The sequence below is a fragment of the Ectothiorhodospira magna genome (genome assembly GCF_900110965.1).
Lineage (GTDB): Bacteria > Pseudomonadota > Gammaproteobacteria > Ectothiorhodospirales > Ectothiorhodospiraceae > Ectothiorhodospira > Ectothiorhodospira magna.
In genome coordinates this window covers 1-57,671 of record NZ_FOFO01000015.1, presented here as the reverse complement: position 1 = coordinate 57,671, position 57,671 = coordinate 1, and the positions used below count along the sequence as shown (strand labels likewise).

50 protein-coding genes and 1 pseudogene (1 of these 51 running past the window's edge) are annotated in these 57,671 nt (G+C 62.1%); 26 read left to right on the top strand and 25 right to left on the bottom strand.

Annotation, left to right across the window (positions count from 1 at the left end; translation table 11 throughout):
* Window positions 1–497 carry the end of a RuBisCO large subunit C-terminal-like domain-containing protein gene (locus tag BMX62_RS07480; RefSeq protein ID WP_090206706.1) on the top strand. The gene continues 796 nt to the left of window position 1, outside the view, so only the last 497 of its 1,293 coding nucleotides appear in the window; the start codon falls outside the window, past its left edge; it ends in the stop codon at window positions 495–497.
* Here BMX62_RS07480 and BMX62_RS07475 read toward each other — a convergent pair.
* The 9 genes from BMX62_RS07475 to BMX62_RS07435 all read right to left on the bottom strand — a co-directional run bounded on the left by BMX62_RS07475 (window position 491) and on the right by BMX62_RS07435 (window position 13,039).
* Complete coding sequence (locus BMX62_RS07475) at window positions 491–2,071, bottom strand: methyl-accepting chemotaxis protein (protein ID WP_090206704.1); 1,581 nt, start codon at window positions 2,069–2,071, stop codon at window positions 491–493. The genes BMX62_RS07480 and BMX62_RS07475 overlap by 7 nt on opposite strands.
* Window positions 2,068–3,648 (bottom strand): methyl-accepting chemotaxis protein, encoded by a 1,581-nt coding sequence (locus tag BMX62_RS07470; protein ID WP_090206703.1) that lies wholly within the window; start codon window positions 3,646–3,648, stop codon window positions 2,068–2,070. Before BMX62_RS07470 ends, BMX62_RS07475 begins: the two co-directional genes overlap by 4 nt.
* A 183-nt stretch (window positions 3,649–3,831) precedes the next feature.
* Complete coding sequence (locus BMX62_RS07465; protein ID WP_238375907.1) at window positions 3,832–4,404, bottom strand: NnrU family protein; 573 nt, start codon at window positions 4,402–4,404, stop codon at window positions 3,832–3,834.
* A gap of 95 nt (window positions 4,405–4,499) precedes the next feature.
* The gene (locus BMX62_RS07460; RefSeq protein WP_090206702.1) at window positions 4,500–6,170 is read right to left on the bottom strand and encodes a FapA family protein; all 1,671 of its coding nucleotides are present in this window, start codon (window positions 6,168–6,170) and stop codon (window positions 4,500–4,502) included.
* Window positions 6,171–6,239: 69 nt separating this feature from the next.
* Complete coding sequence (locus tag BMX62_RS07455) at window positions 6,240–8,192, bottom strand: methyl-accepting chemotaxis protein (protein WP_238375906.1); 1,953 nt, start codon at window positions 8,190–8,192, stop codon at window positions 6,240–6,242.
* Between the two features lie 43 nt (window positions 8,193–8,235).
* Window positions 8,236–9,063, bottom strand: coding sequence for an ion transporter (locus BMX62_RS07450; RefSeq protein WP_090206701.1), 828 nt, complete (start codon window positions 9,061–9,063; stop codon window positions 8,236–8,238).
* Window positions 9,064–9,164: 101 nt separating this feature from the next.
* A complete protein-coding gene (locus tag BMX62_RS07445) occupies window positions 9,165–9,776 on the bottom strand; it encodes a Maf family protein (protein ID WP_090206700.1) in 612 nt (203 codons plus the stop codon).
* Window positions 9,776–11,602 carry a sodium-extruding oxaloacetate decarboxylase subunit alpha gene (oadA, locus tag BMX62_RS07440; RefSeq protein ID WP_090206697.1) on the bottom strand — a complete coding sequence of 609 codons (1,827 nt, stop codon included), beginning with the start codon at window positions 11,600–11,602 and terminating at the stop codon, window positions 9,776–9,778. Before oadA ends, BMX62_RS07445 begins: the two co-directional genes overlap by 1 nt.
* An 18-nt stretch (window positions 11,603–11,620) precedes the next feature.
* A complete protein-coding gene (locus BMX62_RS07435; protein ID WP_090206696.1) occupies window positions 11,621–13,039 on the bottom strand; it encodes an acetyl-CoA carboxylase biotin carboxylase subunit in 1,419 nt (472 codons plus the stop codon).
* Between the two features lie 123 nt (window positions 13,040–13,162).
* Here BMX62_RS07435 and BMX62_RS07430 point away from each other — a divergent pair, with 123 nt between their 5' ends.
* The 9 genes from BMX62_RS07430 (at window position 13,163) to pgsA (ending at window position 20,491) form a co-directional block, all read left to right on the top strand.
* Window positions 13,163–13,705: a YceD family protein gene (locus BMX62_RS07430; RefSeq protein ID WP_090206692.1), complete on the top strand. Its 543-nt coding sequence runs from the start codon at window positions 13,163–13,165 to the stop codon at window positions 13,703–13,705.
* 79 nt (window positions 13,706–13,784) lie between these two features.
* Window positions 13,785–13,976, top strand: a complete 192-nt coding sequence (rpmF, locus tag BMX62_RS07425) for a 50S ribosomal protein L32 (protein ID WP_090206689.1) — start codon at window positions 13,785–13,787, stop codon at window positions 13,974–13,976.
* Between the two features lie 188 nt (window positions 13,977–14,164).
* Window positions 14,165–15,193 (top strand): phosphate acyltransferase PlsX, encoded by a 1,029-nt coding sequence (gene plsX, locus BMX62_RS07420; RefSeq protein ID WP_090206686.1) that lies wholly within the window; start codon window positions 14,165–14,167, stop codon window positions 15,191–15,193.
* Complete coding sequence (locus tag BMX62_RS07415; RefSeq protein ID WP_090206683.1) at window positions 15,190–16,161, top strand: beta-ketoacyl-ACP synthase III; 972 nt, start codon at window positions 15,190–15,192, stop codon at window positions 16,159–16,161. The genes plsX and BMX62_RS07415 overlap by 4 nt, the downstream gene beginning before the upstream one ends.
* Window positions 16,162–16,251: 90 nt before the next feature.
* Window positions 16,252–16,719: a CYTH domain-containing protein gene (locus BMX62_RS07410; protein WP_090206681.1), complete on the top strand. Its 468-nt coding sequence runs from the start codon at window positions 16,252–16,254 to the stop codon at window positions 16,717–16,719.
* Window positions 16,720–16,722: 3 nt separating this feature from the next.
* Window positions 16,723–17,445 carry a response regulator gene (locus BMX62_RS07405; protein ID WP_238375905.1) on the top strand — a complete coding sequence of 241 codons (723 nt, stop codon included), beginning with the start codon at window positions 16,723–16,725 and terminating at the stop codon, window positions 17,443–17,445.
* A gap of 5 nt (window positions 17,446–17,450) precedes the next feature.
* Window positions 17,451–18,101 (top strand): uracil-DNA glycosylase, encoded by a 651-nt coding sequence (locus BMX62_RS07400; RefSeq protein ID WP_090206679.1) that lies wholly within the window; start codon window positions 17,451–17,453, stop codon window positions 18,099–18,101.
* Complete coding sequence (gene uvrC / locus BMX62_RS07395; protein WP_090206677.1) at window positions 18,098–19,933, top strand: excinuclease ABC subunit UvrC; 1,836 nt, start codon at window positions 18,098–18,100, stop codon at window positions 19,931–19,933. Before BMX62_RS07400 ends, uvrC begins: the two co-directional genes overlap by 4 nt.
* A gap of 3 nt (window positions 19,934–19,936) precedes the next feature.
* Window positions 19,937–20,491 (top strand): CDP-diacylglycerol--glycerol-3-phosphate 3-phosphatidyltransferase, encoded by a 555-nt coding sequence (gene pgsA, locus BMX62_RS07390; protein WP_090206675.1) that lies wholly within the window; start codon window positions 19,937–19,939, stop codon window positions 20,489–20,491.
* Here pgsA and lolA read toward each other — a convergent pair.
* The 8 genes from lolA to frdA all read right to left on the bottom strand — a co-directional run bounded on the left by lolA (window position 20,488) and on the right by frdA (window position 27,366).
* Complete coding sequence (lolA, locus tag BMX62_RS07385; RefSeq protein ID WP_238375904.1) at window positions 20,488–21,114, bottom strand: outer membrane lipoprotein periplasmic chaperone LolA; 627 nt, start codon at window positions 21,112–21,114, stop codon at window positions 20,488–20,490. The genes pgsA and lolA overlap by 4 nt on opposite strands.
* 16 nt (window positions 21,115–21,130) lie before the next feature.
* Window positions 21,131–21,826 carry a DNA translocase FtsK 4TM domain-containing protein gene (locus BMX62_RS07380; RefSeq protein WP_090206673.1) on the bottom strand — a complete coding sequence of 232 codons (696 nt, stop codon included), beginning with the start codon at window positions 21,824–21,826 and terminating at the stop codon, window positions 21,131–21,133.
* Window positions 21,827–21,909: 83 nt separating this feature from the next.
* Entirely contained in the window at window positions 21,910–23,109 is a 1,200-nt protein-coding gene (locus BMX62_RS07375; protein WP_090206669.1) for a toxic anion resistance protein, read from the bottom strand.
* Between the two features lie 22 nt (window positions 23,110–23,131).
* The gene (locus tag BMX62_RS07370) at window positions 23,132–24,076 is read right to left on the bottom strand and encodes a cobyrinic acid a,c-diamide synthase (RefSeq protein ID WP_090206666.1); all 945 of its coding nucleotides are present in this window, start codon (window positions 24,074–24,076) and stop codon (window positions 23,132–23,134) included.
* Between the two features lie 4 nt (window positions 24,077–24,080).
* Entirely contained in the window at window positions 24,081–24,443 is a 363-nt protein-coding gene (gene frdD / locus BMX62_RS07365; RefSeq protein WP_090206662.1) for a fumarate reductase subunit FrdD, read from the bottom strand.
* Window positions 24,443–24,841, bottom strand: coding sequence for a fumarate reductase subunit C (locus tag BMX62_RS07360; protein WP_090206659.1), 399 nt, complete (start codon window positions 24,839–24,841; stop codon window positions 24,443–24,445). The genes frdD and BMX62_RS07360 overlap by 1 nt, the downstream gene beginning before the upstream one ends.
* Window positions 24,841–25,593 (bottom strand): succinate dehydrogenase/fumarate reductase iron-sulfur subunit, encoded by a 753-nt coding sequence (locus BMX62_RS07355; protein ID WP_202906232.1) that lies wholly within the window; start codon window positions 25,591–25,593, stop codon window positions 24,841–24,843. The genes BMX62_RS07360 and BMX62_RS07355 overlap by 1 nt, the downstream gene beginning before the upstream one ends.
* Window positions 25,594–25,605: 12 nt before the next feature.
* Window positions 25,606–27,366 (bottom strand): fumarate reductase (quinol) flavoprotein subunit, encoded by a 1,761-nt coding sequence (frdA, locus tag BMX62_RS07350; protein WP_090206656.1) that lies wholly within the window; start codon window positions 27,364–27,366, stop codon window positions 25,606–25,608.
* 283 nt (window positions 27,367–27,649) lie between these two features.
* On the opposite strand from frdA, the gene BMX62_RS07345 reads away from it, so the two are divergent.
* Window positions 27,650–28,936, top strand: coding sequence for a GGDEF domain-containing response regulator (locus tag BMX62_RS07345; RefSeq protein ID WP_090206653.1), 1,287 nt, complete (start codon window positions 27,650–27,652; stop codon window positions 28,934–28,936).
* Complete coding sequence (hemP, locus tag BMX62_RS13110; RefSeq protein ID WP_238375903.1) at window positions 28,933–29,271, top strand: hemin uptake protein HemP; 339 nt, start codon at window positions 28,933–28,935, stop codon at window positions 29,269–29,271. The genes BMX62_RS07345 and hemP overlap by 4 nt, the downstream gene beginning before the upstream one ends.
* A gap of 49 nt (window positions 29,272–29,320) precedes the next feature.
* Here the strand turns inward: hemP and BMX62_RS07335 are convergent.
* Window positions 29,321–31,480: pseudogene (locus tag BMX62_RS07335) on the bottom strand (TonB-dependent receptor domain-containing protein).
* Window positions 31,481–31,718: 238 nt separating this feature from the next.
* The gene (locus tag BMX62_RS07330) at window positions 31,719–32,003 is read right to left on the bottom strand and encodes an Lpp/OprI family alanine-zipper lipoprotein (protein ID WP_238375902.1); all 285 of its coding nucleotides are present in this window, start codon (window positions 32,001–32,003) and stop codon (window positions 31,719–31,721) included.
* 173 nt (window positions 32,004–32,176) lie between these two features.
* On the opposite strand from BMX62_RS07330, the gene nagZ reads away from it, so the two are divergent.
* The 8 genes from nagZ to BMX62_RS07290 all read left to right on the top strand — a co-directional run bounded on the left by nagZ (window position 32,177) and on the right by BMX62_RS07290 (window position 41,298).
* Window positions 32,177–33,223, top strand: a complete 1,047-nt coding sequence (nagZ, locus tag BMX62_RS07325) for a beta-N-acetylhexosaminidase (protein ID WP_090206650.1) — start codon at window positions 32,177–32,179, stop codon at window positions 33,221–33,223.
* A 115-nt stretch (window positions 33,224–33,338) separates the two neighbouring features.
* The gene (locus tag BMX62_RS07320; protein ID WP_090206648.1) at window positions 33,339–33,896 is read left to right on the top strand and encodes a hypoxanthine-guanine phosphoribosyltransferase; all 558 of its coding nucleotides are present in this window, start codon (window positions 33,339–33,341) and stop codon (window positions 33,894–33,896) included.
* A gap of 73 nt (window positions 33,897–33,969) precedes the next feature.
* Window positions 33,970–34,722 (top strand): S-methyl-5'-thioinosine phosphorylase, encoded by a 753-nt coding sequence (locus BMX62_RS07315; RefSeq protein WP_090206645.1) that lies wholly within the window; start codon window positions 33,970–33,972, stop codon window positions 34,720–34,722.
* A 231-nt stretch (window positions 34,723–34,953) separates the two neighbouring features.
* The gene (locus BMX62_RS07310; protein ID WP_090206642.1) at window positions 34,954–36,354 is read left to right on the top strand and encodes a TonB-dependent receptor; all 1,401 of its coding nucleotides are present in this window, start codon (window positions 34,954–34,956) and stop codon (window positions 36,352–36,354) included.
* Window positions 36,355–36,436: 82 nt separating this feature from the next.
* Window positions 36,437–37,321, top strand: coding sequence for a metal ABC transporter substrate-binding protein (locus tag BMX62_RS07305; RefSeq protein WP_090206638.1), 885 nt, complete (start codon window positions 36,437–36,439; stop codon window positions 37,319–37,321).
* A gap of 2 nt (window positions 37,322–37,323) precedes the next feature.
* The gene (locus BMX62_RS07300) at window positions 37,324–37,893 is read left to right on the top strand and encodes an ATP-binding cassette domain-containing protein (RefSeq protein WP_090206635.1); all 570 of its coding nucleotides are present in this window, start codon (window positions 37,324–37,326) and stop codon (window positions 37,891–37,893) included.
* Entirely contained in the window at window positions 37,893–38,702 is an 810-nt protein-coding gene (locus BMX62_RS07295; protein ID WP_090206632.1) for a metal ABC transporter permease, read from the top strand. The genes BMX62_RS07300 and BMX62_RS07295 overlap by 1 nt, the downstream gene beginning before the upstream one ends.
* Window positions 38,703–38,730: 28 nt before the next feature.
* Window positions 38,731–41,298: a fused MFS/spermidine synthase gene (locus BMX62_RS07290; protein ID WP_090206629.1), complete on the top strand. Its 2,568-nt coding sequence runs from the start codon at window positions 38,731–38,733 to the stop codon at window positions 41,296–41,298.
* A 54-nt stretch (window positions 41,299–41,352) separates the two neighbouring features.
* On the opposite strand, the gene BMX62_RS07285 is transcribed toward BMX62_RS07290, so the two are convergent.
* The 3 genes from BMX62_RS07285 to BMX62_RS07275 are packed head-to-tail and all read right to left on the bottom strand — an operon-like array spanning window position 41,353 to window position 47,334.
* Window positions 41,353–43,023: a TolC family protein gene (locus BMX62_RS07285; protein ID WP_090206626.1), complete on the bottom strand. Its 1,671-nt coding sequence runs from the start codon at window positions 43,021–43,023 to the stop codon at window positions 41,353–41,355.
* Complete coding sequence (locus tag BMX62_RS07280) at window positions 43,010–46,123, bottom strand: efflux RND transporter permease subunit (protein ID WP_090206623.1); 3,114 nt, start codon at window positions 46,121–46,123, stop codon at window positions 43,010–43,012. Before BMX62_RS07280 ends, BMX62_RS07285 begins: the two co-directional genes overlap by 14 nt.
* Window positions 46,120–47,334, bottom strand: a complete 1,215-nt coding sequence (locus BMX62_RS07275) for an efflux RND transporter periplasmic adaptor subunit (RefSeq protein ID WP_090206620.1) — start codon at window positions 47,332–47,334, stop codon at window positions 46,120–46,122. The genes BMX62_RS07280 and BMX62_RS07275 overlap by 4 nt, the downstream gene beginning before the upstream one ends.
* Before the next feature lie 66 nt (window positions 47,335–47,400).
* On the opposite strand from BMX62_RS07275, the gene pabB reads away from it, so the two are divergent.
* Window positions 47,401–48,804, top strand: a complete 1,404-nt coding sequence (gene pabB / locus BMX62_RS07270; protein WP_090206614.1) for an aminodeoxychorismate synthase component I — start codon at window positions 47,401–47,403, stop codon at window positions 48,802–48,804.
* 61 nt (window positions 48,805–48,865) lie between these two features.
* Entirely contained in the window at window positions 48,866–50,521 is a 1,656-nt protein-coding gene (locus tag BMX62_RS07265; protein ID WP_090206787.1) for a methyl-accepting chemotaxis protein, read from the top strand.
* 27 nt (window positions 50,522–50,548) lie between these two features.
* Here BMX62_RS07265 and BMX62_RS07260 read toward each other — a convergent pair whose 3' ends face one another.
* The gene (locus BMX62_RS07260) at window positions 50,549–51,937 is read right to left on the bottom strand and encodes a GTPase/DUF3482 domain-containing protein (protein WP_090206611.1); all 1,389 of its coding nucleotides are present in this window, start codon (window positions 51,935–51,937) and stop codon (window positions 50,549–50,551) included.
* The gene (locus BMX62_RS07255; protein WP_162273517.1) at window positions 51,934–53,451 is read right to left on the bottom strand and encodes a DUF2868 domain-containing protein; all 1,518 of its coding nucleotides are present in this window, start codon (window positions 53,449–53,451) and stop codon (window positions 51,934–51,936) included. Before BMX62_RS07255 ends, BMX62_RS07260 begins: the two co-directional genes overlap by 4 nt.
* A gap of 133 nt (window positions 53,452–53,584) precedes the next feature.
* Here BMX62_RS07255 and BMX62_RS07250 point away from each other — a divergent pair, with 133 nt between their 5' ends.
* From BMX62_RS07250 to BMX62_RS12835, 4 genes are read left to right on the top strand one after another with little or no spacing between them, the layout of a single operon-like run.
* A complete protein-coding gene (locus BMX62_RS07250) occupies window positions 53,585–54,574 on the top strand; it encodes an alpha/beta fold hydrolase (RefSeq protein WP_090206605.1) in 990 nt (329 codons plus the stop codon).
* A complete protein-coding gene (locus BMX62_RS07245) occupies window positions 54,523–55,551 on the top strand; it encodes an NAD(P)-dependent oxidoreductase (protein WP_143339694.1) in 1,029 nt (342 codons plus the stop codon). Before BMX62_RS07250 ends, BMX62_RS07245 begins: the two co-directional genes overlap by 52 nt.
* A 7-nt stretch (window positions 55,552–55,558) precedes the next feature.
* Window positions 55,559–56,350: a bifunctional 2-polyprenyl-6-hydroxyphenol methylase/3-demethylubiquinol 3-O-methyltransferase UbiG gene (gene ubiG, locus BMX62_RS07240; protein ID WP_090206601.1), complete on the top strand. Its 792-nt coding sequence runs from the start codon at window positions 55,559–55,561 to the stop codon at window positions 56,348–56,350.
* Window positions 56,335–56,472: a hypothetical protein gene (locus tag BMX62_RS12835; protein WP_156055382.1), complete on the top strand. Its 138-nt coding sequence runs from the start codon at window positions 56,335–56,337 to the stop codon at window positions 56,470–56,472. The genes ubiG and BMX62_RS12835 overlap by 16 nt, the downstream gene beginning before the upstream one ends.
* 8 nt (window positions 56,473–56,480) lie before the next feature.
* Here the strand turns inward: BMX62_RS12835 and BMX62_RS07235 are convergent, their stop codons facing one another.
* On the bottom strand, window positions 56,481–57,491 hold the full coding sequence (locus tag BMX62_RS07235) for a hypothetical protein (protein WP_090206597.1): 1,011 nt from the start codon (window positions 57,489–57,491) through the stop codon (window positions 56,481–56,483).
* Between the last annotated feature and the right edge of the window lie 180 nt (window positions 57,492–57,671).

The following is a 57,671-nucleotide window of genomic DNA, read 5'->3' as shown; positions in this document are numbered from 1 at the left end:
TGCCGGTGGGACTGTCCGCAGTGCGGATGCTGCGCAAACACACCCAGGTCCCCCTGTTTGGGCATTTTCCCTTTATTGCCGCTTTCAGCCGCCTGCCCCACTACGGTATCCATTCCCGGGTCATCACCCGGCTGCAGCGGCTGGCTGGCTATGACTCGGTGATCATGCCCGGTTTCGGCCCCCGGATGATGACCAGTGACGAGGAAGTCATGGCCAATGTCCGCGCCTGTCTGGAAGATATGGGCCCCATCAAGCCCTGTCTACCGGTCCCAGGCGGCAGCGACTCCGCCGCTACCCTGCAGCGGGTGTATGAAAAAGTGGGCAGTGTGGATTTTGGTTTCGTGCCAGGACGGGGGGTATTCGGCCATGCCATGGGGCCTCGCGGTGGTGCCGCCAGTATCCGGCAGGCCTGGGATGCTCTGGCCCGGGGGGTGCCGGTGGCAGAACAGGCTCGGCAATACCCGGAGTTGGCCCGTGCCCTTGAGCAGTTTCAGTGAATCCGGTCCCAGAACTGCTGCGCCAGCAGTTCCAGATGTTGTGACAGCTTTGCCAGCTCACCGGCGGCCTGTTCGATCTTGAGGATGGCATCTGCATTATCCTCGGAACTATGGCGGATCTGGGTGACACTGCGGTTGATGTCTTCGCTCACCGTGCTCTGCTGGTTGACGGCGGTGGCAATCTGGATGCTCATCTCGGTGATGGCGCCCACACTGCGGGTGATGGATTCCAGGGATTCAGCAGCCTCCTCGGCCTGGGTCACGCACCGCTCCGCCTGTTCCCGGCTTTGTCCCATCACCTGCACCGACGACTGGGCACCTGCCTGCAGTTTTTCGATCATGGCCTGGATTTCACGGGTGGACTTCTGGGTCCGGGAGGCCAGGTTGCGGACCTCATCGGCCACCACGGCAAATCCTCGACCCTCCTCCCCTGCCCTGGCCGCCTCGATGGCCGCGTTCAGGGCCAGCAAGTTGGTCTGCTCGGCAATCCCTTGAATCACCTCCACCACGGTGCTGATTTCGTCACTGTGGGTCTGCAGTTCGTGGATCAGTTGGGTGGCCTGATCCACTTCCCGAGCCAGGTGGCCGATGGCTTTTCCGGTGTCCACCACCACCTGGCGCCCCGCACTGGCACCGTTGTCGGCATGTTCCGCCGCAGTGGCGGTATGCCCGGCACTGAGGGCCACTTCGTGTACGCTGGCGCTCATCTGATTCACTGCGGTGGCCACCTGTTCTGTTTCGGCCTGCTGGGCCAAAATCTCCCGGCGGGACTTCTCCACACTGGCCACCATCTCCTGAATCTGTCCGGCCAGTCGCTTGGCTGCTTCGGCCACCCGGCCCACTGCCGCTCCGGTCTCGGCAGAGAGCATCCGCAATGCAAAATCAATTTCTCCGTACTCGTCCGTGCGTCCGGTGTATACAAATTGGCACAGGGGGTTATGAACCACTTTCCGGGTCCGGTTGCGCAGACGGATCAGGGGGGCCAGACTAAACCAGGTCCAGGCGCTGGCCAGGAGGATAAAACCCAGCCCAGGCAATGCCACCTGCCATCCGCTCCCCCCCAGCCAGAACCCCAGCCCCATACCCGTCAGGCCGGCCCCGATGATGAGTATCAGCAGCCGCTCCCGCACACCCGGCAGGGGCAGTTTCAGGGCCAACGGCAGATTTCCGGCCATGACTTTAGCGTAGAGGGTTTCGGCCCGGTTGATCAGTTCCCGGCTGGGGCGGGTCCGTACCGATTGATATTCCACCACCTTCCCTTCCCGTTGGATCGGGGTCACATAGGCATTGACCCAGTAATGGTCCCCGTTCTTGCAGCGGTTCTTGACCAGTCCCATCCAGCTCTTGCCGGCCTTGAGGCTATCCCACAGATTCTGGAAGGCTGCCGGCGGCATGTCTGGATGGCGCAGGATATTATGGTTCTTGTTGAGCAATTCGGCTTCGGTATAGCCGCTGATCTCGATGAAATCATCATTGACATCGGTGATGATGCCCTTGAGATCCGTGGTAGACAGAATGTTGACCTGACTGGAAAAGGTCTTTTCCTTGCCGGTGACCGGTAAATTTTTTTTCATCGCGGTTTTTCCCAGAAATGAGTCGCCAACAATCGCAGTTCCTCGGCCAGTCCTGCCACACCAACAGCCAGTGCTTCGATGTTGCGGCTGTCCCTGGCATTGCTGTCGGCAGCTTCCCGGATGCGGGTGATACTGCGGTTGATTTCCTCACTGACCAGACTTTGCTCGTTTACCGCCGTAGCAATCTGGGTACTCATGTCAGTGATCGATTTCACATCACGGCTAATGGCATCCAGAGATGTTGCCGCTTCCTGGGCTTGATGACTGCTTTTTTCTGCCTGCTCAAGACTCTCGCGCATCACATTGACCGACCGCCGGGCGCCCGCCTGGAGTTTTTCGATCATGCCCTGAATTTCCTGGGTGGAACTCTGGGTCCGGCTGGCCAGACTGCGGACCTCATCAGCCACCACCGCAAAACCCCGGCCATGTTCCCCGGCCCGGGCCGCTTCAATGGCCGCGTTGAGGGCCAGCAGATTGGTTTGTTCGGCAATCCCCCGGATCACATCCAGTACGGCACTGATTTCCCCACTGCTGTGTTCCAGCTCCTGAATGACCGCCGTTGCCCGGCTGACTTCCTCGGCCAGATGCCGAATCGACTCCCCCGTGGCAGCCACCACCTGCCGGCCATGGCCGGAGTTGCTATCGGCCAGATCCGCCGCCTCGGCAGTACTGGCGGCGTTACGGGCCACTTCCTGTACACTGGCCGCCATTTGGGTCACTGCCGTGGCCACCTGATCGGTTTCTGCCTGCTGCCGGAGAATCTGGGCGGTGGAGGACTGGACCGTCTCCACCATGAGATCCGCCTGACGAGCCAGATGGGCGGCGGCATCGGCCACCCGGCCCACCGCAGCGCCCTGTTCGGATTGCAGCATACACAGGGCAAACTCGATTTCACCCAGCACATCCCGGCGTTGGGTGTAGATATATTGTCCCAGGGGGTTGACGGCCACTTCCCGGGATCGTTGCCCCAGAGCCGACAGGGGATGAAGTTGCCACCCGATTGACAACAGGCCCAACAGGACCGCCGGCCCCAGGGTCACCAGAGCCACGGTGGGTGGCGTGCCCAGCCAGAGTGCGCCGATCAATACCATCAGACCCACCAGCACCGTGCCTGCCAGCAGACGGGATTGCAGCCCAGGTATCGGCAGTTTCATGGCCAAGGGAGGGGTATTGGCCATCAACTGACCGTAAACATCGGTGGCGCGATTCACCAGATAGCGGGCGGGGCGGGTCCGCACGGACTGGTATTCCTTGATCTCTCCGTCGTGCTTGATGGGCATGACAAAGGCACTGACCCAGTAATGATCCCCGTTTTTACAGCGATTTTTGACCATGCCCATCCAGGCTCGCCCCGCCTTGAGGCTGGACCATAAATCGGCAAAGGCTGCCGGGGGCATTTCGGGGTGGCGCACAATGTTGTGATTTTTGCCCAGCAGTTCATCTTCTGCAAAGCCGCTGATCTGGACAAAATCTTCGTTAACGTAGGTGATGGCGCCCTTGAGATTTGTGGTGGAGAGAATGTTGGCCTTTTCGCCGTAGGTGCTTTCCCTGCCGGTGATCGGGAAATTCTTCTTCATCTCAACGCTCCAGAACAGAACCTTGACAGGTCCGGCGACAGGGCCTTGAGGCCCGCTCCCCCGGGAAATTATGAGCAACCGGCTCCCGCTTGCGCGGCGCGGGGCATGTTTGCCGCAATGACGGGACAGGATCATCCCTGGCCTATGGCAGACAGGGATGTCCTTGATTGGGGGGGCTGAGGATTATCTGACGGGCACGCCGATCAGCCACTCATGGAGGAAGAAGGCGAACGCCAGGTAACCGATCAGACCAGCTACGACCGTCACTGCGGTTCCTTTGATGTTAGCGGCAACGGGGACAAAACCCTGAGCCTGATCACGTTGGCGCAGGGAACGGAAACACAGCACGGACCACACCAGGAAGCCTCCAAACAGCAGGATATCCGCCAGCATGCCGTTATAGAGCAGATGACCCGCCGCCCAGGTTTTGACCGCAATGACCATGGGATGCTTGACCGCTGCCTTGATGTGGTTGTTCGGCACAAAGGCGGCAGCCAGAATGATCAAGGACAGCAGGGATAACAGGGCGGTGACATGGTGCAGCCATGCCGGAGGAGACCACACATGAATGGGACCGGCCTGGGCATAGCCCCAGATGATCAGGATAAAACCCACCAGGGAGACCGCGCCGGCAAAGGCCATCCAGCCCTTTTCTCCCCATTGCGCAATGCGTGCGCTGCGCCAGTCATCGGCAAAAATACGCAGGGAATGTACCCCCAAAAACATCATCAAGCCCAGAACGAGTACGACAGTCACGAATTATTGCTCCCTTGTTGGCGATAGATGGACAGTACGGTGTCGATTCTAACCAAGAGACCACTCTGGTGGATGAAAACATCCGGTGCGAGGGATCATCCAGGCGCATGGTCCAGGATGACTTCACCCTCCTGCAACTTGAATACCCCCCCTAGTGTTTCTGCTTCAATCCGTCTGACCTTGTCGCCAATGCAGACTTCAACCCCACTGTAGATCCGCCGCTGGACCACAATGGTGGCATCCTGAAAACGCGCCATCTGTTCCAGCAACTGCGCTTTTTCCTGCTCCAGTTCCTGCACATGGCCTTCCACCTCGGCCAGGGTATTGGTGGCACGAGTCTTGAAGTCCGCCGCGACCCGTTCAGGATGTTGCTGGACAAAATTCAGGGTACGCACCAATTCCTCTGCCAGATGATGCTGTGCATCGAGGCGTTGCTCCAGTTCTGCCAGCTGATCCCGCAGCTTGGGATCAGCGCCCACCACCACCTGGGTTTGGGGTGCTGTGGGGGAACCGAGCATGTGGCATTCAATCTGTTCTCCAGCCCGGATGGAGCCACCCACGATCTGTCCTTTACGTGCCCCGGTGCCGCCCACCGTCACCTCATGGGTGGCACTGATCTGGCAATGGACCATCTGCTCATGGATGAGCACATGGTCTGCTTCTACCCAGGCATTTTCGATGAATCGGGAACTGACCGTGCCCTTGGCCTTGAGCCGTGCGGTGGGGCGGGACTTGCCTTCATGGGTCTCATCCTGATGCAATTGGCCAACCACGCCTCGCTTGATCTGAATATCTCCGCCGGCTTCCAGTATTGCACCTTCCACCATGCCGTTGACCAGAATGTCACCACTGGCGGTCACCTTCATACCGGAGACCACATCACCCCGGATCAATACACTGCCTTCAAAGCTGAGGTTGCCCGAAGACAGGTCCACCTTGTCCACTTCCAGGGATTCTTCCACCATGGCCCCACGGGGAATCAGCACCGGTATGCCATGGAGGGTGGACTCCAGCACCGCAGGGTCATCGGCGCTGGGAACCACGTTGCGCAGCTTGCTGGAAAAGGGAAACTCCCGGCCAGAGCGGGCCGGAATCGCCTGCCCCAGAACGTTGACCCCAGGGACGCCCGCCGTGGCCGGATGTCGGCGCACCAGAGGGGTGCCGGGTTTGACCTGGGGCACCTCTCCCAAATCCCGGTAATCTGCCCGACCTCGCTCATCAATATGGGGCATCCGGCGCCGGGCCTTGGGGATCAGGGATTCAAACACCGTATCGCTACCATGGGCCGGTGGGGTGGCGCGGGCAATGACCACCTCCATGGGGTCTTGTTCCCCCAGCAGCACAGCCCGGGTCAAGGCATCTTCGTCAATGCCGTGGACCACACTTTTGGCGGCCATTCTTTCCCGTACCATCACCTCGGTCACCGGCTGGCCACCTCGTGGTGGTTCGATGTTCAAGACCACCTGCTCCCGTTTTGGGTCTATGGTCAGGTTAAATTTACCGTCATGGCGTCGAGCCAGACAGAAGGTCCGCTGATCCAGGGAGGGGTCTGCCTTGGCCACAGCATTGACCAGATCCTTAATGGCGCTATCGGATATGACCCAGGTGCCAAACCCCGCATTGGTGATGTGTTCCATGACAGCGGCCGAAGCGGCGCCCTGCTCCGGCAGGGCAGTGACACGGGCAATGAGCCGGTGATCTTCCTCGTCGACGTGGAGCGCCAGCCAGGTGGGGGAAGAATCCTGAGGGGTTTGATCGGTCATCATTTCAATCCCGGAAAAATGCTTCGAGGCTGTTATGGTACGCCATGCCTGGGCAAAATGGGCATCTCCCCGTTACCTGGCGACAGCGCCTGCTGGTCGGGCCAGTTGGGCTGCAAGCAACTGCTTGAGATCATCCGCACTGGCCTCAAGGCGTTGGGCAATCTCCAGAACCTGTTCGGCTGCCTGGCCATTATCATCGGCCAGGGTGTTGATGCGAACAATATTCCGGCTCACCTCGTCGGCCACATGATTCTGCTCACGGGCTGACAGCGCGATCTGGGTGCCCTGTTCGTTTACCCCGGCCACCGTCTGCTTGATGGCCCCCAGACTGTCACTGGCTTCATGGGCACGGGAAACACAGGTTTCCGCCTCGGTCTGTCCCCGGTCAATGGCGTCGGTCACATCGGATACGGAGCTTTGCAACTCCTTGATGATGGCATAGATCTCGCTGGTGGAATTCTGGGTCTTGCTGGCCAGCCGACGAACTTCATCGGCCACCACGGCAAATCCCCGCCCATGTTCTCCAGCCCGGGCTGCTTCGATGGCCGCATTCAAGGCCAGCAGATTGGTCTGATCGGCAATTTCCGCAATGGTCTCCAGTACCTTGCCGATACTCTGGCTTCCCTGATCCAGACGCTGGATGACATCCAGCATGCCTCGCATGTTGGCTGCCAGGGCCTCGATGGCATTGGCGGTATCCGCCACCAGGCGAATCCCGTTCTCGGCAGAGGACAAGGCCTCTTCTGCGGCATCCTGGGTACTTTGTGCATGTTGGGACATTTCGCTGGCAGAAGCCGCCATTTCCACACTGGCGGAGGCCACCAACTGGGTTTCCTGCTGCTGCTGCCTGACCAGATCCAGCCCTTGCCGGGAATGGCTCACCAGGGCATCGGCTGCACCGCTCAAGGTGGTGGAGGTTTTGGAGATTCGCCCCAGGATGTCCTGCAGGTTATCTGCATAGTGATTGAAGGAGCGGGAGAGCACCGCCAGTTCGTCATTGCCCTGGACCGGCAACCGCAGGTCCATGTCCTGCTCCATGCGACGGATGCAATGCACACTATTGCGGATGGGACGTACTATGCTGCGCTGCACCAGCAGTGCAATGATCGGTCCCATCAGGATCACCAACAGGGCGATCAGGCCAAGAAACATCCATGCAGACCGCGTGGCATCGGTGATCTGTTCCCGCAGTACCTCGGCGGGCATACCGATCACATGCATTCCGATGGTTTCTCCCCGGTCGTTGATCACGGGGACCCGAACCCCAAACCAGCTCTGCCCCAGATCATGACCGTCAGCCCGCAACCGGGCCAGGTCCAGGGTTTCGGCGAACGCCATGGTATAGGCATTGAACCAGGCATTATTGGCGACGAAATACTCCCCGACACGCCGGTTACCGGCAATACCAGGGCTATCTTCCAGGGCATTGGGCGATAACAGCAGAATATAGGCGGCGCCATCGGCCTCGAAATCCCGACTGATGCTTCCCACCCCTTGCAACAACTCCAGACTGCCACGGTACACCCCCTCCTCCATGATGGGGGCCAGGGCGCGGATGGCGTAACCGGCCCGGCCCGTTTCGTTGAGTGTGGCGAAGGGCCGCTGTTCGCTGAGCATCCTTTGGATACTGGATCGAAAACGCAGATCATCACCAAATTGGTCCGGCGCCCAGCTACGTTGCCAGGACATCCCTTCCTCGGTATGGATCTGCACCCTCAGTCCCCGATAGTTGGTGGTGGTCCGGAAGGTGTCCAGGATATCCGTGAGGATTTGATGGCTTTGATCCCGATTGCCGAACAGATAGGCGTCACTGAGGTCGGGATCCTGGGCCAGCATGACACTGACCCCAATACCGAATTCCTCCTTGCTCTTGAGGCGTTCTTCCAGCAGGGTGGCCAGATAATTGCCATTATATTCAATAACTTCCTGCTCAAGCGCAGTGCGCAGCCATTGAACATAGAACAAACCCAGCAACAAGCATATTCCGCCGGTCAGCAGCACGGCAAGTACCAGGCGTCTTGTCATGCTTCTCCTCCAATGTATGGGTCGATTACCGCCCCATCCGCCGCTAATCTTCCCGGCGCAATTGGGATATTTCCTGGCGCAGGGATGCTATTTCCTGGCGCAGGGCCTTGAGGTCTTCATGGAGCTGGGCGTTTTCCGCGTGTACCACCTCGCCGATGGCCTCATGCTCGAATTTCTGCTGTTCCTCCTGCATGGACTGCATGGTATTCACGATGATGGCGATGAATAGGTTGAGCATGGTGAACGTGGCAATCAGAATGAAAGGCACGAAGAACAGCCAGGCCCAGGGGAAGGTTTCCATCACGGGACGGGAGATGCCCATGGACCAGCTTTCCAGGGTCATCACCTGGAACAGGGTGTACATGGCCCGTCCCAGATGGCCGAACCAGTCCGGGTAAGCCTGACCAAACAGGCCGGTGGCGATCACTGCAAACACATAAAACAGCAGGATCAGCAGGGCGAAAATGGACAGGATGCCGGGAATGGCCTTGAGCAGTGCCTCGACGATGAAGCGCAGCTTGGGCACCATGGACACCAGGCGCAGGACGCGCAGCACCCGCAGTACCGCCAGGGGGCCGGTGGTGGGAATCAGGGCAATGGTGATCACCAAAAAATCAAACACGTTCCAGGGGCGGCGGAAGAAGCTCAGGCCCTGGGCGTAGAGCTTGAGCAGGATTTCCACCACAAATATTCCAAGAATGATCCGGTCGGCATACATCAGCCAGGGGCCGGTTTTTTCCATCAGGGCAGGCGAGGTGGCCAGACCCAGAATGGCGGCATTGATCAGGATCAGGGTGATGATCAGGCGCTGGATTGGCGCCGATTCGATGAAGGCGCCCACTCGGGCGCGGAGGCCGGCCTCGGCTTGCATGTCTGAAACTCCCGGGTGTTCTTCTGTTGCGGCTGAAAGACGGGCGGCCAGGGCGCCCAGGCGCTGGGCAGATTAATGAAATCCGCCCTTTGACACAATCATCATCGGCGGAAAGTCCCCGGATTGAGTACCGGTCTGTGGGCTTGGGCCAGCATTCGGCACAGGGCAATCAGGGGTAGCCCGATCAGGGCCGTGGGGTCATCCCCCTCCAGGCGCTCGAACAGGGCAATCCCCAGACCTTCCGACTTGAAGCTGCCGGCGCAGCCGTAGGGCTGTTCCCGACGCACGTAATCCTCGATCTCTTCCCGGCCCAGGGTGCGAAAGTGTACCCGGAAGGGCTCCACTGCCTCCTGTCTCTCACCGCTTTCGGCATCCAGCAGGCACAATCCGGTATGAAAGGCCACGCTGCGCCCCGAGGCCGCGCTCAACTGGGCGACGGCCCGTTCATGATTGCCGGGTTTGCCCAGTATCTTTCCATCGAGTTCCGCGCACTGGTCCGAGCCGATGATGAGGGCCCCGGGAAAGCGGTCCCGGACCGCTTCCGCCTTGGCCCGGGCCAGGCGGGCTACCATGGCCGCGGGAGGCTCCCCCGGCCGGGGGGTCTCATCCACGTCCGGGGCGCAAGTCGAAAACGGCAACCCCAGCCGTTCCAGCAGCGCGCGCCGGAACGGTGAGGTAGAAGCCAGAACCAGGGTGCGTGGCGCCCGCGTCATCAGGCGTCCTCGATTTCCACCAGGGCATCATCCGGGTTGACGCTGTCGCCCTTGGACACGTGAATGGCCTTGACCACGCCACCCACCGGGGCCTGGACCTCGGTTTCCATCTTCATGGCCTCCAGGATCAACACGCCGTCACCGGGCTTGACCGTATCCCCTTCCTTGACCAGCACGTCGATGATGGTGCCCGGCATGGACGTGGTGACATGGCCGGGCTTGGTGGCCCGGGGGCGGCCGCTGCCCTGGGGACCGCCGCGCCGGGCGCCGTTGTCCCCGTCCACCAGGATCTCGTCCAGGGTCTCGATGACGATCTCTTCCGGCATGCCGTCCACGGTCACGTAGAAGGGACGCATGTGGTCCCGCTTGTGGCCGGTGCCGGTGAGCTTGATGTGGTAGGTCTCGCCGTGCAGGGTGGCCTTGAATTCCACCGGGGCCACCTTGTCCTCGCCCTGGCCGCCCAGGGGTTCCAGGGGTTCGGGGACCAGCTTGCCGTCGCGGCGCTGTTCCAGGAACTCCCGGCCGATCTCGGGGAACATGGCATAGATGAGGACGTCTTCCTCGGAATGGGCCAGTTCGCCGATCTGGCCGCGCAGGGCGTCCATTTCGTCCTCCAGCAGGTCCGCCGGCCGGCACTCGATGACGTCGGCGTGGCCGATGGCCTTTTGCCGGACCACGCTGTTGACGTGGCCGGGGGTACGGCCGTAGCGGCCCTGCAGATAGAGCTTCACCTCGTTGGTGATGGTCTTGTAGCGGGACTCGGTGAGGACGTTCATCACCGCCTGGGTGCCCACGATCTGGGAGGTGGGGGTGACCAGGGGCGGATAGCCCAGATCCTCCCGCACCCGCGGGATTTCGGTCATCACCGCGTTCACCTTGTCCAGGGCGCCCTGGGCCTTGAGCTGGCTGATGAGGTTGGAGATCATGCCGCCGGGGATCTGGGTGGTCTGCACCCGGGTATCCACGCCGGTGTATTCGCTCTCGAACTGGTGGTATTTCTTGCGGATCTCGCGGAAATAGAAGCCGATCTCCTGCAGCAGGTTCAGGTCCAGGCCGGTGTCGTACTCGGTATCCCGCAGTGCCGCCACCATGCTCTCGGTGGGGGCATGGCTGGTGCCGCCAGCAAAGGCGGACATGGCGGTATTGATGTTGCTGCAGCCGTTTTCGATGGCCTTGAGGTGGCACATCTCGGACAGGCCCGCGGTGGCGTGGGTATGCAGGTGCACGGGCACCTTCACTGCGTCCACCAGGGCGGCGGTGAGTTCGCCGGCGGCCCGGGGGGTGAGCAGACCCGCCATGTCCTTGATGGCGATGCTGTTGCAGCCCATCTCCACCATCTCCCGGGCCATGGTCACGAACTGGTCCAGGGTATGCACCGGGCTGGTGGTGTAGCTGATGGCGCCCTGGGCGTGCTTGCCCGCCTTTTTCACCGCCTCGATGGAGACGCGCACGTTGCGGGTGTCGTTCATGGCATCGAAGATGCGGAAGACGTCCATGCCGTTGTCGGCGCAGCGGGCGACGAAATCCCGCACCACGTCATCGGCGTAATGGCGATAGCCCAGCAGGTTCTGGCCCCGCAGCAGCATCTGCAAGGGGGTGTTGGGCAGGGCCTCGCGCAGCTTGCGCAGGCGCTCCCACGGGTCTTCCTTCAGAAACCGCAGGCAGGTATCGAAGGTGGCGCCGCCCCAGACTTCCAGGGACCAGAATCCCACCGCGTCCAGTTTCTCGCAGATGGGGAGCATGTCTTCCGTGCGCATGCGGGTGGCGATCAGGCTCTGGTGGCCGTCACGCAGGGTCAGATCAGTAATCGTTACCTTCTTGGACATCGATCAATACCTTTTGTCTTAAAGACCCTTGTGCGCCGTGATGGCGGCGGCGATGACGGCAGCCAGTTCCCGGGTCGGGCGGCGCACGGAGTAATCGGTCAGTTCTGGATGGGCATCCACATAACCGGTGTCGAAACTGCCCTGGCGGAAGGCTTCGCTGTTGAGGATTTCCAGGTGATAGGGGATGGTGGTCTTGACCCCGTAGACCCCCATGTCCCCCAGGGCACGACGGGCGCGGCGGATCAGGCTGTCCCAGTCCATGGCCCAGACCACGAGCTTGGCGCACATGGAGTCATAGTGAGGGGGGATATGGTAGCCGGTGTAGATGGCGCCGTCGGTGCGCACCCCCGGTCCGCCGGGGGCGAAGTAGCGGGTGATGCGGCCAAAGCTGGGTAGAAAGTCGTTCTTGGGATCCTCGGCGTTGATGCGAAACTCCACCGCGAATCCACGCCGGGTGATCTGGTCCTGGGTGTAGGTGAGGGGCAGTCCGGCGGCCACGCGGATCTGTTCCTGCACGATATCCACGCCGGTGATCATTTCGGTGACCGGGTGTTCCACCTGCAGCCGGGTGTTCATCTCCATGAAGTAGAAGCGACCGTCGGCGTCCATGAGGAACTCCACCGTGCCGGCGTTTTCATAGTTCACCGCCCGGGCCGCCCGTACCGCCAGCTCGCCCACCTCCCGGCGCTGGGCCTCGGAGAGTTGGGGAGAGGGGGCAATCTCCACCAGCTTCTGGTGGCGGCGCTGGATGGAGCAGTCGCGCTCGAACAGGTGAATCACGTTGCCGTGGCGGTCGGCCAGAATCTGCACCTCGATATGGCGCGGATTGACGATGGCCTTTTCCATGAAGATCTCGGTGCTGCCGAAGGCCTTGGTGGCCTCGGAACGCACCCGCTCATAGTTGTGGCGCAGGGCGGCCTCGTCGTCGCAGCGGCGGATGCCCCGGCCACCGCCGCCATTGGTGGCCTTGAGCATGACCGGATAGCCGATCTTTTCCGCCAGGACGGCGGCCTCGTCCACATCCTTGAGGTTGCCCTCGCTGCCGGGGACCACCGGGACGCCGGCGGCGATCATGGCCTCCCGGGCGGCGATCTTGTCGCCCATGCGGCGGATGATCTCCGCCTCCGGGCCGATGAACCGGATGCCGCGCCGGGCGCAGTTCTGGGCGAACTGGGGATTCTCCGACAGGAAACCGTAGCCGGGGTGAATGGCGTCACAGCCGGCGCCGCGGGCCACGTTCACCAGGCGATGAATGTTCAGGTAGCCGGCCAGGGAGTCGGGGCCCAGGGAGTAGGATTCATCGGCCTTCTTGACATGGAGGCCGTGGCGGTCGGCGTCGGTGTAGACCGCCACCGAGGTTATCCCCATTTCCGCGCAGGCACGGATGATGCGGACGGCGATCTCACCGCGGTTGGCAATCAGTAACTTGTGTATCACGCAAGCATCCCGCACGTTATAAGCAAAGACCTCAGTATCCTTGAACCGGGCGGGGCTTTTCAAGCAGAAGGGGGCAGATTGCTTTTGACACTGGTGCGAGAACGCCTTTAGAATTGCGCGCTTATGTCCGACAGCCTGCTACCCGAACTGGTCGATCCCTTCCGCCTGGCGGACAAGTCCCGCGTCCTGGAGGGCGTACTGGATATGGCCGCCATGCCTCGTCTGGCGGTGGCGATGGGCGAGCCGGCCCGGGGTCTGTGCCGGGTGGCACTGACCTTTGATCGCGGCCCCTCCGGCAGACCCCGGCTGGCCGGCCATGTGGTGGCCGAACTGGCTCCCCTGTGCCAGCGTTGCCTGGAACCCATGAGGTTGCCGGTGGACAGTCGTTTCGAGATGCGGCTGGTGCAGGAAGATCGTCAGGCCGCCGGCGCCCTGGACGAGGAAGACCTGCTGGTGGTCGGCGATGAGCGCCTGAATCTGGCGGCGCTGGTGGAAGACGAACTGATGCTGTGCCTGCCGGTGGTGCCCCTGCACCCGGCGCAGACCTGTGCGGCGCATTTTCGGTCCGAGTTCAATGACCGGGAACTGAAGGCGGCGCAAAAACAGGAGAACAACCCGTTTGCCGTGCTGGGTCGCCTCAAGGGCGGGCAGGACGCAGACAGTTGAAACACCCCATGCCCCCCGGGTTCCGGTCGGGACCCGTGGGGCATTGATGTTTTTTTAGTATAGATCTGGAGATGACACCATGGCTGTTGCACAAGGTCGCACCACCCCTTCCCGCCGGGGCATGCGTCGTTCCCACGACGCCCTCAAGGGTCCCACCCTGTCCACCGAACCCACCACTGGTGAGATCCATCGCCGTCACCACATCAGTGCCGATGGTTTCTACCGTGGCCGTCAGGTGATCAAGCCCAAGGATCAGCAGGACGACGAATAAGGCCCATGCCGACCGGACCCGGCCGGGTCCGGTCACGGCAGTCTGCCCCGACAGGGCGTGGCCGGCGTGGATGTGATCCTGCCCACGTCGTGCCGCCTACCGGATGGACCCGCAGGCAGTATTTCATGGGCTTGGTGGATTTTTAGGTCCGCAAAGCTCTTTCCCGCTGATTCAATGCAGGTTTTCCCATGAGTGGAATCTTTACCATCGCACTGGATGCCATGGGCGGTGATCATGGTGCCCACGTGGTTGTCCCTGCGGCAGTCCAGGCCCTGGAAGCCTATCCTGATATTCATCTGATCCTGGTGGGCGACAAGGCGCGGATCGGGGAGGAACTGGCTGCCTGTGGCAAGGCGCCGTCGGACCGGCTGCGCCTGCATCATGCCGGCCAGGTGGTGGGTATGGACGAGCCGCCTTCCCAGGCCCTGCGCAACAAGAAGGATTCGTCCATGCGGGTGGCCATCAACCTGGTCAAGCACCAGCAGGCCGATGCCTGTGTCAGCGCGGGCAATACCGGCGCCCTCATGGCCACGGCGCGCTACGTGCTAAAGACCCTGCCGGGCATCGACCGGCCGGCCATCATCACTGCCATCCCGTCCATCAAGGGCCACACCCACATGCTGGATCTGGGGGCCAATGTGGACTGCACCGCCACCCATCTTTATCAGTTTGCGGTGATGGGTTCCGAACTGGCCAGTGCGGTGGACAATATCGCCTCGCCCCGGGTCGGCCTGCTGAACATCGGCGAGGAAGAGATCAAGGGCAACGATCAGGTCAAGGAGGCGGCGCGAATGCTTGAGGCCAGCCACCTGAACTACATCGGTTTCGTCGAAGGCAACGACATCTACTGCGGTGACGTGGACGTGGTGGTCTGCGATGGCTTTGTGGGTAATGTCGCCCTCAAGACCAGTGAAGGGGTGGCCCGCATGGTCTCCCACTACATGCGCAACGAGTTTGCCGGCAGCCTGTACAGCAAACTGGCCGCATTGGTCGCCATGCCGGTGCTCAAGTCCTTCCGCAAGCGCATCGATCCTCGCGCCTATAACGGTGCCAGCCTGCTGGGGCTGCAGGGGGTGGTGATCAAGAGCCATGGAGGGGCCGATGCCGTGGCCTTCGAGAATGCCATCCGCATCGCTCGCCTGGAGGCTCAGAAACGGGTGCCGCAACGCATCGACAAGCGGCTGGAAGAACTGCTCAAAGAGGCGAACCAACAGTGATCTACTCCCGGATTACGGGCACCGGGAGCTATCTTCCGGAACAGGTGCTGACCAATCACGATCTGGAAAAGATCGTGGAAACTTCCGATGAATGGATTCGTGAGCGTACCGGTATCGGGCAGCGCCATGTTGTTGGCCCCGAGGAAACCACCTGTGACCTGGCAGAGCAGGCGGCACGGTCTGCCCTGGCCGCAGCAGGGCGCCGCCCGGAAGATATTGATCTGATCATCGTCGGCACCACCACCCCGGATCAGGTGTTTCCCAGTACCGCCTGCCTGTTGCAGCAGCGATTGGGGGTTCACAATGGCTGTGCCGCCTTTGATGTGCAGGCCGTATGTACCGGGTTTGTCTATGCCTTGGGGGTAGCCAATCAGTTCATCCGTGCCGGCAGTGCCCGCTGCGCCCTGGTGGTGGGCGCCGAAACCATCTCTCGTATCCTGGACTGGAACGATCGGGGCACCTGTGTGCTGTTTGGTGACGGTGCAGGCGCAGTGGTGCTGGAGGCTTCAGAAACACCGGGTATCCTGTCCACCCATCTGCATGCCGATGGCCGCTACGAGAGCCTGCTGAGCGTACCCAGAGGTATCGGTAAGGGTTATGCCCAGATGGTGGCCGGCGAGGCCTACCTGCAGATGAAGGGCAATGAGGTGTTCAAGTGGGCGGTCAACACCCTGGGCCGCATTGTGGAGGAAACCCTGGAAGCCAATGGCATCGAACAGTCCCAGGTGGACTGGCTGATTCCCCATCAGGCCAATATCCGGATCATCCAGGCCACCGCCCGCAAGTTGAAGATGCCCATGGAGAAGGTGATCGTGACTGTGGAACAGCACGGCAACACCTCTGCTGCCTCGGTTCCCCTGGCCCTGGATGCCGCGGTGCGTGATGGACGCATCAAGCGGGGCGACCTGGTGCTGATGGAAGCCTTCGGTGGCGGTTTCACCTGGGGATCGGCCCTGCTTCATTTCTGATGGTGACACTGGGGTATCCGGTGTCCGCAAGCCTTTTAAATCGTGTTAGCATGGCGGGCGTATCCACTGCGGGGGTGTCCACGGATCGCCATGGGACAGGAAATCGAAAAAAAATTTCTTGTGGTTTCAGAGGCATGGAAAACCCAAGCCACTCACTGTGTCCGCTATCGCCAGGGCTACCTGTGTGGCAATGAGCACAGTTCCATTCGGGTGCGTATCTCCGACGACAGCGCCCATCTGAACATCAAAAGCGCCACCCTGGGCATTGAGCGCCAGGAATTTGAATATGCCATCCCGGTCGCTGATGCCCGCCAGTTGCTCGATACCCTGTGCATTCGCCCCCTGATCGAAAAAACCCGCCACTATGTGCCCCACGGCGACCATGTCTGGGAAGTGGACGTGTTTGAGGGCGACAACGCGGGGCTGGTGGTGGCCGAGGTGGAACTGCGCCATGTGGATGACACCCCCCTCCTGCCGGACTGGGCGGGAGAGGAAGTGTCCCATGATATCCGCTATTACAACACCAGTCTGGTCCGGCACCCCTACAAGGACTGGTAAATCATGGCTTCCTCAACCGGGATTCATCCCCCGAGGGGGCGTGTGGACGATACCTTGCAAACGGCCCTGATGGTGGACGTGTTGCTGGTGGACGATCACCTGCTGGTGCGGCGCGCCATCCGTGGACTACTGGATGCCCAGACCGACCGTACCGGCATCAAGGTGGTGGGTGAGGCCGCTTCCGGTGAGGAGGCCCTGGAGCAATTGTCCCGCCTGCGTCCTGATGTGGTTCTGATGGACCTCAACATGCCCGGCATGGGGGGGCTGGAGGCCACCCGCAAGGCGCTGGCCCTGCAGCCAGGGCTGAAGGTGATTGCCCTGACGGTGGAGGAGGATGGCCCCCATGTGGGCTGGATGCTCGACAGCGGCGTGGCCGGTTATCTGAGCAAGGGTGCCGGAGAGGATGAGTTGGTTCATGCCATCCGGCTGGCCATGCGGGGCGACCGGCATGTTACCCCCAGTGTGGCGAAAAAACTGGCCCAAACCGATGTGGGTGACCCTGATCCCATGACCCGGCTCTCCTATCGGGAACGCCAGATCCTGATGCTGCTGGTGGCAGGCAAGAAACCGGGAGAGATCGCCGCCGCGCTGGATTTGAATGTGAAGACGGTCAGTACCTACAAGGCCCGTTTGCGCGACAAACTGGGCTGTGGGTCGGACCTGGCGCTTTACCGTATGGCCATCGACCGGGGTATTATGGCCCCTTGCCCATCCTCTGATGAGTAGATTCAATGTATCCTGTCCCGCCGGACTGTTTTGATCCGGCCTGTACCCGTTGTCCGCGGCTGGTGGATTTTTTGGCCCAGGTGCGCGCCCGTCATCCCGGCTATCATGGGGCCCCGGTGCCTCCTTTTGGCGATCCCGATGCCCGGCTGCTGATCGTGGGGCTGGCGCCGGGGATGCATGGGGCCAATGCTTCAGGCCGGCCATTTACGGGGGATTTTGCGGGGATTTTGCTCTACCAGACCCTGTTTGAGATGGGGTTTTCCACTGCGCCGGAATCCACCAGCCGTGATGACGGGTTGAGGCTCAAGGATTGCCGAATCACCAATGCCGTCAAATGTCTGCCCCCGGAGAACAAGCCCCTTACCCTTGAAGTTCGGGCCTGCAACGATTACCTGGCCCAGGAACTGGCCTTGCTGGCTCCAGACAGCGTGGTGCTGGCCCTGGGTACCGTGGCCCACAATGCGGTACTGCGCGCCCTGGGGTTGCGGCAGTCGGCCCACCGGTTTGGCCATGGTCATGAGCACACCCTGGGCAACGGGCTGACTCTGGTGGACTCCTACCACTGCAGTCGTTACAACACCCAGACAGGACGCCTGACCCGTGACATGTTCACGGCGGTGTTTGCACGGGTGAAGCAGCATCTGGATGGGGCATGATCATCAGCGAAGGGGTCCGGTCCGACCCATTTGATCCTGAGCGTTTTCTGGCTGAACTGACCACCCAACCGGGGGTGTACCGGATGTTGGGGGAGGATGGCGTTGTGCTCTATGTGGGCAAGGCCAAAAACCTCAAGCAGCGGGTGTCCAGCTATTTTCGCGGCACCCCGGCCAATGCCCGGATCGCCGCCATGGTGGCCCGGATTCGGGATATCCAGATCATCGTCACCCGCAGCGAGGTGGAGGCGCTGCTGCTGGAAAACAACCTGATCAAAGCCCAGCGACCCCGCTATAACATCCTGTTGCGGGATGACAAGTCCTATCCCTATATCTTTATTTCCCATCATCCCTATCCCCGTCTGGCTTTTCATCGTGGCGCTCGCAAGACCTCGGGCCGCTATTTTGGCCCCTATGCCTCGGGCCGGGCAGTCCGTGAAACCATAGAACTATTGCAAAAGCTGTTTCTGATCCGTCCCTGTCAGGACAGTGTCTTTGAGAACCGTTCCCGGGCCTGTTTGCAGTATCAGATTCAGCGCTGCAGCGGACCCTGTGTCGGTTTGATCGACGCCGATGCCTATGGTGTGGACGTGGGGCATGCCGTGGATTTTCTTGAAGGACGCAGTGAACCCATTATTGCCCATCTGGTACAGGCCATGGAGCAGGCTGCCGTCGCCCTGGACTACGAACGGGCTGCCCGTATCCGGGATCAGATTGCACGGCTGCGGCAGTTCTGTGAGCGTCAGTATGTCAGCGCAGAAGGTGGCGACGTGGATATCATCGCCCTTGCCCGGGAGGCGGGGAAGGTCTGTGTGCAGGTTTTTTCCATGCGCGGGGGGCTGAATCTGGGTAACCGATCCCTGTTTCCCCAGGTGCCCGATGATGTCACTGACCCAGGGTTGATGACCGCATTGCTGGGGCAGTATTACCTGAATCGTGACATCCCCCGCCAACTGATTCTCAGCCATGCGCCCCAGGACCCGGAGATTTTGGAAGAGATGCTTTCCCTGCGACGTGGCCAGCGGGTCAGTCTGGCCTGGCAGGTGGGCGGAGAACAGGCCCGCTGGCTTGAGATGGCCAGCAGTAACGCCCGGCTGACCCTGGCCACGGTGTTGGCTGAGCGGGCGGGCATGGCGGCGCGTCTGGCAGCCCTGCAAGAGGCACTGGATCTGGCGGAACCGCCGCAGCGCATGGAATGTTTCGACGTCAGTCACACCCAGGGCGAGGCAACGGTGGCCGCCTGCGTGGTCTTTGATAGAAACGGGCCGATCAAATCCGATTACCGCCGTTTCAACATCAAGGGCATCACGCCGGGGGATGACTACGCTGCCCTGCATCAGGCCCTGATGCGCCGGTACACCCGTCTCAAGGCCGGTGAAGGCATATTGCCGGATATCCTGTTGATCGATGGCGGCAAGGGTCAGGTGCGTCAGGCCCTGGAGGTGCTGGAGACACTGCAGGTCAGTGGCGTCATGGTGGTGGGTGTGGCCAAGGGGGAGGACCGCCGTCCGGGGACCGAAACCCTGATCTTGAGCGATACGGCCCAGCCGTCTATACTGCCGCCGGGTTCCAGGGCACTGCATCTCATCCAGCAGATTCGGGACGAAGCCCACCGCTTTGCCCTCACCGGGCACCGGCAGCGCCGTGCCAGAACCCGAAGTACCTCACCGCTGGAGCAGATACCCGGCATGGGTCCCAAGCGACGCCAGCAGTTACTGAAGCACTTCGGCGGGCTTCAAGGGGTGCGCCGTGCCGATGTGGAAGCGCTCGCCAAGGTGCCCGGCATCAGTCGCAAGCTGGCGCAGCAGATTTTCGATTCGCTACATGACGACTGATCCATGACATTCTCGATTCCCAATCTTCTCACCTGGATGCGCATCGCCCTGATCCCCCTGATCGTGGTGGTCTATTATTATCCCCATCCCCTGTCCGGGCCGGTGAGCGCCATGATCTTTGCCCTGGCGGCCATCACCGACTGGCTGGATGGTTATCTGGCCCGGCGTCTGGGGCAGACCTCCAGTTTCGGCGCCTTTCTCGATCCGGTGGCAGATAAACTGATGGTGGCCACGGCCCTGGTGCTGTTGGTGGACAATCCGGGCGGTATGCTGCTGGCGGTGGCCGCCGCCATCATCATCGGGCGGGAAATTGCCATTTCCGCCCTGCGGGAATGGATGGCCGAGTTGGGGCAGCGGGGCAAGGTGGCTGTGTCCTGGATCGGCAAACTCAAGACCACCGCCCAGATGGTGGCCATTTTCCTGTTGTTGCATGCCCAGCCTATCCTGGGGCTGCCCACCTTTACCCTGGGTCTGATACTGCTCTATGTGGCCGCCGCCCTGACCTTATGGTCCATGTTCCATTATCTGCGTGCCGCCTTGAGCATCGCGGAAAATTAATGCCTCATCACATCCACCCCCGGCGGCGGCTCGAAGTGAAAATGGGTGTCGGGGAGGTCGGGATTGAGTTGTCGGTCTTCAAAGCGAATCTGGGTCTGCTGACCAAACTGGTCATGGAGCACCATCATCCTCACGGCCTGGTGGTCCAGACCAATGAAAATATGCTGAAAGTCCGTGTCCCTGGCCCTGGGGGTCAGGGATAGCCAGTCAATACCCTGGTGACTGCCCTGGGAAACCACCTCAAAATCATCATCCAGCGCCCGTGGCTCGGACAGCAACATCAGGGGGGTGCGCCCCAGTACGGCGTCCATCTTCTGGACCGTGGCTTGAGCCAGATCCTCATCATAGGTCCATAGATACTGACCATCGGCAATGATCTGCTGCTGGTAGGGCACCTGATAATCCCAGCGGAAACGGCCAGGATGCTTGAGATAAACCTTGCCCTGGGACTGTTGCAGCAACTCCTCCTGCTCGCTGATGACCTTTTGTTGGAACTGTGCCTGGAAACTGGTCATTTCCTGAAAAAAATGATCCAGCCGGGCACGGGCATCATCCTCTGCCAATGCAGGAGACAGGCAGGCAGTCAGCAGCAGGATCAGCAGGGTTCGCAGGGAACTGGGCATCTTTATCCTCTCCCGGTTATCGTGGGTGGGTTGGGGGGTGCCGATCCAGATCTTCCGATGGCTCTGGCAAGTCGATGATCAAAGGTTCAATCCTGACCCTGGATGGCCCCTGGGAGGTGTTCCGGGTGTCTTCGGAATGGGCTTCCCCATCATCGCCGGGCCATCCCAGGGTCCGCTCCAGTCCGGACAGGATATGGTGGCCTAGCCGGTCCACTAAAGATAGCCAGGACAGTCCCGTGAACAGCGTGATGCCAATCAGCAACAAGGCCAGCAGGACCAGGGTCACCCCCGGCAGATGCAACCACGGCATCAGAAGCTCACTGGTCAGTTCACCCAGTACACCCCCCCCGTGCAGGGGCAGGGAACCGGGCAAGACATGCAGGGCAGCCAAACCGCAGCCAGCGGCCAGAATGACGGCAAACCCCATCCCCCATGTCAACAGCCCCTGCAGGTCCAGGATAGGGCCATCCGGGCGGTCACGAAACATCAACCAGCCGCCATAGGCCACCGCCACCGGTACCAGATAGGCCAGATAGCCCAGGGCATAAAAAAGAACATCAGCCATCCAGGCTCCAGCAGCCCCCCCCAGATTGGTGACCTGCATGTCGGTGCCGGTTCGGGACCAGGCGGGATCGGCTGGACTGTAACTGGCCAGGGCAACAGACAGATAGGCAGCCACAGCCATCATCACCACCAGGCTACCTTCCTTCACAGTCCGGAATAGCTGGGTACTCCAGCGTACCAACGGAGGTGCAGGGTAACGGGCCGGTCTCTCCCTGCGCCTGTTGTTGCGGGTCACAGGGTACCTTGCCCGGCCACCACCTTGTCCATCTCAATCCCATCCCCCTTGTCCATGCGCCGGATTGCCGCGTCTCCCTGAGCCGCCAGCGTCTCCAGGCGGTCAATCTGGGCATCCAGCCTGGGCAGGGCCTCGCGGCGATAACGGGAAACTTCGTCGATGGCGCCGATGACATTGGCAAAGGCGGATTCCAGCTGCTCCATGTCCAGTACCGTGGAGGCGGCTCGATTCTGGATCTCTACCCCCTGGGTTCGCAGGGCTTCGGCGGTACCGGCAATCAGGTTGGAGGTGGTGGTATTAAGGGCCTCGACCCGGTCCAGCACCAGCCGCTGATTGGCCAGGGCCAGGGCCACCGTCACCGCCACATTCAGGGCCGATACGGTCACATTGATGGCCCGGTCAACCCCCCGCATCAGTTCCCGGTTATTGCGGATCACCACTTCCAGGGCAAGGATGCCCTGTTGACTCACTGCCAGTTGCTGCTGCAGGTCCACAAGCCGCTGACGCAGGGGGAACAGCAGTTCCTCTTCCAGAAACCGGCGTTTTGAGGCGTCTTGGGGCAGAGCGGCAGCCTCGCTGGCCAGCTTGCGGTCGATGATCCGTCCCAGGGCAATCTGCCGTTGAAGCTGCACCAGAGTCTCCCGCAGGGACTGCTGATCATCAGTCAGGGTGAGATTATCCCGGTGCAGCATATCCTTGCCGGTTTCCAGATCCTTGATGATCCTGTCCAGGGCTTCCTGAGCGGTTTCAAATTTGTGGAAATAACGCTGCAGGGGGGTGCCGACTCCAGGAATCAGGGCCAGGATGCGACTGAACCCTTCACGGCTTAGGTGATGCTGACCAGGGTCAAGATCCTGCATCCGGGTGCGCAGCTCGATGAGAGAACGGGCCACCGGTCCACCTTCATCCCCCTGATGGGCCAGCTTGCGGATGGGGGTCTGCAGCAGCTTGCTGCGATGGGCGGCCTGACGCTGTATATCCAGCCCCATCTCGTCCACCGCCTGGCGTTGGCGGGGATCATTCTGATCCTTCAGCAGTTCTGCCAGGAAGGCATCTGCAATACGCACAAGCTCCGGGTCATCCATGGTCCGCTCCGGGTCCGATGCCTGTTTGATCTCCGTTTCCATCTCCGCCACAGGTGGCAGGGAAAGGTTGAACGCCGGGTTTGCGGGAGAGTCCGGGGGATTGGGTTGCATGATGGCTGCTCCGTTAAAATATTCAGGGGGCGGTGCGCCCGTACCGGTGAGCCTTTTCGGCAAATTGCTGCAAATCCTTCAGCGCCTGCTGGGTGGCCATCGCCGCTTGGGGGCGGTCGGTGGCGACAGCAGAGACGGCCACGGCGGTATCATCCAGGGCCGTCATGATGGCCTCGTTACGGGCGCCAAGGGCCTGCAGGCGTCGTTCCGTATCGTCCACCAGTTCCAGACGCCGTTCCAGAGCTCGCCGCTCTTCCTGGGTGATTCTTGCAGATGCCTTGTCCAGGCGTTGTCTGACGTAATGTGCATCAATGCCGCTGATCCCCCGGCTGACCGAGGCCATGGTCTGAAGGGTATCCACCCCATGACGACAGGCTTCGGCCACCAGGGTTCGGGCGCGTTCAAAGGTCAGTTCCCTGGGATCGAACTTGCCCCGCAGCAGGTCATCCACATGGAGATAGCGGCTGTACAGCCGATCCGCCTGAATGGCCAGGTCCGGGCGGTTGAGGGCCAGCAAATCCTTCTTGGCCTGCCATAACCCCAAAATCACGTCATCGGTTTCTGCCGGCGGTTGTTCCGGTTGCAGTACCACCAGCCCCTGTTCTCTGGCCTTGCGTTCCAGTGCAGCCCGCTTCGAGGCTGCTTCAGCAGCCTGCCGGGCTTGACGGCGACGTTCTGCCAGGGTCTGTCGCCAGCGACGCCAGGCCCGTTCCCCCGGGATCGCCACCGCAATGGCCCCAAGGCCGGCGAGCCAACCCCACAAGGAAGGGGAAAAACCGCCCCACAGGGAGGTGACCCAGAGGATGAAGGCGATAAACGGAATGATCAGCCAATAGCGCAATGCCACCTGCCAGCGGGTGGGTGTTTCCGTGGGCAGCGCCAGTGTCGGGTTGATCATGCCGATGATCAGCCAGGGCAGGCAGGACAGGAACAGCCCATAGGCAAAACCTTGTAAGAACCCGGACATGCTTTCAGAACACCACCAGCATTCCCGCCAGCAGCAGGGCCACGCCGGAGCCGGCGGCGGCGCTGCCGTAGCAGGCCAGCATCATCTTTTTCGAGGCGGGGATGCCAAGGTCATGGAGGGTGTGGTAAATGCGGTGGGCGCCGTGGAACAGGAACAGACTGATGACCACCGCCAGGCCCAGGGCCGGCAGGGGATGGCCGAACAGGCCGCGCAGGCTGTCGTAATGCATGGCCTCGGGACCAAAACCCAGCCCCATGGGGACAAGGATGCCGATGATCAGGACCAGCATGGTGCCCAGCAGGGCGGCAAAGACCCCGCCGGCGCCGAACAGGGACCAGACGATGGGTTCGTGGGAACGGGTTCTCATCACAGAAACCTCATGGCAAGCACCAGAAGGGCCACAGAGGCGATGCCCCAGGCCCAGAGGGCGGCGCGGAAGATCATCCGGTCAGGGACCGGCTGGCCCCGGAATCGTATCGGGGGCGTGGTCAGGGGCATAACCTTGAACCAGGTCCAGGCATGGAAGGCGAAGGCCGCCAGGGCCGCCAGATGGAAGATCACCGACACCGGCGATTGCAAAAAGCCCCGCCACAGGTTGAAGGCGGTTTCTCCCAGCACCAGGCAGACCATGCCGGCGAGCAGGAACAGGGCATAGGCCGCCACCATCACGCTGGTGCCTTCCCGCAGCAGGTAGCGGCGGTAGGCGGGGTGTCGCATCCACCAGCGGTTCATGGGGCGGACGTAGGTCTTGGGTGCAGGCGTCATCAAGAACCCCTCCCGAAGGGCATCAGAAAGCGCAAAAAGTAATCCTGGGTGCTGTTGATCTTGTTGCGGTTGATGGCCCGGGCCGGGTCCACATGCTTGGGACAGACCTCCGAACACAGCCCCACCAGGGTACAGCCCCAGACGCCTTCCTCGGCATTGACCACCGCCATGCGGGTTTTTTGTCCGGCATCCCGGGAGTCGGCGTTGTAGCGGGCCAGCAGGGCCAGGGCGGCCGGTCCGGTGAACTCATGATTAAGGCCGTATTGGGGGCAGGCGGCGTAGCAGAGCAGGCAGTTGATGCACTGGGCATACCCCAGGTAGTCCTCGATCTGCCGGGGCGTTTGCAGGTTGGGGCCGTCCTCCGGGGTGAGTGGCTGGGCCGGGACCAGGTAGGGCGTGACGGATTCCAGCTTGCCCAGAAAGTCGCTCTGGTCGATGACCAGATCCTTGACGATGGGGAAGTGCTCCAGGGGTTCCACCCGGATGCGGGCCGGGTAGTAGTCCCGCAGGAAGCTCTGGCAGCTCAGGATGGGCTGGTGGTTGACCATGCAGCCGCAGCTGCCGCAGATGGCCATGCGACAGGACCAGCGGAAGGTGAGGCTGCCGTCCAGATGGTCCTTGATGTATTGCAGCCCTTCCAGCACCGACATCTCATCGGTGAAGGGAACCTCATAGGTCCGGTAATGGGGGGCCTGGTCCTGCTCGGGATCATAACGCAGGCACTCGATCATGATGGTGCGGGTTTGACTCACGGTATCCCCCGATTATGACTGGTTCTGGGCGGCGCCGCCGTAGACCCGCGCCTTGGGCTGGGAGCGGGTGATGGTGACCGGGCTGTGGGTCACCCGGGGCGGGGCGTCGCCCTGGCTGTGGATGAGGGAATGACACAAAAACCGTTCATCGTCCCGGGCCTCGAAACCGTCGATGCGCATGTGGGCACCGCGGGATTCCTGTCGCAGCAGGGCGGCATGGGCCATGGCCTCGGCCACCTGCAGGGTATGGCCCAGTTCGATGGCGGTGAGCCATTCGGTGTTGAAGGCACGGCCTCGGTCATCCAGGGCCACCCCGGCTCGGAACTGTTCCCGCAGCTGTGCCAGTTGTTCGCAGGCCTGTGCCATGCGCGGCCCTTCGCGGACGATGCCGACGCCGGCTTCCATGATCTCGTGCAGCCGTTGGCGCAGCTGGGCCACCCGGGTGCCGCCTTCCCGGCGCAGCATGTCCAGATGCACGGCGGCCCGGCTTTCGGCCTGGGCCTGGAGCGCGGCGGAAGCGTCAGGGGTTTCACGGGCATGGCGGGCGGCGGACAGGCCAGCGGCACGGCCAAAGACCAGCAGCTCAGCCAGGGAGTTGGAGCCCAGGCGATTGGCGCCATGGATGCCCACGCTGCTGCATTCGCCGGCGGCGTAGAGGCCGGGCAGCGGCGTGGCGCCATGGACATCGCAGAGTACGCCGCCCATGGTGTAGTGCACGGCGGGCCGCACCGGAATGGGGGCGGTGACCGGGTCCACGGCGGCAAAGGTGCGAGCCAGTTCGCAGATCATGGGCAGGCGTTCCATGATCTTCTTTTCCCCCAGGTGGCGCAGGTCCAGATGGACCGCCGTGCCGTGGGGGGTCTGCAGGGTGCGGCCAGCCTGGTCCTCGTGCCAGAAAGCCTGGGACAGGCGGTCCCGGGGGCCCAGTTCCATGGCGCGGGGGCGGGGCCACGGGTCCAGGGGACCCAGGCCGTAGTCCTGCAGGTAGCGGTGGCCGTCCTTGTTGAGCAGGATACCGCCTTCGCCGCGGCAGCCTTCGGTCATGAGGATGCCGCTGCCGGGCAGGGCGGTGGGGTGCCATTGCACGAACTCCATGTCCCGCAGGGGGACGCCCTGGGCGTAGGCCATGCCCATGCCCTCGCCGGTGACGATGCCGGCATTGGTGTTCTGGCCGAAGACCCGGCTGGCGCCGCCGGTGGCCAGCACCGCCGCCTTGCACTGGAACAGCACCGGTTCGCCGGTGGCGATGCACAGGGCCAGCACCCCCTGCAGGCGGCCATCTTCCACCAACAGATCGGTACAGAAGAACTCGTCATGGCGCCGGATGGCGGGGAATTGCAGCGAGGTCTGGAACAGGGTGTGGAGGATGTGAAAGCCGGTCTTGTCGGCGGCAAACCAGGTGCGGGGGGATTTCATGCCGCCGAAGAAGCGCACGTTGATGCTGCCGTCGTCCCGGCGGCTCCAGGGACAGCCCCATTGTTCCAGCTGGATCATTTCCCGGGTACACTGGCCGACAAAGTACTCCACCACGTCCTGCTCGCAGAGCCAGTCGCCGCCGGAGACGGTGTCGTCGAAATGCTTGTCCAGACTGTCGTCCGGGTGAATCACCCCGGCAGAGCCGCCTTCGGCGGCGACGGTGTGGCTGCGCATGGGGACAACCTTGGAAACCAGGGCCACGGATAGCCCTGGGGCTTCCTGTGCCACAGCGATGGCGGCCCGGAGTCCGGCACCGCCGCCGCCGATGATGACCACGTCGGACTGGATAACCTGCATGGAATGATCCCGTTGTGGAGGGTGTGGAGAAACTTTAGCGCATTCCACGGCTGAGCATCGCCTGATCAGATCAAAAAATTCATGACCTGTTGCAAACGTAGCCCCTTTCGAGCGTCCTGCTCAGGCGGGTCAACCCGGCTTGCTCTCACAAGCCCCCGACTTCAGTCGGGGGTAGTTGGCGCTCTGATGGCAGCCACTGCCTGTTTGGCATGATAGGAACAGGGGTGTCGGCTAGGTTATGCTGATATTTTCACAAATATGCCCTGAAAGACCAAGGTGACCCATGGTAATTGACGTGGACAAGCGTGGCCACACGCTGCTGGTGGTGGAAGACAGTCGCTCGGTAGCGGGTCTGCTGGCGGACCGGATTGGTCTGATTGATGGGGTGGTGGTGAAAGTGGCTGGCACCCTGGAGGAAGCCCGTCAGGTGGTACTGGCCAACCGGCATGATCTGTTTTTGGCGGTGCTGGATCTTAATTTGCCCGATGCCCCCGATGGGGAGGTGGTGCCTTGGGTCATGTCCCAGGGGGTGCCGGTGCTGGTGCTCACTGCCGGATTGGACGACAACGAGCGGGACGGCCTGATGGACATGGGCATTGTGGATTATGTGAACAAGACCAACCCCTCGGAGATCGAGCATGTGGTGCGCACGGTGGAGCGCATCTATCGCAACCGTCACATCAGCGTGTTGGTGGTGGACGATTCCAATTCTGCCCGTGCCTATTTGACGGAGCTGTTGCGCCGCTATGGTTATCGCCTGCTGGAAGCCCGGGATGGGGCCGCCGCCCTGGCCCAGTTGGAGCGGCACGAAGATATCCGTTTGATTTTATGTGATCAAAACATGCCCGGCATGGATGGGGTGACGTTGATTGGCCGTATCCGGCAACGCTATTCCCGCAGTCACCTGTGCATCATTGGCATGTCCAGCTACGGTTCGGGCATGCTCTCTGCCCGTCTGCTCAAGGCTGGAGCCAACGATTTCATCAAGCGCCCCTTTTTGGAAGAGGAGTTCTTTGTCCGGGTCAACCAGAACGTGGAACTGATCGAACTGATCCGTAGCATGGAGGAAAGTGCCAATCGGGATCCGCTGACCGGTTTGCACAACCGCCGTTATTTGGCGGAGGCAGGTCAGATGTTGTTTGATACCGCGCTTCGGGAAGGGAAGGGATTGGCGGTGGTGTTGATGGATCTGGATCATTTCAAAAGCATCAATGATCGCTTTGGTCATTTTGGTGGAGACGAGGTGTTGCGGGCGGTGGCCCGTCATCTGGGCAAGGTGACGCGCAAGTCGGATATCCTGGCCCGCTACGGCGGGGAGGAATTTTGTGTAGTCGCCCAGAATCTATCCGTCGACGAAGCCCGGTTGCTGGCGGAAAAATTGCGCAATGAAGTGAAATCCATGCAGTTGAACATCAAGGATGCAGCGCTACGCCTGACCATGAGTGTCGGATTGGCCACCGCGCCGGGCCGGGGGTTGGAGGACATGCTGCACCGGGCCGATGAGGCACTGTACGAAGCCAAGTCGGCAGGTCGGGATCAGGTGCGCATTGCATCGGAACCGGGTGGTTGATCTTCTATAACGCTAATAATGGCGTTATAAAGTTTGACAATAATAATGATTATCAACAACAATATCTCCAATTCGTGTTTGATCATGGGCCTGCCGGCGGCATGGGCAGACTTCGGCGTGGAGAGATTGTCTCAATGAACCAGCAGCAAAAATACCCTGCAACCGAAGCGCGGGAGGGACGGGAAGCAGAGAGGCAACCGGCATCTTCCCAAGGCATCCGCTTGCTTTCCAGCGCGGATCTGCTGGAGGGGCGTCGCCAGCTGCGGATCGAGCACCAGGGCGAGATCTATACCCTGCGGGTCACCAGCAAGGGGAAGCTGATTCTGACCAAGTGAGGCATCCGGCCCTGGCTCTCAGGGCCTGGGCCGGGGTGGAGTGTCAGGACTAGAAATCCACGTTCATGGAAACCCACAGCCTGCGAGGTTCCAGCAGCTGGTTATAGACATTGCTGTAAGCTGTGGTACCCGGATCATTGCGCAAGGGATAGGCGCGATAGTCGTTGAAATCCTTGTCCAGCAGGTTGTGGACCACGCCGGTGACGGAAACATGGCGGTTGAACCGATAGGTGGCGCCAAGATCCACCAGGGTATAGCCCTTGAAATCCCCCAGGGCTTCGGCGGCACCCTGCGCACTGCCTCCAAGATGGGGCTCATGGAAGCTGTCCGGGCGGAATCGGCTGCTGCGGTATTCCACATCCAGGAAGGTGCTCAGGGCCGGGGTGGTCTGCCACGAGAGGCGGGTATTGATCATGTGTTCCGGGATGCTGTACAGGGGATCACCTTTCTCAAAGCCCCTGACGATGGAGGAGGTGACTTCGCTATCGGTATAGGTGTAGTTGGCGGCCACCTGCCAGTGGGGCGCGAACTGCCAGCGACCGTTGAGTTCCACACCCCGAATCCGTGCTTCACCGATGTTGCTGGGCTCATCGGGCATGCCCGATGCCCCGGTGGGACGCTCGATCTTGTCTTCGATATTGGTATAGAACAGGGTGGCCTGCAGGTTCAGGCCGGCCCGGTTGTCAAACAGGGCAGCGACTTCGTAGTTGGTACTGATCTCCGGATCGAGATCCGGGTTTCCGAACAGCGCGATTTCGCCGTTTCCGCCATAGCCGATGATGCCGTCGTGCAGCTGTTCCAGGTAGGGGGCACGGTAACCGCGTCCCACGCCACCCTTGAGGGTCTAGGCGGGAGAGGCGTTCCAGACACCGTAAAGACGCGGCGTGACCTGTCCACCAAAGGCATCGTGATTGTCGTAGCGCAGGCCGCCGGTCAGGGCAAACTGCTGGGTCATGGCCCACTCGTCTTCGACAAAGACACCCCACTGCCGGTTCTTGAAGGTGCTCTGAGGGATGCCGTCCTCCATGCGCGCATCAATGTACTGGGCACCCAATGAGAGGGTGTGGTCACCGACGAAGGTGATGAGCTTGGTATCCAGAATGGTCGTTTCACTTTCCAGCTTGCGGTCTGCGCCCACCACCAGCCCGGGCGAAGCCGACCCCACGGCATTTTCAGGAATGGTCCTGCCCGTGGTTTCGGTGCGGTTGTAGGTGAGGGCGGATTCCAGGATACCGATCTCGTAACGTCCGGTATGGGCCAGGTAGACCTGGTCCCGCTCGAATCCCAGCTCCTTGTCATAACCATCCCGGAAGGCGCCGGCATTGTTCTGGCGGATGCGCCCCAGCTGGCCGCGATCATTGTTGTAGGTCTGACGGGTGATATCGACCCCCAGGGAGATGTCATTGTCCACGTTGGGGGTCAGGGTCAGGCGTCCACCGAAGGTTTCCACATTGGCGCCGGCGGGGTTTTGTCCCATGGTCCGGTTGTCCACCAGGCTTTCGTTCTGCCCAGGCCAGGTGATCCGCGATTCGGCGCGCTCGTACAGTCGGCCATACACCTGCAGCGAGAGCCGGTCTTCCACCAGGGGGCCGGCGGCATAGGCTTCCAGGGTGGTGTTGCCGCCGAATTCCGCATCACTCTGGAAAGTGCTGCTCAGGGAGGCTGAACCGCCCCAGTGCTCGCCAGGCTTGCGGGTGATGATGTTGACCACACCGCCCAGGGCATCGGCACCATAGAGGGTGGACATGGGGCCGCGGATGACTTCGATGCGTTCGATGGCGGCTACCGGGGGGAAGAAGACCGAGGCGGAGTCCACGAAGGCATTGGGGGCCACGGTGCCGGGGACATTCTGGCGGCGTCCGTCGATCAGAACCAGAGTGTATTCGCTGGGCAGTCCGCGCAGGCTGATGGTTCGGTTGCCCGTCTTGTTGCTGCGTGCATCCAGGCCGTTGATATCCACGCCTTCGATGCCCCGTAGGGCGTCTGCGATGTTGGTGATCTGTTTCTGTTCCAGTTCTTCGCGGGTGACCACCGTGATGCTGGCCGGTGCATTGACGATTTCCTGCTGGAAGCCACCGGCGGTCACCACCATGGCCGGCATTTCCACGGCCTGTTGGGCCAGGGCTGCGGGCGAGGCCAGGGCAAATGAAACCCCGGTGGCCAATGCGGTCAATCTGAGTCGATTCGGCATTCGCCGGACGTGCGGCATGTCTTGGGCACGGATGTATCCCCTTCGTGAGGTCAAAAGTGACGCTGGCTGGCTAGGCCCTCGGGGGGATTGGCTGGCTTGCGGGTTGGAATGTTCAAAATTATTCTTATTCTCATTTATTTTTTTGTCATCTGTCAAACGCCGATATCCGGATGTGCAGTGAGCAAAAAAAAGCCCGCCATAGGCGGGCTTTTACCGGGGACACGATCAGGGTCGCGCCCCTTGAAGCGGCAAAGAATTACTTTCCGGGCCGCTGGAAGGTGCGCTCCATGCGTTCGATCATTTCGCGCAGGCGGGCATTTTCCTGCAGGGCGCGGTCAGCCTTGCGGTTGGCTTCATTGGCAGTGCGGTTAGCCTGATCTGCGCTGCTTCTGGCCTCGTTGGCGGTACGCAGGGCCTGATCACTGGTGACCCTGACATCGTCGATCATTTGACGATTTTCTTCCAGGCTCTTGGTGGTGGCACAGCCTGTGGTCAATACCAGGGTCAGGGCTGCTGCCGAGGCCATAACAATCTTGAACATGCCTTTCTGCATGGAAACCTCCGGTCAAGCTGGGTGCATGATGATTGGAAGCCTCATTCTAAACAGGTACTCTGACAGTATCCATAGCGTCGGACTGTTGTTGCCTGCTGTTTTTTGTGCTTCGCGCCGAAAATACGGTTTTAACAGGTGTTTGCAAATCGGGAGACAGTGTTATGCCCCTGGGGCCTGTGATGGTGGATCTGGAAGGCACGTCCATGACGGCCTGGGAACGGCAGTTATTACAGCGTCCTGGGGTGGGGGGCGTGATCCTGTTTACCCGCAATTTTGAATCCCGCGAGCAGCTCACGACCCTGGTGACCGAGATCCATGCCCTGCGGGATCCCCATCTGCTGGTGGCGGTGGACCATGAAGGTGGCCGGGTGCAGCGGTTTCGTGAAGGATTCACCCTTGTGCCGCCCATGGCTACCCTGGGTGCCCTGCATGACCAGGACCCCGCCACGGCTCGCCGTCACGCCCGTACTCTGGGTTGGTTGCTGGCGGCGGAACTGCGTGCCGTGGGGGTGGATTTCAGCTTTGCCCCGGTGCTGGATCTGGCCCACGGCTGCAGCGGCGTGATCGGTAATCGGGCCTTTCATCGTCGCCCGGAGGTGGTGGGAGAGCTGGGACATCACCTGGTGGCCGGCATGCGGGCCGCGGGCATGGAAGCCGTGGGCAAGCATTTTCCAGGACATGGCGGGGTACAGGCGGATTCTCACCTGGCCCTGCCAGTGGATCACCGGCCATTTGATCAGATCCTGCATGATGATCTCCAGCCGTTTGATCGGCTGGTGCGTGAGGGTATTGCCGGCATCATGCCTGCCCATGTGGTGTACGACCCGGTGGATGATCTGCCCGCCGGTTTTTCCTCCCTCTGGCTGCAGCAGGTGCTGCGCGGACGTCTGGGTTTCAAGGGGGCCATCTTCAGTGATGACCTGAGCATGGCCGCCACCGAGAGTTTCGGCGATTTTCCCCGCCGTGCCCGCCTGGCCCTTGAGGCCGGTTGTGACATGATGCTGGTCTGCAATCACCCGGAAGGCGCCCTGCAGGTGCTCGATGCCCTGGAGGGGCATACAGACCCGGTATCCATGGCTCGCCTGGCCCGCATGCATGGGCGCCGCGCCCCTGCCTGGGCTGATCTGGAAACGGATCCGGCATGGGCTTCGGCGGTGTCCATTGCACGGGCGCTGAATGATGACAAGAATCTGGAACTGCCGGTTTGACACCTTCCTGGCATTGTGGGGCCTGGAATCCAGTGCCTATAATGCCTTTGCAACATCACAGCATCACAGCATCGTCCCGATAATGGCCGATAGCCGACAAACAGAAAGGGTTGCCATGTCCGTAACTCCAGAGCATGTAAAACAGGTCCTGGCCGAGGCGGATTGCCTTGTGCCCCGTGAACAGGTGGAGGCGGCCATGGACCGCATGGCCGAGGCCATCACCGGTGATTTGGCGGACAGCAACCCCCTGATACTGTGTGTGATGACCGGTGGCGTGGTCGCTGCGGGTCATCTGTTGACCCGTCTGCATTTTCCCCTGCAGGTGGACTATCTTCATGCGACCCGGTATCGGGGCGCCCTTACCGGTGGCGAAGAACTGCATTGGCTGGTGAAGCCGCAGACCTCCCTCAAGGACCGCACGGTCCTGGTGCTGGACGATATTCTGGACGAAGGGCATACCCTGGCGGGCATCCTGGAGTACTGCCGCGAGGAAGGGGCCGGCCAGGTTTTATCCGCCGCCCTGGTGCTCAAACACCATGACCGGCGTGTACCCGGACTGATGGTGGATTACCTGGGGGTCGAGGTGGAAGACCGTTATGTCTTTGGTTACGGGATGGACTACAAGGAATACCTGCGCAATGTCCCCGGCATCTATGCCGTGAAGGGCTGCTAAAATCCCCGAAAAAAATTCCCCTGGACGGCATCGGTGCCGATGCCGTCCTGTCTGTTGCATCAACGAGGACCTCATGACTGACACCACCATCGCCATCATCGGCGGCACCGGACTGACTTCCCTCAAGGGCCTGGAGATCACTCGCCGTGAAGTGATGCATACGCCCTACGGTGAACCTTCAGGCCCCATCACCCACGGCGTACTGGCTGGCCGGGAGGTCATGTTCCTGGCCCGTCACGGCTATGGGCATACCATCCCACCCCATCGAATCAATTATCGTGCAAACCTGTGGGCGCTCAAGAATGCCGGCATCCACCGGGTGGTGGCGGTGGCGGCAGTGGGGGGGATCACTGCCGAGATGGCGCCGCCCCGGCTGGTGTTTCCCGATCAGATCATCGACTACACCTGGTCCCGTGGCCACACCCTGTTCGAGGCGGATTTAAGCCATGTCACCCATGTGGATTTCACCCATCCCTACTGTGAGGAACTGCGTCATGCGCTGATCCAGGAAGCCCGCCAGATTGGTCTGGATTTCGTGGACCGGGGCACCTACGGCGCAACCCAGGGGCCACGGCTGGAGACGGCGGCGGAGGTCAATCGTCTGGAGCGGGACGGCTGCGACATCGTGGGTATGACCGGCATGCCGGAGGCGGCCCTGGCCCGGGAACTGGAGCTGTGTTATGCCACCTGTGCCGTGGTGGCCAACTGGGCCGCGGGCCGTGGCGAAGGGCAGGGTGAGATTTCCATGGAGGAGGTGGACCGCAACGTGGCCGAGGGCATGGTGAACGTCCGCACCTTGCTGGAGAACATCATTCCTACCCTTTGAGCGTCCCTCCCCCGCCAGATGTGCGGATATCGGGGCGAAATTGGCCAGGGCACCATCAGCCTTCCAGTCCGATCAGAAACTGGCGCTGAAGTCTCATGCACCCAAGGTGCGGGCTCCCATCGCGGGGTGGAAATCTTCCGTTTCCTGTTTTCGAGTCTTTGAAGTTATGATATAACGACGCTAATGCAAAAGATTATCAGTCAATAGTACACCCACAGGAGCCCGCCCACGATGACTTTTCTCAAACGCGCCCTGCCTGTCGCCGTACTGATGTCATTACCCCTGCCGGTGATGGCCCAGGACATGGTTCGTGACAGCCAGCTTCCAGGTGCCCGCCTGTCACCGTTACCGCTGGGGGGCAGCCAGCAGGTGACCTCCGGTTCCGCTTTCAATCCCGATATCTCCATCATCGTTGATACGGTGTATTTCAATGAATTCAGCGGTCATGTGGATGATCCAGCGGGATTCGAGGGCGGGCATAGTCACGGCCACGGGCATGACCACGGCCACGGCCTGGATGACGGCTTCAATCTGCGGGAGATCGAACTGGCCTTCAGCGCCTCGGTGGATAACTATTTCGATGCCTTTGTGATGCTGGCCCTGGATGAACACAGCATCGAGGTGGAAGAGGCCTATGCCACCAGCCGCAATCTACCGGCGGGCCTGCAGATCAAGGTGGGCAAATTCCTCTCCGACGTGGGATACATCAACGCCCAGCATCCCCACGACTGGGCATTCGTGGACCGGCCATTGGTGAATGAATTCCTGTTTGGAGACCATGGCCTGCAGGAGAAGGGGGTGCAGTTGACGTGGATGCCGAACACGCCATTCTACAGTCGGTTCGGCCTTGAGTTGTTGCAGGGTGAAACCGAGGGCATTGCCTCCCACGTGGGCAGCGGTCGGGTCTCTCACGTGACGGTGACCCCCAACCCAGATACCGGCAATCCGGAGCGCCAGCGCTGGCGCGATGATAACCCCTTCAATGATGTCTCCGGCCCGCGTCTGATTACCGGCTTTGCCAAGTTCGGCCCGGATCTTGGCTTTGATCATGCGGCACAGTTCGGGATTTCCTATGGTTACGCCCGTGGTTTCCAGCGGGATGACCTTCATTCCAGCCTGCACTATGAAACCTGGGATGGGGATGCCTGGTTCGCCGGTTTGGATGCGGTGTACAAGTACAGCGCGGGCCGTTCCCACGGCCAGGGGGATCTGACCCTCCAGGGTGAATATTTCTATCGGCAGATCGACGCCGATTTCCGGGAATTCAGATTCTCCGGAGTCAATAACGGCAGGCTGGAAGAAACCAACCACTTGTCCGGAAAATCCCGCCAGGACGGTCTGTATATTCAGGGTCTTTATGGCATCGCGCCCCGCTGGCAACTGGGGCTGCGGGCCGAGGCCCTGGGTCTGACCAACGAAAATGCCCTGGTCGAGGACGATGGGTTCGCCTCCTTCGGCACCTCCTACCGCTACGCCGGCAATGTCACCTTCCGCCCCACTGAGTTCTCCATGCTGCGGGGGCAGGTAAACCGTTCCGACTTTGCCACCGACAATGGCGAGGACGGCGATGGCTGGTCCTTCATGCTCCAGTTCCAGATGGCGCTCGGTGTACATGGTGCCCACCAGTTCTGATGCCGGGAGCCACCAGGCCGTCGGGTGTGACTGCCCCCCGGCGGCCCCATGCCAAATATCAAATTTCAACGGAGATACAAACATGTATAAATGGCTGATTGGCCTGGCGTTGCTGGTGTTGACCGCCACCGCCCAGGCGGCCGTGAACGTCGTGGCCACCACGCCCGCCATGGGCATGCTGGTGGAAACCGTGGGCGGCGATGCCGTTTCGGTGCGGGTGCTGGCGCCGGCGGATCGTGACGCCCATTACCTGCAGGCCCGACCCAGCATGATGGCCGCCCTTCGCGGCGCTGATCTTGTGGTGTCCGTGGGGGCCGAACTGGAGGTGGGCTGGTTGCCCGCCGCCATCCGCGGCGCCAACAATCCCGAGGTCTTCCCTGGTCGCCCCGGTTATTTTGAAGCCGCCGCCCAGGTGGAACTGATCGGTGTGGGAGGTCCCGCCGACCGGGCCCTGGGAGATGTCCATCCGGCGGGTAATCCCCACGTGAACATGGACCCGGTGCGCATGGCCGAGGTGGCCCACGCCCTGGCCGAGCGGCTGGCCCGCTTCGATGCCGGCAATGCCGAACGATTCCGCGCCAATGCCCAGGCTTTCGACCGTGAGGTGCAAGCGCGTCTGCCCATCTGGCAGGCCCGTGTGGCTGATGCGCCGGGCGTGGTATTTTTCCACGAGGATGCGGACTACCTGGCCAAGCGCCTGGGGGTACCCGTGCTCGGCTACGTGGAGCCGCTGCCGGGCATCCCTCCCACCGCCCGTCACCTGCGTGATCTGGTACGTGATCTGGAAGGCCGCGATGGCGTGGTGATCCGGGCCATCTTCCATCAGGAGCGGGGACCCCGTTTCGTGGCTGAACAGTTGAACTGGCCCGTCTACGCCCTGCCGCTGGATCCGGAGGTGGGTGCCACCGCGGATGACTATTTTGATCTGATCGGGCAGTGGGTGGATGCCATGGCAGGTCGACTCTGAGCATGTCGGCTGAACCCTTGTTGCGGTGCCAGGGGGTCGTCGCCGGGTATGAGCACCCGGTGGTCGGCCCCGCCACCTTCGAACTCTTTCGTGGCGAGGTACTGGGTCTTTTGGGGAGCAATGGGGCAGGCAAGTCCACCCTCATCAAGGCCATCACCGGACATGCCCGTATCTTCCAGGGCCGACTGGATATCGCGCCGGGTATTGAACTGGCCCACCATCGCCAGCAGCCGGTACGACCCGCTGAATGCCCCCTCTCCGGTTACGATCTGGTGACTCTTACCGGCGCCTCCCGCCGTGCCCCTCCAGCGGAAATCTCCCGACTTCTGGAGGGTCGCGTGGATCAACTCAGCGGCGGGCAGTTCCAGATCCTGCAGATCTGGGCCTGCCTGGGCAGCGCGGCGGAGGTGGTGCTGCTGGACGAGCCCACAAATAACCTGGACCCCGCCACGGTGGAGGCGCTGGTCAAGCTGATTCGTCAGGATCAGGCGGGCCGCACCCTCCTGGTGGTCAGTCACGAGGCATCCTTCATTGATGCCGTCTGTTCCCGCGTTGTCTCGGTGAGTGCCTGATGCTGGAATTACTGTTTGATCCCCTGTTCCGGTTGCCCTTTGTCACCGGCCTGTTGCTGGCGCCGGTGGCCGCCATTGCCGGTGTCTATCTGCGCCTGCGGGAGGAGTGGCTGGCGGCTTTGGCCTATGCCCAGGTGGCCGCGGCCGGGGCCGTGGTGGCCGTGGTGTTCCATGCCCCCGTCATGCTCGGTGCCCTGGTGGCCGCCGGGCTGGTGGCCACGGTCAAGGGGCTGCTGGCCAATCCTGGCAATCACCATTTCGTCATGTTCATCCTGCTGGGATGGGGGGTGGCCCTGGTGGCGGGTTCTTTCAGTGCCCACGGAGAGATGGTGGGCCAGTCCCTGATGGACGGGCAGCTGTACTTCACCGGTCAGGCCCATCTGCTGGGCGCGCTGGCCTTGCTGGTCACCGGTACCCTGTTCATGTCCTGGCTGAGCCAGCGCCTGCTCATGGATCGTTTCTTCCCGGACTACTTCTCCGCCAATGGCATTCCCGCCTGGCGGCATCGAGTGGCCTTCGACTGGCTGGTGGTGGCCATCGTGGCCGTGGCCACCACGGCTTTCGGTGTGATGGCGGCGTTCGCGCTGCTCTTCATTCCCGCCTGGGTGGCCTGGGGTCTGGCCCAGGGTTGGCGCAACGTGCTCATCATCGCCGCCGGGGTGGCGCTGGTGGCCTACGCGACCGCCTTCGTGGTGGCCGTGGCGGTGGATCAGCCCTTTGGTCCCGTGCTGGTACTGATCCTGTGCGCCATGGCCCTGCTCAGATTCACCCGACGCGGGTTCAAGTCGGCATCGCCGCCACACCGCTGATCGTCCTTCATCCGCCGGAATAGCCACCATGGTGTCAACACCCCTGCGCTGGGCCATCGCGGCCCTGTTCTTCCTCTCGGGCTTTGCCGCGCTGGTCTATCAGGTGTTGTGGGTTCGGGAACTGGGCCTGCTGTTCGGCAGCACGGCCCAGGCGGCGGCATTGGCCATCGCGGTGTTCTTTGCCGGACTTGCCGTGGGTGGCTGGTTCTGGGGGCGCATGGCGCCGAGGGTCAAATCCGCACTGGCCACCTTCGGGTTACTGGAGGTGGCCGTTGCCCTCACGGCCCTGGGCCACTTCTTCCTGACCGATCTGTATCATGGCCTGTATCCGGCGCTGTACGCCCTGATCGGAGATCATCCCTGGGCGGACCAGGCCCTCAAGGTGGGCCTGGCGACCTTGATCCTCTTCCCGCCCGCCTTTCTGATGGGCGGTACCCTGCCCATGATGGGGCAGTTCATGGTGCCGGTGGTGGGCCGTCTGTCCACCACCGGCACGGCCCTGTATGCCCTCAATACCTTTGGTTCCGCCGTGGGGGCGCTGGCGGCCGGTTTTTTGCTGCCCGTGCTGTTGGGGTTTCACGGGGCCTATTTACTGGCCATTGGCATCGATCTGGTGGTCGGCATCATCGCCATCTTGCTGGGGCGCCGTATCCGTTCCCGTGGCACCGGCACCCACCCGGCACCGGTGGAGCCATTCCCCGCGGAAGTCGTGGCCGGTGAACCGGCATCCCAATGGTCGTCATTGCCGCCGCGCCTGGTCGGTGTGATCGCCTTCGCCTCGGGCCTGGCCACCTTGGGAGTGGAGGTGCTCTGGACCCGATTATTTGCCCAGGTGCTGCAGAATTCCGTGTACACCTACGCCATCGTGCTGGTGTCTTTCCTGGTGGCCCTGTCCCTGGGGGCACTGATGGCCAATGCCCTGGCACGCATCCGACGTCTGCCGCCCCAGGGGGTGCTGGGTGTGTTGCTGCTCCTGTCCGCGGGGGTCATTGCCGCCTCGCCCTGGGCATTTCATGCCGCCACCGATGGACTCAACTATGTGGGGGCCGGGGCTGGCTGGCGAGACTACCTGGCCGCCGTATCGGCCACGGCGATTGCGGTCATGGTGCTGCCGGGTATCCTGCTGGGCGCGGTACTTCCTTATTTGTTGCGGGCGGTGGAGGCATCCCGCCCGGAACCGGGCCGGATCATCGGCCAGCTGGTGGCGGCCAATACTTCGGGGGCCATCCTCGGCTCCCTGGCCGCCGGCTTTGTCCTGCTGCCCTGGATCGGCGTGACCGGTAGCCTGCTGGTGTTTGCCGCCATCTACCTGGCGCTGGTGATCTGGCTGATCTGGCGCACCCCGGCCCCCCTCTCCTGGCGCCTGACCGGGGCCGCCCCACTGGCGGCCATCTGCCTGACGTTACTGATCTGGCACCCCCAGGGGTTGAGCGTGTCACGCCTGGATCAGGCTGCCGGGGAGTCTCTTCTGGACGTGCGGGAGGGCAGTCATGCCACGGCCACCGTGGTGCAACGGGGGGAACATCGCGTACTGCGCGTGAACAATTACTACACCCTGGGGGGCACCACATCGCTGGAGTCGGAACGCAACCGCACCCTGATTCCCATGATGACCCATCCAGATCCCCGTCGTGTCTTTTATCTGGGCATGGGTACGGGGATCACCGCCGGAACCAGCCTGATGTTTCCGGTGGAACGGGTGGACGTGTGCGAACTGCTGCCGGAGGTGGTGGAACTGGCCAAAATCCACTTTCACCCCTGGAACAACGGGCTTTTCCAGGACCCGCGGGTTACGGTGCGTGCCCAGGATGGCCACCATTGCCTGCGTCATACCCGCCAGCGTTACGACGTGATCATCAGTGACCTGTTTACGCCGTGGAAGGCGGGTACGGGCAATCTCTACACCCGGGAGCATTACGAGGTGGCCCGTGCCCGACTGGCGGACGGTGGACTGTTTGTCCAGTGGCTGCCGCTCTATCAGCTCACCGAGCGGGAACTGGGCAGCATCGGGCGTACCATGCAGGCGGTATTTCCCCAGGTGGTGGCCTGGCGTGGCGACATGTTCCCCACCGGGTCCATCCTGGCACTGGTGGGCACCGAAGCGGATGTGACCCTGGACCCGGATGTCCTGGTTCGGCATGGCCGGGCACTGGCGGGCAATCCGAGCCTGCCGGCCCCCCTGCTGCAGGCTGTGTCGTTGCGTTTTTATGCCGGCAATGTGGGGCTGAGCCAGGTGTTCGACGACTATCCGGTGAACACCCGCAACCGACCCGTGGTGGAGTACGGTGCCCCTCGCTCTCAGCGACGGGTGCACACGGGTGAGGCCCGCTGGGTGATCGGTGCGGAACTGGGCGCCCTGTACGAAGCCCTCTCCCGGCAGGTACCGCCCCACCAGGACCCCTATCTGTCCCGGCTGCAACCGCGTGAACTGGGTTATGTTCACGCCGGCCGGCACTATTACCACTATCGGGTGCTGGCCCGACACGGTCACGAGGCTCTGGCCGGGCAACATCTGGAAGCCTTCCTGCGCCTGACGCCCTTTGAAATCGCCCCGTCTCCCAGCCCCGAGGAGACAGGTTCCCGGTGGGAGGAATGACAGGGTCAACGGCACTGGAATCGCATGGAATGCCTGTTGAGCGGCAAGAATGGCTTATGATGGATCCACCCGTTCCGCGCCCGGCGCCTCGATGCCCCGCCGCAGGAGCAGGGTGCCGCTCTGGCGGTAGAGTTCGGTCAGGGCTTGGCGATGGCGGATCAGGGATTCAATTTCTTCCAGCTGGCTTTCCAGCAGGTCCCGCTGGGCCTGGGAGACGGCAAGCGCGGTGCCGGTACCCACCCGGAACCGGACCTGTTCGGTCCGCAGTACCTCCTCCTGCAGTTCCCGGGTGAGGCGGGTGGCCTGGATCTGTTCCCGGGTGCGGTTGGCCTCGAACCAGGCATTCTGCACATCCAGGGCGGTGAGCTGCTGGAGATTGCCCAGGGCCTCCAGGGATTGCTGGCGGGTCAGGCCCGCCCGTTGGGACTCCGCCCGGGCGGCGCGGTGGCCCAGGGGGTGTTCCAGGCGCAGTCCGGCGCTGTAGTCGTAGCCGGGGCCATCGATCTCACGCCATGCCTCGCCGAAGGCGGCGGCATAACCGCTCTGGCCCAGGGTGATGAACAGATCCAGCCGAGGCAGCAGCCCCTGGCGGGTACGGATCACCTCCAGTTCTCCCCGTTGCACCCGCAGCCGGGCCTCGTTCAGGTCCGGGCGATGGTCCCGGGCCAGGGCCAGGTGCAGGTCCACCGACTCCATCGGGGGCACCTGATGGTCGGGGTGGTCCAGGGGGGTGACGGCGGTGCCCCAATGGGCCTGTTGCGGATTGATCAGTTGCAGGAGCCGGATGCGGGCCCGGGCCTGGTCGGAACGGGCGTTGATCAGCCCCTGGCGGCGCAGGGCCTCTTCGGCCCGGGCGGCGGTTTCCTCGGTTTCCGGCCGTTCTCCCACCCGGATGCGCTGACGGGTTTCTTCCAGTTGCCGGCGTGCCACCGCCAGGGATTCCTCGAAGATGGCGGTGCGGCGGCTGGCCAGCACATAGTCCCAGTAGGCCGCTTCCACATCGGCCACCAGGTTTTCGGCAAAGCCGCGAAATTCATACAGGGAGCTTTGGGTATCCAGACGGGCCTGACGCAGGCGGGCCAGGTTGGAGTCGATGCGCGCCCCTTGCAGCAGGGCCTGGGTCAGGGTCAGTCCCGCCCGCGAGGTGAACTGTTCCCGGGTCTGGGTGGACTCGCTGCGCACCGTGCGCAGGGAGAGTTCCAGGTCCGTGCCCGTGGGCAGGCGCTGGCGCAGGCCGCCCTCGAAGAGGTCACGGTCGGAGCGGGTGATCTGGTCGGGCATGTCCGGGCGCTGGTCGAACTGGCGGACCGCTTCGTCCCGACGCAGGGACATCTCGGCGAACAGCACCGGGTCGAACACCGCCCGTTCCACCGCTTCGAAGGTCCCGGTGATCAGGGGCTGAAGCTGCTGGACCGCCAGGGACCGGTTGTGGGACAGGGCCAGGAACACCGCCTGTTCCACCGACAGGGACAGGGCATCCGGCCCCAGTGCATCCGGGGGCAGGGCGGTATCCCGGGCCGGGGTGACCACGGGCAGGTCATCAGGGAGAGGCAGCCCATGGGGCAGGTGGGCGTCCAACCGCTCATCCAGCCAGCCGGGCGGGGTGTCATGGGCCGGCGGCGTCTCCTGCCGGGCCTGGGCGCCGCCGCCGAGCATGAGCAGTGCAACGGCCATCGCCAGGGCGGTCCGTGCCGGTGGAAGAGGGGGGCGATCAGGCTGGGGCATGGGTCAAGGGTCCGTCAACGGTCTGTCGGGTGGGTCGGTCCCGGTGGAACAGGGTGTAAAGGGCTGGAATCAGCAGCAGGGTGATCAGGGTGGAACTGATCAGGCCGCCGATCACCGCCCGGGCCATGGGGGCCTGGGCCTCGGCGCCTTCACCAAAACCCACCGCCAGGGGGATCAGGGCCAGAATGGTGGTGAGGGAGGTCATGAGGATGGGGCGCAGACGCCGCCGCGCCGCCTCGCGGACCGCGTCACGGACCTTGAGGCCCTCCCGCCGGTGCAGGCGGGCACTCTGGTCCACCAGCAGGATGGCATTGTTCACCGAGATCCCGATCAACATGATGATGCCGATCAGGGACTGAACGTTCAACGTGGTGTCCGTGAACAGCAGCATCAGCACCACGCCGATCAGTGCCAGGGGGACGGCGAACATGACGATGAAGGGATCACGCAGGGACTCGTACAGGCTGGCCATCACCATGTAGACCAGGGCAATGGCCATCAGCAGGGCCAGGCCCAGTTCGGTGAAGGCCCGCTGCTGTTCCTCCACGTCGCCGGCGAACAGGATCTCCACATCACGTGGCAGGGGCATGGCCGCCAGTTCGGCACGCACGTCGGCGACGATGGCCCCCAGGTCACGACCGGAGATGTTGGCGTTGACGGTGTTGACCCGCTGCTGCTCCTTGCGCTCGATCTGCAACGGCGCCATGGCCGCCTCCAGGGTGACCAGGTTGCGCAGGCTGACCGGATCTCCGTCCCGGCCCGGCAAGGTGAGGTTGAGGATATCGTCCAGGCTCAGATGCTCGGCGTCCCGGAGCTGGACCCAGATGCGGGTCTCGCTACCCCCATCCCGGAACTGACCGGCCATGCCGCCGCTCAGGGCGGTTTCCAGGGTGCGGGCCACCTGGGCCACGCTGATGCCCAGGTCGGAGGCCCGGGTGCGGTCGATGCGGACCAGCTGCTGAATGCGTCCATCCTCCCGGCCCAGGCGCACATCGGTGATGCCGTCGATGTTCCCGATACGGGCCGCCAGTTCCCGGGCGCTCAGGTCGATGGTCGCCAGATCAAAGCCCCGGACTTCCAGGCTCAGTTGCTCGCCATCCTGCCCGGCCCCCATGCCCCGCATCATCATCCCCTGGCTGGCGCGAACCCGGACCGTGATGCCGGGGATCTCCGTGACCTGCCGGCGCAGGGCGGTGGCGATCTGTTCCGTGGAACGGCCCCGCTCCGACAGCGGCACCAGAGCGATGTTCAGACTGGCGGTGGACGGGCTGGTGGCCCGAAAGCCCGAAGCCCCCACGCTGGTGATCATGCTGCGCAGTTCCGGGACTTCGGCGGTGATGATGGCCTCGATCTGGCGCACCGCATCATCCAGGACTTCGATGCGGGTGCCCGGCTCCATTTCGATGTTTACCCGCAACTGGCCTTCATCCGTGGCGGTCATGAACTCGGTGCCCAGGCGGGGGATGAGGGCCAGGGCGCCGATAAAGAGTGCCAGGGTCAGCAGGATGACCACCCAGCGATGGTTCAGCGCCCGATCCAGCAGGGCCAGGTAGCCCCGTTCCAGCCCACGCACCAGGCCGCCGGCTGCGGTGCCCAGTCGATGGATGCCGCCGGGGGTGGTGCGGGGCTTCACCGTGGCCTGTCGTCCCATCAGCATGGGCACCAGGGTCAGGGCCACCAGCAGGGAACAGAACAGGCTGAAGGCCACCACGAAGGCCAGTTGCTTGAACAGGATGCCGGCCATTTCCTGGGCGAAGAACATGGGCAGGAAGATGGCCAGGGTGGTGAGGGTGCTGGCGGTGATGGCTGCCGCCACGTCGCCGGTGCCCCGGGTGGCCGCTTCCAGCGGACTGAGTCCTTCTTCCTGGCTGCGGCGGGCGATGTTCTCGATCACCACGATGGCGTTGTCCACCATCAGGCCCACCCCCAGGGCCAGGCCGCCCAGGGTCATCAGATTGAGGGTGAAACCACCGAAATAGATCAAGCCGAAGGTGGCGATCACCGAGACCGGAATGGCGGTGGCGGCCACCAGGGTGAAGCGCAGGTGGCGCAGGAAGAACAGCAGCACCAGTACCGCCAGACTGCCGCCGTAGAGGATGGAGCGGCCCACATTCTGGATGGAGCGCTCGATATGCCTGGCGGTGTCGATGGCGGTGGCGATGTTGAGCTGGGGAAAATCCCGGTCCAGGCGCAGGATTTCTTCCTGTACCGCCCGGGAGACCTGCACCGTGTTGGCATCCGACTGTTTCTGGATGGCCAGCCGTACGCCGGGGGCGTCATTGATGCGGATGATGCGGGTGATGCGCTGGTGGGTGTCGCGCACCTCGGCCACCTGATGCAGGTGGATGGGGACGCCGTCGCGCACCGCCACCACGGTGGCGCGGATCTGATCCAGGTTTTGAAACTCGCCGGGGGTGCGCAGGCGCAGGTCCATGCGGCCCCGCACGATTTCGCCGGCGGGGTGGATGACGTTGGCATCCCGCAGGGCCTGACGGATCTCGTCCAGGCCCAGGCTCAGGGCCTGGAGGCGGTCCGGGTCCACATCCACCCGGATTTCCCGCTCCAGGCCCCCCCAGACATCCACCGCCGCCACCCCGGGCACCCGCTCAAGGCGGGGCCGGATGCGGTCGTCAATCAGCCGCCGCAGTTCGATGGGGTCCAGGTTGCCCCCCACGCCGATGAGCATGATCGGGAAGGCGGCGCTGTCAAAGCGCCGGACCAGGGGGCGTCCGGCTTCTTCGGGCAGGGCGTTGCTGATACGGTCGAGACGATCCCGTACCTCGTTGGTGGCGGCGTCCAGATTGGTCCCCCAGCCAAAGGAGACCCGCACGCTGCTGGAGCCTTCCGATGAGGTGGAGGTGACTTCCTCCACCCCAGGGACCGCCGAGACGGCTTCCTCCACCGGTCGGGTGATGAGCTGCTCGATCTCGTCGGGACCGGCATTGTCATAGCTGGTCATGATCGAGACGGTGGGAAAGGTGATGTCCGGCATCAGGTCGATGGGCAGGCGGAACAGGGACATCAGCCCCAGGGTGACCACGATGGCGGTCATCATGGCGGTGAAAATGGGGCGGGAGACAGTAAAGACAGCCGGATTCATGGTGCATCACTCCCGGCCCGGACCTGATCCGGCTCATCCCGCGCCACCGGTCGCAGCCGTGTCCCGTCGCTGATCAGGTGATGGCCCAGGGTGACCACCCGGCCTTCCAGGGCCGGGCTGATGATCTGGACCCGATCCCGGGTCTCAATGCCGGTATCCACCGGGATAAACCGGGCGGTGGGGCCTGCCTCATGGGTGTCTTCCACCAGAAACAGGCCGGATTGCCCCTGTCGTTCCACCAGGGCATCCACCGGGACCAGGGTGACATCGGACAGGGCGCGGGTGGTGATCCGGGCCTCCACGAACATGCCGGGCCGCAGGCGTTGATCCTCGTTGGGGACATGGATCTCCACCTGCGTCTGGCGGGAGGCTTGACGAAATTCCGGCGACAGCCGTTCCACCCGGCCCGTGAAGGTCTCTCCCGGATAGGCCATGGTGGTCAGGGTCACCGGCTGGCCCGGTGCCAGGCGGGCATAGTCCCGCTCGGTGACGAACACCCTGGCCCGCAGGGGGGCAAGATCCACCAGGGCCAGGATGGGGGTGTTGGCCTGCAGGAGACTGCCTTGATCCACGAACCGCTCCGCCACCCGCCATGGGGTGTCCTGGGTCTTGGCATCGGCATGGATGCGGGTATGGCTCAGGCGGATTTCCGCGTTGCGCACCGCGGCCTGCCGCTGGTCGATCTGGGAACGGGCCAGGGCCACCCGGGCCTGCTGGGCTTCCAGTTCCGTCTGGGCCGCTTCCAGTTCGGACTGGGAGGCGATGCGCTGTGTCCGCAGTTCCTGGGTACGGGTCAGGGCGCGTCGGGCGGCGGCCAGGGCGGCCTGGGATTCTTCCAGACTGGCCCGGGCCACGGCCAGTTCGGCCCGGGCCTGCTCCAGGTTCTGTGCCACTTCGTCATCATCCAGTACCGCCATCAGGGTGCCGGGGGCCACCGCATCGCCGATATCCACATGCAGATGTTCCAGGCGCCCGGCAATCCGGGTGGCCACCTCCACCCGGTGGGCGGCCACCAGAGAGCCGGTGAACACCGCCTTTTCGGTGATGTCGCCGCGGGTGATCGGCGCCACGGCCACGGGCACGGCGGCGGCGCCCCGCTGACTGGCGGGGGGTTGACCGGCACCCTCGGGGCTGCCCAGCCGGAACAGAACCAGGACAAGCAGCACGAGGGCAGCCACGGCGGCGGCAGTCAGCAGGTGTTTTTTGTTCATCGATCTGAAGATTCTTCGGTAGAATGCAAGGTCTTGTTCTCTATCTTCCCATGGATTCATCATCTGATGTGCCCCGCGTTACTGGCACCCTTGCCCTATCTTGAAGATTCCAGCCGGTTGTTTGACGCTCTGGAGGACGAACCCTGGGCGGTGTTGCTGGATAGCACCTGCCAGGGGCTACCCGGTGGGCGCTACGACATTCTGACCGCAGACCCCTATCTCACTGTGGTGACCCAAGGGGACCAGACCCAGGTCAGGGACCGGGCAGGCCGGGTACTGGAAGACACCCAGGAGGACCCGTTTCAGGTCTTGCGGACATACCTGGGGCCATCATCACCGCCGATACCTGGGGTGCCCTTTGCCGGTGGTGCCGTTGGCTATTTTGGCTACGATCTGGCCCAGCGTCTGGAACGATTACCGGTTTTGACAAAAACGGACGACGATGAATCCCTGCCCCAGATGATGCTGGGTCTCCATGATTGGGCCGTTGTGGTGGACCACGAGCAACAGACCTGCGTTCTGGTGGGACAGGGGCGAGACCGGCGCACTGGGGAACGCTGGGAAGAATGGGTGGCGCGTTTTAGCCACGGGACATCGGGTATCCATCGGGAGGGATTGGTGTCCAGGGGACCGCTTCAGGTCAATCTGGGGCCTGATGAATACCATCATCGGTTTGATCGGGTCCAGGCTTTCATCCGCGAGGGAGACTGCTATCAGGTGAACCTGGCCCGCCGTTTTCAAGCCCCGGTCCACGGTGACCCCTGGGGAGCCTACTGTAGCCTGAGAACCATGAGTCCTGCCCCCTTTGGGGCATTTTTTCGGGTTCCGGGGGCGGCCATTCTGTGCAATTCGCCGGAACGGTTTCTTCATCTTCAAGATGGCAGGGTCACCACCTGCCCCATCAAGGGCACCCGGCCCAGGGGGCAGACAGCCAGTGCCGATGCCAGCCTGAGCCAGGCCCTGGCCGATAGCGCCAAGGACCGGGCTGAGAATGTGATGATCGTAGACCTGTTGCGCCATGATCTGGGCAAGGTCTGCGCTGTGGGGAGTGTGGCTGTCCCCACCCTGTTTGCCGTGCAAAGCTATGCCACGGTGCATCACCTGGTCAGTACCGTCACCGGTCAGTTGGCACCGGGGCAGGATGGGGTGGCGCTGCTGCGCGCCTGTTTCCCCGGTGGCTCCATTACCGGGGCACCCAAGATTCGGGCCATGGAAATCATCGAACTGCTGGAGCCTCATCGGCGCGAGGTATACTGTGGTGCCATGGGCTATCTGGGTTTTGACGGCGCCATGGACACCAACGTGGCCATCCGCACCCTGGTACACCAGGGTGGCCGGCTGAGATTCTGGGCCGGGGGCGGCATCACCAGCGGTTCTCAGTGGATGGACGAATATCAGGAGACCCTGGACAAGGCCGCAGCCATGCTTCGGCTGTTTGATATTCAAGAAAGCCCGCGCCATCGCCGATAAACAGGTATGGGTGTCATTCCAGCTCCGTCACCTCATCAAAAAGACGCCCGAGGACATCACCATGCTCGATAATTTGACCATCCGCAACCGATTGATCCTCCTGGCTATTACTGGCCTGATTCTGGTGGGCGGGATTTTGCTGGGGGTTTCCTATCAGTCTGCCTCCACCATGGTGCACCGGGTGGTCCATCAAAGCCTGATGGAGAAGGTCAACGGCGATATCAATGCGGTCCGCGCTTACATCCAGAACTTCCACGGCGATTTGGCCCTGCAAAATGGCCGTTTGGTGGATAGTCAGGGGACACCCATGGAGGGGCGCCATGATCTGGCAGATGCCATCAGTGAGGATCTGGGAATTTCCTTTAGTGTTTTTGCCCGTGACCGTAACGAGTTTGTTCGGGTGATCACCAATTTGACGGGGAGTGATGGCCGCCGTCCCATGGGCACCTCTCTGGGACGGGACAGTGAAGTCCATCGAGCCGTCTCCCGGGGGCAGCGCTACGTAGGAGAGGCGGTGGTGATGGGGACGCTGTATCTGACGGCGTATGAACCCATCTTGAATCAGCGTAACGAGGTGATCGCAGTCATCGGCCTGGGGGTGCCCCGGTCCCAGGCCGATGGTATCGTGGCTGAAGGCATGTCTACCCTGGTGTGGGCAATGACCGTGACCCTGTTGCTGGTGCTGGTTGTGGGCACCGTGGCTGCGGTGCTGTTTGCCCGTTCCATCGTCGCCCCCATTGAGGAGATGATCAACACCCTTAGGGATATTGCCGAAGGTGCAGGGGATCTGACCCGCCGGGTGAAGGTGACGGGCCATAACGAGATGGCCGCAATGGGTGCTGCCTTCAACGCCTTTGCCGAACGCATTCATGAACTGGTGCGTCAGGTGGCCGTGGTGACTGCCCAGCTTTCAGCAGCCGCCGAGCAATTGTCCACCACCTCCGAGGAAACCCGCGAGCAGGTTCGACAACAACATTCAGAAACCGATCAGGTGGCCACGGCCATGAACGAAATGGCCGCCACAGTCCAGGAAGTGGCCCGTAATGCCAGTGAAGCTGCCCAGGCTGCTCAGGATACTCAGACTGAAGCCCAGGCGGGTGGTCAGGTGGTGACTCAGACCATCACTTCCATTGAATCCCTGGCCAAGGAGGTGGAACACGCCGCCGAAGTGATCGAGCGGGTATCCACCGACAGTGAGGAAATCGGCAAAGTGCTGGATGTGATCCGGGGGATTGCCGAGCAGACCAATCTACTGGCCCTCAATGCGGCCATCGAGGCGGCCCGAGCTGGTGAGCAGGGTCGAGGGTTTGCGGTGGTGGCCGATGAGGTACGAACATTGGCCAGCCGGACCCAGTCCTCCACCAAGGAGATTCAGGCCATGATTGAACGTCTGCAGACAGGCACCAGCGGCGCGGTCAAGGTCATGGAGCAGGGGCGTGGCAAAGCCAAGGAAAGCGTCACCCAGGCGGCCCGGGCCGGGAAATCCCTGGAATCCATCAATCAGGCCATCGCCAGCATCAATGACATGAATGCCCAGATCGCCAGTGCCGCAGAAGAGCAGTCTGCGGTTGCCGAGGAAATCAACCGCAACATTTCCAACATCACCCATGCAGTAGACCAGACTTCCAACGGTGCAGGTCAAATCGCCGCCTCCAGCGAGGAACTGGCCCGGATGGCGTCGGAACTGCAAAACCGGGTGGGTCGTTACCGGATTTGACTGGACCCGGTGGTGCCCTACCCGAAATCATGACTCCGGGGCATCCTGTCCGTTGAGAACCTGGGCAAGCTGGGTCAGGGTCTGACTACGGGACCGGGACTCCACGGCCTGGGCCTGGGGATTGAGGCGTGACCACTCCGGGTGCAGTCTGGCTTTGCGTATGGGACCGGGCAAGGCGCCTTTACGCCAGGTTTCATCTGCCGGATGATCCAGCTGCAGGGCCTGTTCTGCGCCATGTCCCCGGTGCATCAGGGCCTCGACCAGTTGCCGCTGACGCAAGGCCAAAAGCCGCAGGGTGCTGGTATTGACCCGCAATTCCCGTCGGCCCCGCGCCCGCTGTATCAGGCGGCGTCCCAGGTTCAGGGTATTGCCCAGCAAGGCGCCGGCAGCCGCTCCTGTTGCCGTGCCAGCCCCTAGGGTGGTGCCCAGGGCCATCACATCCACAGCCATACCCACCGCGCCACCCACGGCAGCCCCCTCTCCGGTGCGCAGTCCGTGGTGGCGCAAGGCTTCGGGGGTGAATAAATCCAACCCCCATTGTCCATCCTCCAGGGGCAGACGTTCGCCCAGATAGTCCCTGGGCCGAAACCGGAACAGGTTGAGCAGGGCATCCACGCAGGCCTGTTCCCGCTCCCGCACCCGATCCTGCAAAATGTCCGTCGCCCGGCGGGTTTCCTCCCGGTCACTGCCCGCCACCACCATGACACAGGCAGCCACATCAATGAGCATATCGGCCACGGTGTCCATCGCTGCCTGCCGGAGCCAGTGGGCTTCCCGTTCCCTGGCCTGCATCAGTCGGTCCAGGGTCTCGCGCCAGGGGTCCAGCAGGCTGCGGAGCTTTTCATGCAGCCGCAACTCGCCTTGCAGGTCATAGACCACCGAATCAAAAGTGATCACCGCATGCAGGCCCAATCGGGACAGGGCTTCCCGCCACTCCTCGGCGCGATTATGGGGACCGGCCACAAAGTTCAGCACCGGCAGCAGCGGACGGGCGCACAGGCCCAGCACAGCCAGTTCATCCCGATACTTGCCCAGCACCGGCTCCCGGGCATCAATCACATACAGACCCACATGGGCAGCGCGCAACTGGCGCAGCACCTTGCTTTCCTGATCAAAACGTCCGGCAGCATCGGGAGATTGGAGAAACTGTTCCAGGTCATCGGTGCCCAGATGCCGCCCGCCACTGTTTTCCTCCAGCCAGTCCATAATGCTGGGGGCATCCTCCAGACCAGGGGTATCGTAGAGGGCCACCAGGGGTGTTCCATCCACCAGCAACTGAGTCCCTTCCACATGGCGCGTGGTGGCGGGGGCATCCCGAACCTCGCCAAACTCTGTATCCCTGGACAGGGTCCGCAGCAGGGATGTCTTGCCGGTATTGGTGTGACCGACCACGGCCACCTGCAAAATTGAGGTCACGGTGTTGGGATCTCCTTCGAGGTCGCAAGGGCATCTCGCAGTATGTCCGCTGCCACGGGATTGCCGGCTGCCGGTGTGGCAGGCAGCAGCCGGTCCACACCGGCCTGGGTTGCCAGTTGTTGCCAACTGGCATGGCGGGCCGCCAGATCAATACCTCGGGTCTGTGCCAGATCCTGTTGATCCAGTAGTACCCAGACCGGGGCTTGAGTGCGATCCCGAAGGGTGGAAAGAAAACCTTCGGCGCCCCGATCCGGGGTCCGGGCCAGGGAGCACACTGCCACAATCAGCGCTGGAGGGGGCTGCAGGTGCTGGGCAGCAGCCAGGACATCCCGCCGGGTATGGCGGTCTTCCACCTGACCCAGGGCCACCCATTCAGGTGGATTTTGATGCTGTATCCAGTGATCGTCCGCCTGTTCCAGTTCATAACCCAGCAGGGCCAGGGTAATGCCCTGGCGTTCCCGTTGCCGGGGGGGATCGGGGGGCTGGATCAGGGTCAGAGGCGGTGGATCCATCACCCCCAGGCGAAGAGAATTGGGCAGCAGGCGAGGGGCCAGCCGGGCATATCCAGGGGCATTCAGGTCCAGCCGCAGGCGCCGTCGTGCCCGTTTCATCATCAAGGCACAGCCCAGCCCAAGCACCAGCCTGGGCAACAGACCATACAGCAGCAGACACCCCAGCAGCCAACTGGACCACTGGACCCGGCCCAGGGCATCGCCGGCAGCGTCCAGCCGACTGGCCCGGATCAGAGCCTCATCAGGCATGGGCAGGCCCAGCCAGCCGGGCAGCAGGGCCAGACCGGTGATCAGGCCCACCAGATGATCTTCTGCCAACAAAGTGGTGCCCCAGACAAAATCGTACTGACGCACACTCAGCACCCACAGGCACATGAGCAGGGCGCCGGTGCAAAAGGCTGCCCACAGCAGATGGGTGAGTGTGCCGGCGGCCCAGCGTCCCAGACCATCACGACTCATGAGCCGAAACAGGGCCTGAACGGCCAGTATTGATGCCTGTCCCCGGATCAGGCGCCGGGCCAGTCCGCCGCCCAAACCCAAAACCCCTTGTCCCAGCAGACCACCACCGCCTCTGGGCCGGAGGGTCATGAACAGGAGCCACAGCAGCAGCATGACCAGTTGCAGGCCCAGCAGGCTACCCAGGGTCCAGAGAATATTGATGCGGGATCCTCCCGCCACCAGGGGGGCAGCCAGAGCTGCCGCCGCTGCGGCCATGCCACCAAGCCCCGCCAGAATCATTACCAGCAGCAACAGCCAGCCGGCCACATGACGGGCGCTGGACAGTGCCTCCTGCACCTGGGCGCCCAGACGGGTGGCCGCCGCCCGGACCAGTATCCGATGTTCCAGGTCACCATCGGCATGGCGACCCGCCTGCCAGGCGCTGGCATCGTCGATGACGCGCCCGGTGCGATCTTCATGCAGGCGCACCGCTTCGGCCACCAGCCGGTGGGTAAAGCAATCCTTGGAGGGCCGGTGGGCCCCGTTGGCAATAGGGGTATTCATGGCCGGCACTATAAGGCCATGTTTTCTGCCCGCCAACCTGCCAAAAAAAATCCCTGCCCCTGCCCCCGGTATTGCTGGTTCGGCCTTTTTAATGCTTAGATCATCTGCTTGTTGATCAGTGTGGGAAAATGGCATGTTGCGGTGGTTGTTGATCCTGTTGGGAGGCGGTCTGTCCCTGGTGGTGCTGGTTTCGATGCTGGGGCCATTTCTGATTTCTCCCCGGCCCTTGCCGGACCTGGCACCCGCAGCGGACCTGGCCCTGCCGGAGAGCCGCTTCCTGACCCTTCCCCATGAAGGGACGGATGGCCTTGAGATCCATTATCTGGAGCGTAAAGGCGACAGTGCCGAAGGTCCGGTGCTGGTGCTGTTGCACGGGTTCACCTTCAATGCCTTCACCTGGGATCCGATGATGGGCATGCTCGACGGGCCAAGGCAGATTCTGGCCTACGACCAGGTGCCCTATGGTCTCAGTGCCAAGCCGGTGCGGGGGGAATGGTCTGGCCCCAACCCCTTCACCCAGACGGCGGCTGTAGCCCATCTGTTTGCCCTGCTGGATGCCAAGGGTGTGGAACAGGCGATTCTGGTAGGTAATTCCTCCGGGGCCACCCTGGCTCTCAAGGCGGCCCTGAATCGACCCGAACGGGTCAGCGGGCTGGTGCTGATCAATCCCTGGGTCTACGTGGACCGGCCCAGTGTCCCTGCCCTGATCACCCATTGGCCGCAGGTACAGCGTCTGAACCTGTTGCTGGCCCGTCGGTTGGGGGGCAGTGGCACCCTGCTGGACCTGTCCTATCATGATCCGGCACAAATTACCGATGAACGTCGGGCCCTGACCACCCTCCATACCCGGATGCACCATTGGGATCTGGCCTGGGGTGAATTATTTGTACGCGCCATGGCCAGTCCGGTACATATCAGCGACCATCTTGCCCACATTCGTCAACCGGCACTGGTGATCATTGGCGAGGAAGACCGGGTTGTTTCGCCGGAAGATTCCCGCCGAGCCGCCGGTACCCTGCCCAATGCCACCTTGGTGGCGGTGCCCGAGTGTGGTCATGTCCCCCAGGAAGAATGTCCCGAAGCTGTTTCCGTGGCCATCAACCGGTGGCTGGATATAAGGTAAGCCGTTACCCTTGGGCAAAAGCGCTCGCGGAGAAACTGATGGCATTGAGAATTGGTTGTATCGGTCTGGGTATCATGGGCCGTCCCATGGCGAGCCGTTGGCTGGCGGCAGGCCACGAGGTTACGGTCTGGGCACGTAACCCCGAGGCCGTGGCACCCCTGATCACCCAGGGCGCCCAGTCTGTCGCCAGTGCTGCCGATCTGGCCCGGCAGGTGGATGTGATTTTCACCAATGTGTCCGACACCCCGGATGTAGAACAGGTATTGCTGGGAAGCGGAGGTGTGGTGGTGGGTGCCCGGCCAGGACTGATTGTGGTTGACCATAGCACCATCTCGCCCACGGCCACCCGCCGGCTGGCCGCCGTTCTGGCAGGCCAGGGCGTTCATCTGCTGGACGCGCCGGTTTCCGGTGGTGAACAGGGGGCCATCGACGGCACCTTGAGCATCATGGTGGGCGGAGAAGCTGCCGTGCTGGAACAGGTACGGCCTCTGCTGGAAGTGGTGGGGCAGACCATTACCCACCTGGGTGGTCATGGTGCTGGACAGTTCACCAAAGCCTGCAATCAACTTCTGGTGGCGCAGACCATAATGGCGGTATCAGAAGCCATAGTGCTGGCCGAAGCGGCCAATGTGGACCCGGCAGCCATGCGTGAGGCCCTGCTGGGAGGGTTGGCCGGTTCCCGGATACTGGAGGTTCATGGAGAGCGGATGATCCGTCGGGAATATCTCCCCGGCTTCAAGACACGCCTGCACCACAAGGACATGTCCATTGTGTTGCAGGCGGCGGCGGAACTGGGGCTTCCCTTGCCGGGGGCTGCCTTGTCCGCCCAGTGGATCAATGCTGCCGTGGGGTTGGGGCATGGGGAGGCGGATTCCGCCGTGGTGGCCGAGGTGCTGCGCCGTCTGGCCCCCTCAGGGCCAATCCACGACGAGGAACAATCGCCATTTGCAGCCGTCGAACCCCGTGCAGGAAAATAGCATCGTCATGGACCCGAAGACCAAAAGCGTCAACCCGCCCCAATCCCCCAAGCCATCTTCCATCGACCCGGAGGAAGTGGCCCGTTATACCGCTCTGGCGGATCGATGGTGGGATGAAAGCGGCCCTTTCTGGCCTCTGCATACCCTCAACCGGTTGCGTACTGATTACATTTGTGACCGGCTATGTGCTCACCTGGGTCGTGATCCATCGGCACCGCATCCCCTGGCAGGTCTGCGCCTGCTGGATATTGGCTGTGGCGGCGGCATCCTCAGCGAATCCATGGCCCGTCTGGGTGCCCAGGTTCACGGGATTGATGTGACTGAAAAGAACATCGCCGTGGCCCGGCTCCACGCCCGGCATTCAGGGCTGGATATCCATTACGAGGTGGTGCCGGTGGAAACCCTGGCTGCCCGCAAGGCCCGTTACGATGTGGTGCTGAACATGGAAGTGGTGGAGCATGTGGCAGACCTGCCGGGTTTTATGGCCGCCTGCAATTCATTGGTGGAACCCAACGGCATCAGTTTCATCGCCACCCTTAACCGCACACCGGTATCATTGATTGTGGCCATTGTGGGGGCGGAATATATCCTGCGCTGGTTGCCCCGAGGCACCCACCAATGGCGCCGCTTTCCAAAACCTGCAGAACTGGAGGCCCTGCTGATGGCGGATGGTCTACAGGTTGTGGAGCGAACTGGCGTCAGGGTCAATCCCTTCAACCGCAGCATGCACCTGACCGGCTATCTGGGGGTGAACTACATGTTGATAACAACGAGGACTCGCCCATGTGGTGGTTCGTGATTGGTTATGTTTTAGGTCATGTGGGTTTTCTGCTGGGATCCATGCCTGTCATCGTGGCAGGCGGCGTGATATTTATGTACGGCGCCTATACAGTGGTCTATGGCCGGGATGGGCGGGATTGAACCTCTTTTTAACCTGCTTCTCTTAATCGCCTCGCCACGTCATGACTGGTACGCTGATGCTTCTTCAGGTCACCCAGCTGTCTGTATATGATGTTCCTGACCGCGTTCAACAGCAATGGGTCAGCGTATGCCACCAACACCTCTTCGCTCTCTGAAACGGGCCATAGCAGCTTGTCCTTCAGGGCAAGCATGCTATGTCGATCCCGGGCATTGAATTTGATCCGCACACGTTGACTTTGGCGCTTGAGCACGTCACCGATGAAATGATCAATTTCAGCAATCTGATGACTTGATGTTTCCGGATTTGGCCGTAACTTCATTTCGGCCAGGATGGAGGACACTTGATCAAGCATGATCTTGTTCTGCCGCCCCAGGCGATCTTGCTGAACTTTCCGCTTCGACTGCGAACGACTCACCAACTCAATGAAGCTACCATCGGCAATCTCCAAATCCAAAGCGCGACCTAAAGAGACCAGTTTTTCACCACCAACGCTCAGGGCAGCCAGTGGCTTCCTCTCCTTCCATGCATGAGTTACCACTGGAAGATCCTGCAACATGTAATCCAGCAGTCTCTCGAATACGGGGTCGCCATAGGTCGCGAAATGCAGTCTCCTGTGATCACCAGCGCCGAGCCCATGTTGAAAAAGCCCTTTGGATGTCGTGATCAAGGTCCCTTCAGGTATGCATGGGATTCCAGAAATTCTGTAGGCATCTCCCTGAGGATAACTTTCAATGCCTCCCCCCAGGGATGAAAGATGCTCACTTTCAGTGATCGCTCGCCAGATATCGCCAAGGGTTGCTGGAATCCTTACTGAATCGAGTTTGGCTTCAAGCTGTTCGTAAGCCGCCTTCTGGTCTTCCGATTTGAACTCGGTCAGCTGCTGTCGCTCCTTGATATGTTCAGCATGTTTCTGAGCACGACGGATCAGTTCATTCTCATCAATCTTTCCTGGCTCACCTTCAGCCTTGGCAAAATCTTCAAAATCTTCAGACTGAATCGGTAAAAGTGAAAACTGCAATTCACCGGATACGCTGATGGCGTCCTGAAATCGCTTGACCAGCCTGGAATAAACGACCTCCTCGACACTACCCTGGTAAAGGTAACTAAAGTTTCCGAGTTTTGATATGCGGCCAGCCAGACATAAGGGTGTATTTGGCGAGGAAAGTCGATGTTTTGGTTATAAGCAAAGCGCGCCCAG

Coding starts and splice junctions, on each gene's coding strand:
- BMX62_RS07445 (WP_090206700.1), bottom strand. CDS start 9,776: ATGACGCGGGCGCCACGCACCCTGGTTCTGGCTTCTACCTCACCGTTC.
- BMX62_RS07245 (WP_143339694.1), top strand. CDS start 54,523: ATGTCCCGAAGCTGTTTCCGTGGCCATCAACCGGTGGCTGGATATAAG.
- BMX62_RS07300 (WP_090206635.1), top strand. CDS start 37,324: ATGTCGGCTGAACCCTTGTTGCGGTGCCAGGGGGTCGTCGCCGGGTAT.
- BMX62_RS07290 (WP_090206629.1), top strand. CDS start 38,731: ATGGTGTCAACACCCCTGCGCTGGGCCATCGCGGCCCTGTTCTTCCTC.
- uvrC (WP_090206677.1), top strand. CDS start 18,098: ATGATCATCAGCGAAGGGGTCCGGTCCGACCCATTTGATCCTGAGCGT.
- BMX62_RS07315 (WP_090206645.1), top strand. CDS start 33,970: ATGACTGACACCACCATCGCCATCATCGGCGGCACCGGACTGACTTCC.
- pgsA (WP_090206675.1), top strand. CDS start 19,937: ATGACATTCTCGATTCCCAATCTTCTCACCTGGATGCGCATCGCCCTG.
- BMX62_RS07470 (WP_090206703.1), bottom strand. CDS start 3,648: ATGAAGAAGAATTTCCCGATCACCGGCAGGGAAAGCACCTACGGCGAA.
- BMX62_RS07475 (WP_090206704.1), bottom strand. CDS start 2,071: ATGAAAAAAAATTTACCGGTCACCGGCAAGGAAAAGACCTTTTCCAGT.
- BMX62_RS07280 (WP_090206623.1), bottom strand. CDS start 46,123: ATGAATCCGGCTGTCTTTACTGTCTCCCGCCCCATTTTCACCGCCATG.
- BMX62_RS07430 (WP_090206692.1), top strand. CDS start 13,163: ATGTCCGACAGCCTGCTACCCGAACTGGTCGATCCCTTCCGCCTGGCG.
- BMX62_RS07410 (WP_090206681.1), top strand. CDS start 16,252: ATGGGACAGGAAATCGAAAAAAAATTTCTTGTGGTTTCAGAGGCATGG.
- BMX62_RS07265 (WP_090206787.1), top strand. CDS start 48,866: ATGCTCGATAATTTGACCATCCGCAACCGATTGATCCTCCTGGCTATT.
- BMX62_RS07285 (WP_090206626.1), bottom strand. CDS start 43,023: ATGCCCCAGCCTGATCGCCCCCCTCTTCCACCGGCACGGACCGCCCTG.
- BMX62_RS07310 (WP_090206642.1), top strand. CDS start 34,954: ATGACTTTTCTCAAACGCGCCCTGCCTGTCGCCGTACTGATGTCATTA.
- pabB (WP_090206614.1), top strand. CDS start 47,401: ATGTGCCCCGCGTTACTGGCACCCTTGCCCTATCTTGAAGATTCCAGC.
- BMX62_RS07275 (WP_090206620.1), bottom strand. CDS start 47,334: ATGAACAAAAAACACCTGCTGACTGCCGCCGCCGTGGCTGCCCTCGTG.
- BMX62_RS07320 (WP_090206648.1), top strand. CDS start 33,339: ATGTCCGTAACTCCAGAGCATGTAAAACAGGTCCTGGCCGAGGCGGAT.
- BMX62_RS07455 (WP_238375906.1), bottom strand. CDS start 8,192: ATGACAAGACGCCTGGTACTTGCCGTGCTGCTGACCGGCGGAATATGC.
- ubiG (WP_090206601.1), top strand. CDS start 55,559: ATGGACCCGAAGACCAAAAGCGTCAACCCGCCCCAATCCCCCAAGCCA.
- nagZ (WP_090206650.1), top strand. CDS start 32,177: ATGCCCCTGGGGCCTGTGATGGTGGATCTGGAAGGCACGTCCATGACG.
- oadA (WP_090206697.1), bottom strand. CDS start 11,602: ATGTCCAAGAAGGTAACGATTACTGATCTGACCCTGCGTGACGGCCAC.
- frdD (WP_090206662.1), bottom strand. CDS start 24,443: ATGAGAACCCGTTCCCACGAACCCATCGTCTGGTCCCTGTTCGGCGCC.
- BMX62_RS07330 (WP_238375902.1), bottom strand. CDS start 32,003: ATGTTCAAGATTGTTATGGCCTCGGCAGCAGCCCTGACCCTGGTATTG.
- BMX62_RS07305 (WP_090206638.1), top strand. CDS start 36,437: ATGTATAAATGGCTGATTGGCCTGGCGTTGCTGGTGTTGACCGCCACC.
- BMX62_RS07405 (WP_238375905.1), top strand. CDS start 16,723: ATGGCTTCCTCAACCGGGATTCATCCCCCGAGGGGGCGTGTGGACGAT.
- BMX62_RS07370 (WP_090206666.1), bottom strand. CDS start 24,076: ATGTCCGGGTTCTTACAAGGTTTTGCCTATGGGCTGTTCCTGTCCTGC.
- BMX62_RS07400 (WP_090206679.1), top strand. CDS start 17,451: ATGTATCCTGTCCCGCCGGACTGTTTTGATCCGGCCTGTACCCGTTGT.
- plsX (WP_090206686.1), top strand. CDS start 14,165: ATGAGTGGAATCTTTACCATCGCACTGGATGCCATGGGCGGTGATCAT.
- BMX62_RS07255 (WP_162273517.1), bottom strand. CDS start 53,451: ATGAATACCCCTATTGCCAACGGGGCCCACCGGCCCTCCAAGGATTGC.
- BMX62_RS07460 (WP_090206702.1), bottom strand. CDS start 6,170: ATGATGACCGATCAAACCCCTCAGGATTCTTCCCCCACCTGGCTGGCG.
- frdA (WP_090206656.1), bottom strand. CDS start 27,366: ATGCAGGTTATCCAGTCCGACGTGGTCATCATCGGCGGCGGCGGTGCC.
- BMX62_RS07450 (WP_090206701.1), bottom strand. CDS start 9,063: ATGCAAGCCGAGGCCGGCCTCCGCGCCCGAGTGGGCGCCTTCATCGAA.
- BMX62_RS07360 (WP_090206659.1), bottom strand. CDS start 24,841: ATGACGCCTGCACCCAAGACCTACGTCCGCCCCATGAACCGCTGGTGG.
- BMX62_RS07295 (WP_090206632.1), top strand. CDS start 37,893: ATGCTGGAATTACTGTTTGATCCCCTGTTCCGGTTGCCCTTTGTCACC.
- BMX62_RS07375 (WP_090206669.1), bottom strand. CDS start 23,109: ATGCAACCCAATCCCCCGGACTCTCCCGCAAACCCGGCGTTCAACCTT.
- rpmF (WP_090206689.1), top strand. CDS start 13,785: ATGGCTGTTGCACAAGGTCGCACCACCCCTTCCCGCCGGGGCATGCGT.
- lolA (WP_238375904.1), bottom strand. CDS start 21,114: ATGCCCAGTTCCCTGCGAACCCTGCTGATCCTGCTGCTGACTGCCTGC.
- BMX62_RS07250 (WP_090206605.1), top strand. CDS start 53,585: ATGTTGCGGTGGTTGTTGATCCTGTTGGGAGGCGGTCTGTCCCTGGTG.
- BMX62_RS07345 (WP_090206653.1), top strand. CDS start 27,650: ATGGTAATTGACGTGGACAAGCGTGGCCACACGCTGCTGGTGGTGGAA.
- BMX62_RS12835 (WP_156055382.1), top strand. CDS start 56,335: ATGTGGTGGTTCGTGATTGGTTATGTTTTAGGTCATGTGGGTTTTCTG.